General features: G+C 43.9%; 44 protein-coding genes (2 of these 44 cut by a window edge). 5 read left to right on the top strand and 39 right to left on the bottom strand.

Features of this window, described 5'->3' with window-relative positions:
* The 20 genes from IEW05_RS19225 to uvrB form a co-directional block, all read right to left on the bottom strand.
* A protein-coding gene (locus IEW05_RS19225) for an ABC transporter substrate-binding protein (RefSeq protein WP_188541453.1) crosses the window boundary here: on the bottom strand, positions 1-171 show its beginning. It extends 1287 nt beyond the left edge of the window; 171 of the gene's 1458 nt are visible here — the first part of the coding sequence; it begins with the start codon at positions 169-171; its stop codon lies off the left edge, out of view.
* A gap of 174 nt (positions 172-345) precedes the next feature.
* Positions 346-1779 (bottom strand): ABC transporter substrate-binding protein, encoded by a 1434-nt coding sequence (locus tag IEW05_RS19220; protein WP_188541452.1) that lies wholly within the window; start codon positions 1777-1779, stop codon positions 346-348.
* A 146-nt stretch (positions 1780-1925) separates the two neighbouring features.
* On the bottom strand, positions 1926-3947 hold the full coding sequence (gene ligA, locus IEW05_RS19215) for an NAD-dependent DNA ligase LigA (protein WP_188541451.1): 2022 nt from the start codon (positions 3945-3947) through the stop codon (positions 1926-1928).
* Positions 3948-4040: 93 nt separating this feature from the next.
* Positions 4041-6371, bottom strand: a complete 2331-nt coding sequence (gene pcrA, locus IEW05_RS19210) for a DNA helicase PcrA (RefSeq protein ID WP_188541450.1) — start codon at positions 6369-6371, stop codon at positions 4041-4043.
* A gap of 242 nt (positions 6372-6613) precedes the next feature.
* Positions 6614-7297: a heptaprenylglyceryl phosphate synthase gene (pcrB, locus tag IEW05_RS19205; protein WP_373285850.1), complete on the bottom strand. Its 684-nt coding sequence runs from the start codon at positions 7295-7297 to the stop codon at positions 6614-6616.
* A gap of 379 nt (positions 7298-7676) precedes the next feature.
* On the bottom strand, positions 7677-9074 hold the full coding sequence (locus IEW05_RS19200; RefSeq protein ID WP_188541448.1) for a helix-turn-helix domain-containing protein: 1398 nt from the start codon (positions 9072-9074) through the stop codon (positions 7677-7679).
* Between the two features lie 162 nt (positions 9075-9236).
* Positions 9237-10124, bottom strand: coding sequence for a phosphatidylinositol-specific phospholipase C/glycerophosphodiester phosphodiesterase family protein (locus IEW05_RS19195; RefSeq protein WP_188541447.1), 888 nt, complete (start codon positions 10122-10124; stop codon positions 9237-9239).
* A gap of 302 nt (positions 10125-10426) precedes the next feature.
* The gene (rfbD, locus tag IEW05_RS19190) at positions 10427-11302 is read right to left on the bottom strand and encodes a dTDP-4-dehydrorhamnose reductase (protein ID WP_188541446.1); all 876 of its coding nucleotides are present in this window, start codon (positions 11300-11302) and stop codon (positions 10427-10429) included.
* Positions 11299-12321: a dTDP-glucose 4,6-dehydratase gene (gene rfbB / locus IEW05_RS19185; RefSeq protein WP_188541445.1), complete on the bottom strand. Its 1023-nt coding sequence runs from the start codon at positions 12319-12321 to the stop codon at positions 11299-11301. The genes rfbD and rfbB overlap by 4 nt, the downstream gene beginning before the upstream one ends.
* 17 nt (positions 12322-12338) lie before the next feature.
* Positions 12339-12887: a dTDP-4-dehydrorhamnose 3,5-epimerase gene (rfbC, locus tag IEW05_RS19180; RefSeq protein WP_188541444.1), complete on the bottom strand. Its 549-nt coding sequence runs from the start codon at positions 12885-12887 to the stop codon at positions 12339-12341.
* Between the two features lie 220 nt (positions 12888-13107).
* A complete protein-coding gene (gene galU / locus IEW05_RS19175) occupies positions 13108-14010 on the bottom strand; it encodes a UTP--glucose-1-phosphate uridylyltransferase GalU (RefSeq protein ID WP_188541443.1) in 903 nt (300 codons plus the stop codon).
* A gap of 155 nt (positions 14011-14165) precedes the next feature.
* Positions 14166-14357: a hypothetical protein gene (locus IEW05_RS19170; RefSeq protein WP_188541442.1), complete on the bottom strand. Its 192-nt coding sequence runs from the start codon at positions 14355-14357 to the stop codon at positions 14166-14168.
* A 208-nt stretch (positions 14358-14565) separates the two neighbouring features.
* Positions 14566-17988, bottom strand: coding sequence for a DEAD/DEAH box helicase (locus IEW05_RS19165; protein WP_194434141.1), 3423 nt, complete (start codon positions 17986-17988; stop codon positions 14566-14568).
* A 382-nt stretch (positions 17989-18370) separates the two neighbouring features.
* Entirely contained in the window at positions 18371-20923 is a 2553-nt protein-coding gene (locus IEW05_RS19160; protein WP_188541440.1) for a U32 family peptidase, read from the bottom strand.
* Positions 20924-21282: 359 nt separating this feature from the next.
* Positions 21283-21495, bottom strand: coding sequence for a hypothetical protein (locus tag IEW05_RS19155; RefSeq protein WP_188541439.1), 213 nt, complete (start codon positions 21493-21495; stop codon positions 21283-21285).
* A 209-nt stretch (positions 21496-21704) separates the two neighbouring features.
* On the bottom strand, positions 21705-22805 hold the full coding sequence (locus IEW05_RS19150) for a GerAB/ArcD/ProY family transporter (RefSeq protein WP_188541438.1): 1101 nt from the start codon (positions 22803-22805) through the stop codon (positions 21705-21707).
* Positions 22806-23040: 235 nt separating this feature from the next.
* Positions 23041-24198, bottom strand: a complete 1158-nt coding sequence (locus IEW05_RS19145) for a Ger(x)C family spore germination protein (protein ID WP_188541437.1) — start codon at positions 24196-24198, stop codon at positions 23041-23043.
* On the bottom strand, positions 24198-25736 hold the full coding sequence (locus IEW05_RS19140) for a spore germination protein (RefSeq protein ID WP_229753529.1): 1539 nt from the start codon (positions 25734-25736) through the stop codon (positions 24198-24200). The genes IEW05_RS19145 and IEW05_RS19140 overlap by 1 nt, the downstream gene beginning before the upstream one ends.
* Positions 25737-25938: 202 nt before the next feature.
* Positions 25939-28797: an excinuclease ABC subunit UvrA gene (gene uvrA, locus IEW05_RS19135; RefSeq protein WP_188541436.1), complete on the bottom strand. Its 2859-nt coding sequence runs from the start codon at positions 28795-28797 to the stop codon at positions 25939-25941.
* A gap of 42 nt (positions 28798-28839) precedes the next feature.
* Entirely contained in the window at positions 28840-30834 is a 1995-nt protein-coding gene (gene uvrB, locus IEW05_RS19130; protein WP_188541435.1) for an excinuclease ABC subunit UvrB, read from the bottom strand.
* Between the two features lie 217 nt (positions 30835-31051).
* Between uvrB and IEW05_RS19125 the strand changes: the two genes are divergently transcribed.
* Both IEW05_RS19125 and IEW05_RS19120 read left to right on the top strand, forming a co-directional pair.
* Positions 31052-31837, top strand: a complete 786-nt coding sequence (locus tag IEW05_RS19125; protein ID WP_188541434.1) for a flagellar motor protein — start codon at positions 31052-31054, stop codon at positions 31835-31837.
* Positions 31834-32652: an OmpA/MotB family protein gene (locus tag IEW05_RS19120; protein WP_188541433.1), complete on the top strand. Its 819-nt coding sequence runs from the start codon at positions 31834-31836 to the stop codon at positions 32650-32652. The genes IEW05_RS19125 and IEW05_RS19120 overlap by 4 nt, the downstream gene beginning before the upstream one ends.
* Before the next feature lie 153 nt (positions 32653-32805).
* Here IEW05_RS19120 and IEW05_RS19115 read toward each other — a convergent pair whose 3' ends face one another.
* From IEW05_RS19115 to ftsE, 6 genes are all read right to left on the bottom strand, one after another.
* The gene (locus tag IEW05_RS19115; protein ID WP_188541432.1) at positions 32806-33261 is read right to left on the bottom strand and encodes a hypothetical protein; all 456 of its coding nucleotides are present in this window, start codon (positions 33259-33261) and stop codon (positions 32806-32808) included.
* A 37-nt stretch (positions 33262-33298) separates the two neighbouring features.
* Entirely contained in the window at positions 33299-34621 is a 1323-nt protein-coding gene (locus tag IEW05_RS19110) for a PDZ domain-containing protein (RefSeq protein ID WP_188541431.1), read from the bottom strand.
* Between the two features lie 88 nt (positions 34622-34709).
* Positions 34710-36161: a S41 family peptidase gene (locus IEW05_RS19105; RefSeq protein WP_188541430.1), complete on the bottom strand. Its 1452-nt coding sequence runs from the start codon at positions 36159-36161 to the stop codon at positions 34710-34712.
* Positions 36162-36347: 186 nt separating this feature from the next.
* Positions 36348-37586: a murein hydrolase activator EnvC family protein gene (locus tag IEW05_RS19100; protein WP_188541429.1), complete on the bottom strand. Its 1239-nt coding sequence runs from the start codon at positions 37584-37586 to the stop codon at positions 36348-36350.
* Between the two features lie 73 nt (positions 37587-37659).
* A complete protein-coding gene (gene ftsX, locus IEW05_RS19095; RefSeq protein ID WP_188541428.1) occupies positions 37660-38574 on the bottom strand; it encodes a permease-like cell division protein FtsX in 915 nt (304 codons plus the stop codon).
* A complete protein-coding gene (gene ftsE / locus IEW05_RS19090) occupies positions 38564-39250 on the bottom strand; it encodes a cell division ATP-binding protein FtsE (RefSeq protein WP_188541427.1) in 687 nt (228 codons plus the stop codon). Before ftsE ends, ftsX begins: the two co-directional genes overlap by 11 nt.
* Before the next feature lie 212 nt (positions 39251-39462).
* Here ftsE and IEW05_RS19085 point away from each other — a divergent pair, with 212 nt between their 5' ends.
* Both IEW05_RS19085 and IEW05_RS19080 read left to right on the top strand, forming a co-directional pair.
* On the top strand, positions 39463-40896 hold the full coding sequence (locus tag IEW05_RS19085) for a VanW family protein (protein WP_188541426.1): 1434 nt from the start codon (positions 39463-39465) through the stop codon (positions 40894-40896).
* 150 nt (positions 40897-41046) lie between these two features.
* Positions 41047-42258: a CynX/NimT family MFS transporter gene (locus tag IEW05_RS19080; protein WP_188541425.1), complete on the top strand. Its 1212-nt coding sequence runs from the start codon at positions 41047-41049 to the stop codon at positions 42256-42258.
* Between the two features lie 53 nt (positions 42259-42311).
* Here IEW05_RS19080 and IEW05_RS19075 read toward each other — a convergent pair whose 3' ends face one another.
* From IEW05_RS19075 to IEW05_RS19060, 4 genes are all read right to left on the bottom strand, one after another.
* Entirely contained in the window at positions 42312-43061 is a 750-nt protein-coding gene (locus IEW05_RS19075) for a hypothetical protein (protein ID WP_188541424.1), read from the bottom strand.
* Between the two features lie 17 nt (positions 43062-43078).
* The gene (locus IEW05_RS19070) at positions 43079-43801 is read right to left on the bottom strand and encodes a hypothetical protein (RefSeq protein WP_188541423.1); all 723 of its coding nucleotides are present in this window, start codon (positions 43799-43801) and stop codon (positions 43079-43081) included.
* Between the two features lie 3 nt (positions 43802-43804).
* Positions 43805-44440, bottom strand: coding sequence for a YhbD family protein (locus IEW05_RS19065; protein ID WP_188541422.1), 636 nt, complete (start codon positions 44438-44440; stop codon positions 43805-43807).
* A gap of 124 nt (positions 44441-44564) precedes the next feature.
* The gene (locus IEW05_RS19060) at positions 44565-47000 is read right to left on the bottom strand and encodes a YcdB/YcdC domain-containing protein (protein WP_188541421.1); all 2436 of its coding nucleotides are present in this window, start codon (positions 46998-47000) and stop codon (positions 44565-44567) included.
* A 218-nt stretch (positions 47001-47218) separates the two neighbouring features.
* Here IEW05_RS19060 and IEW05_RS19055 point away from each other — a divergent pair, with 218 nt between their 5' ends.
* Positions 47219-47671 carry a CBS domain-containing protein gene (locus IEW05_RS19055; protein WP_188541420.1) on the top strand — a complete coding sequence of 151 codons (453 nt, stop codon included), beginning with the start codon at positions 47219-47221 and terminating at the stop codon, positions 47669-47671.
* A 318-nt stretch (positions 47672-47989) separates the two neighbouring features.
* Here IEW05_RS19055 and argH read toward each other — a convergent pair whose 3' ends face one another.
* The 9 genes from argH to IEW05_RS19010 all read right to left on the bottom strand — a co-directional run.
* Positions 47990-49405, bottom strand: coding sequence for an argininosuccinate lyase (argH, locus tag IEW05_RS19050; RefSeq protein WP_188541419.1), 1416 nt, complete (start codon positions 49403-49405; stop codon positions 47990-47992).
* 153 nt (positions 49406-49558) lie between these two features.
* On the bottom strand, positions 49559-50794 hold the full coding sequence (locus IEW05_RS19045) for an argininosuccinate synthase (RefSeq protein ID WP_188541418.1): 1236 nt from the start codon (positions 50792-50794) through the stop codon (positions 49559-49561).
* 41 nt (positions 50795-50835) lie between these two features.
* On the bottom strand, positions 50836-51792 hold the full coding sequence (gene argF / locus IEW05_RS19040) for an ornithine carbamoyltransferase (RefSeq protein ID WP_188541417.1): 957 nt from the start codon (positions 51790-51792) through the stop codon (positions 50836-50838).
* On the bottom strand, positions 51789-53024 hold the full coding sequence (gene argD / locus IEW05_RS19035; protein ID WP_188541416.1) for an acetylornithine transaminase: 1236 nt from the start codon (positions 53022-53024) through the stop codon (positions 51789-51791). Before argD ends, argF begins: the two co-directional genes overlap by 4 nt.
* 72 nt (positions 53025-53096) lie before the next feature.
* Positions 53097-53933 carry an acetylglutamate kinase gene (gene argB, locus IEW05_RS19030; RefSeq protein ID WP_188541504.1) on the bottom strand — a complete coding sequence of 279 codons (837 nt, stop codon included), beginning with the start codon at positions 53931-53933 and terminating at the stop codon, positions 53097-53099.
* 277 nt (positions 53934-54210) lie between these two features.
* Positions 54211-55446, bottom strand: a complete 1236-nt coding sequence (argJ, locus tag IEW05_RS19025; protein WP_188541415.1) for a bifunctional glutamate N-acetyltransferase/amino-acid acetyltransferase ArgJ — start codon at positions 55444-55446, stop codon at positions 54211-54213.
* A gap of 17 nt (positions 55447-55463) precedes the next feature.
* Positions 55464-56540, bottom strand: a complete 1077-nt coding sequence (gene argC, locus IEW05_RS19020; protein WP_188541414.1) for an N-acetyl-gamma-glutamyl-phosphate reductase — start codon at positions 56538-56540, stop codon at positions 55464-55466.
* A 240-nt stretch (positions 56541-56780) separates the two neighbouring features.
* Complete coding sequence (locus IEW05_RS19015; RefSeq protein WP_188541413.1) at positions 56781-57350, bottom strand: hypothetical protein; 570 nt, start codon at positions 57348-57350, stop codon at positions 56781-56783.
* Positions 57351-57517: 167 nt separating this feature from the next.
* Positions 57518-57671: the 3' end of a YitT family protein gene (locus tag IEW05_RS19010; RefSeq protein WP_188541503.1), read on the bottom strand. 695 nt of this gene lie beyond the right edge of the window; the window shows 154 of its 849 coding nt (coding positions 696-849); the start codon falls outside the window, past its right edge; it ends in the stop codon at positions 57518-57520.

Genomic DNA, 57671 nt, shown 5'->3' with positions numbered 1-57671 from the left:
CATAGCGAATAAATCACCATACTGTTGATAGAACCAATCTTCACTATAGAACATAACTTTAAGGCTTGACTTCTCCTTCTCAGCTTCTTTCCCAGGGCCTGCACTACAACCCACAACCAACAGACAACTCATAGCAAAAAGAGCCGCCTTATGTACGAATTTAATCCTCATATTAACCTCCAAATGATTTTTAATATTCTATCTAATATAGTAACGTTCCTACAGGAAAAAAGTTACAGACATTTACAAATGGTCTACACTACTATTTAATTATCATAACGATAATTAAGAAGGTTAACCCTGCATATTAACAACCAAGGTTAACCTTCCATTCCTATAAAATCCTTATTCCACTACCGTTACCCCTGAACTTGGCTCTCCATTAGTTGTACTTTCTGGTGTTTTGCCCTTATTGGCCTCGGCATCCTTCACCGCTTTATCAAGAATAACTTGCCCTTCTTCCTGAATTGTTGCTAACGCGTCACTAAGTGCTTTCTTGTTATCTTGAACTAATGCCAACTCTCTATCGACAATCGGCTGGTACTGATTATAGAATTCATTTGGAATCTTTTCCATTCCTTTATAACTATTGTTTGGTTTAGGTTTCAGTTTATAGAACACATCCAGATTGTGGCCATTATACTCTTTAGTAAACCCCATACGTGACATCATTCCACTATTCATCGATCTTGACTTAATCTTGGCATATTCTTCGCCATTAATAAATTTCAAGAACTCCCAAGCGGCTTCTGAATTTGGCGAATTGGACTGGATTGCAAAAACTTCATTAAGATAAACATCTCTCGTTACGTCCGGCTCTGCTGGATCAATTGGGCCAGCAACCATACCTAGTTCAAATGGCTTGTAGTCTTTTATCCGATCACTGGCTTCTTTTAAATTTTGAAGCATACCCAGACCACCTGTAGTTAAAGCTATACGTCCCATAAGGAACAATTGGCTTTGATAATAATCTTCCATGGATCCCCCGCCAAATCCTCCGTCCTTAGGATTGTATACGGTATCCGATTTTACAGCATCTAAAGCAAGCTGATAAGCCCTTTTCCATGAATCTGTATTGATCGTAACTTTCATTGTGTCTGGATTTATTGCAGTTAGACCTTCAGTACTTGCAATGTAACTTGCGATAGTACCCAAATTTAAGGTTCCCTGTATACCGTAACCGTATATCCGAGTCTTCTCATCGCCATCTGTAGGGAAACGACGAGCCGTATCGATGATTTCCTGCCAAGTCATTCCATCATGTGGTAGCTCAACTCCATATTTATTAAACAAATCCGCATTGTAAAGGAGGACGCTTCCACTAAATGATGGAGACATTCCAAATAACTTGCCGTTCCCCTGTTCTTTTAACAAATCAATTAATCCGGGGTAGATGGTGTCCGTATTGTATTTATCACGTGCAATTAACGGATCCAGTTCCAACAGCTTCCCATCAGAAATGAAGGTTTCAAGCTTCGAGGTATCGAGCAGGACCACATCCGGTTGTTCTTTTTCAACGAAATCATTAAATGCTTTATCATAATCCGTCACTTCTTCGTTGTACATGGATTGCTGGTTAACTACTTCAATATCAATGTTTGGATATTTCATAGCGAATAAATCACCATATTGTTGGAAAAAGTAGTTTTCATCCCAGAACATAACTCTGAGACTTTGTCTCTCCTTAGTCGTTTCTTTCCCCGCTCCTGCGCTACACCCTACCACTAACAGGCAACTCATAGCAAAAAGAGCGACCTTATGTACGAATTTACTTCCCATTATTACCTCCAAATTAACTTTTTTAATTATTTCCCTACTATACTAACGTTACTTAATTAGAAAAGTTATCCCTTGGTATCGAAAAAAGGTCAATCCCCTCTTCAAAGAAAGGGAATTGACCTTCATCTAGTAAACTCAACTTGAACTTAATTTTGTTCTCCATCCAGCAATTTAATCCATTCTTCTTCATTTTCCATGACGGGTATTCCTAGTTCTCTTGCCTTCGCAAGCTTGCTGCCGGCTTTTTCTCCGGCAATGACAAGATCCGTCTTCTTGGATACACTTCCTGTCACCTTAGCACCTAACGCCTCCAAACGTTCAGTCGCTTCATCACGACTAAGCCGGTGCAAGGTACCGGTTAAGACAACCGTCTTCCCAGAAAAGAAAGAATCCGTTACAGGTGCTGAGGATTTCTCCGGTGCTTTGGCTTCTACACCTAGCGAAAGCATCTTCTGTATACTCGCTTGCATGAATGGATCAGCAAAGAAGGATACAATACTTTCAGCGACAATACCGCCGATATCAGGTAGCACGGTCAGTTCTTCTTCGGTCGCAGACATCACTGCAGTCAAATCACGGAAATGCTCAGCCAATACCTTGGTTGTCGATTTACCGGTATTTGGGATACCGAGGGCAAATAAGAAGGAAGCTAAGTCTCTTCCTTTACTCTGTTCGATGGCATCTAGCAGGTTGTTTGCCTTCTTCTCACCGAATCGCTCCAGCTTGATCAAATCCTCATACGTCAACGTATACAGATCTGAAGGTTCATGGACATTCACTTCATCGTATAACTGCTCGGCTGTTTTTTCGCTGAACGTCTCGATATCCATTGCATCACGAGAAGCAAAATGGGTAATCCGAGCCACAATCTGCGGCTTACACTCCAAACGGTTATTACAGAACAGATGCGCACCACGCTGCTCCAACGGGAATCCGCAAGCTGGACAATGTTCAGGTACAATAATCTCCTCGCCGTCCTGTTCGTCTGTCACTTTTCCCAGTATTTCTGGAATGACATCATTGGAGCGCCGAATGAACACTCGTGAACCGAGTGCGAATTTTAAATTTTTTCGTTCAATATCTCCAGCATTGTTCAATGTGCAGTTCTGAACCGTCACCCCTGCGAGCTCAACTGCTTCTACCTTGGCGAGAGGGGTTATTTTCCCAGTACGACCGACATTCCAGGAGACGGATTCCAGCACAGTTGTCGTCTCTTCCGCTTCAAATTTAAAAGCCACGGCCCAACGGGGGAATTTATCCGTATATCCAAGCACTTCACGCGTACGCATGTCTGTAATTTTGATAACAGCCCCGTCGATCAGATAATCGAGGGATGACCGGTTGTCCGAAATAGAATGCAGTTCCTGCATTACTCCGTCAAAGCTATCAAAATAGGTTACATAAGGATTTACTTTAAAGCGATTATCTTTGAGAAACTCCATCATTTCACGGTGGTCAGCAAAAGAAATGCCGTCAGAATAACCCACGTTATAGAAAAAAGCGCTCAGCTTTCGTTCTGCTGTTGTTCGTGGATTCAAGTTACGTAGAGCTCCTGCTGCCGCATTGCGGGCATTTTTAAGTGGTTCAACAGCTGTCTCATTGTATTTGGCCAGTACGGACAAATTCATGATACCCTCACCTTGCACTTCAATCGTTCCATCGCGATATGGAATACTGAGGGGAACAGATTTGATCGTCTTCACTTGCGCAAGGATCCCCTCACCAACTGTACCATTACCTCGCGTCGCCGCTTGCACCAGCTGTCCATCACTATAGGTCAAATTCAAAGTTAGTCCATCAAATTTCAGTTCAACGACATAGGTAGGAGCGGGCAATGGAGAGTCTGGATTCTTGCTATTGTAGTCCGCAATCAGCTTTAGAGCTCGATTATTCCAGTTCAAGAGGTGCTCCTCATTCTGTGCTTTGTCGAGACTCCACAATGAAGATAGATGACGATGTGGTTTGAAGCCTTTGAGTAGCTCTCCACCAACTCTGTTCGTAGGCGAATCCGGGAGTGCCATCCCCGCCTCTGTCTCAAGCGCGGTCAACTGATCGTATAGCGCATCATATTCCTTATCACTGATCAGTGGTTGATCCAACGTATAGTAATGATAGTTGTATTGATTTAATTGCTCGACGAGCCGTTCCATTCTCTGCATGACATCCATCTAGGGACAACCCTCCTTATATGTATCCGGAAGGGACTTCCACTACTGTGGGAGTCTCTTCCGTTCATTCTTTTGTTATTCTATGACGGGTAATTAATTTTCTACCTTGGTAATCGGTGCAAACCCAGCTAACAAACGTTTAACGCCAACGGGTGCCGGAAATGCAATTTGAAGCTCCATGTCGTTACCCGAACCCTTGATTGCAACGATTGTACCAATACCCCATTTACCATGAGATACTTTGTCACCTGCATTATATTCGCTGGCAGATCCCGATGGTTTTGGAGAGGAAGCCCCTGGCATACCCGTAGTCATGGTAACTCGCCCAGCGGATGGTGCTGCAGATCGTGTAGCCGCCGGACTTGGACTATCGCTTGAGCGGTTACCAAAGTTTCCACCCCCACTATTTCCAAAGCCACGTCCACTATACGCTCCACCGATACCGGCCCCGCGCCCGTAACGATCGCGAGCCATTTCTGTATCTTCCTTCAATTCATCAGGGATCTCCTCAAGAAAACGCGAAGGTGCGTTAGCTGTTGTACGACCATACAATGTACGCATTTGCGCACAGGAGAGGAATAACTTCTCCTCTGCACGCGTGATTCCCACATAAGCTAGACGGCGTTCTTCTTCAAGCTCCTCATTATCGAGAAACGCACGACTGTGCGGAAAGACGCCCTCTTCCATCCCGACGATGAAGACCACGGGGAATTCCAAGCCCTTGGCACTATGCATCGTCATGAGCACAACAGCATCTCCCGGCTTGTCGTCTTCGGTATCGTTCATACTATCGATGTCAGCAATCAGAGCTAGGTCAGTCAAGAAAGAGACTAACGTCTTGTCTTCACTATTCTTCTCAAATTCCATCGTTACAGACAAGAACTCATCGATATTTTCTAATCGTGAACGAGACTCAAGCGTATTTTCATTTTGCAGCTCAAGCCGGTAATGGCTCATTTCTAATATTTTCTCCGTAAGCTCGGTTACGGTCAGGTATTCCACCATTCGATGCAATGCCACAATCATATCGTAGAAATCCACGAGAGCATTACGAGTTTTCCCTGCAAATCCAAGGTCATCGACCGTATGCAGCACACGATAAATCGATGTTCCCCGCTCAGCTGCTGCGGCTGCTAGTTTGGCAACCGTTGTATCACCTATACCACGTTTCGGTACGTTAATAATCCGGGTCAAGCTAATATCATCGTCCGGGTTGGACAGAAGGCGTAAATACGCTAGCAGATCCTTGATCTCTTTACGATCATAGAACTTAATGCCGCCTACAATTTGATAAGGAATGTCAGATTTAATGAGTATTTCCTCTATAACCCGTGACTGGGCGTTCGTTCGATACAGAATAGCATGCTCGCTGTATAACCTACCATCCTTGATGTCTTTTTGAATTTCTGAAGTAACAAAATATCCTTCCGCATGCTCCGAATCGGCACGATAGACTTTGATCTTGTCGCCATCCGCTTTGTCCGTCCACAATTTCTTTGGCTTGCGTCCTGTATTTCGGCCAATCACTTCGTTAGCCGCATTCAGGATGGTCGAAGTAGAACGATAATTCTGCTCCAGAAGAATCGTCGTAGCCTCAGGATAATCCCCTTCAAAATTAAGGATGTTCGTAATATCGGCTCCACGCCAGCGATAGATCGACTGATCACTATCCCCTACCACACAAATGCGGTGGTGTTTATCTGCTAGCATCCGGCAGAGCATATATTGCGCACGGTTGGTATCCTGATACTCATCTACATGGATATATTGAAATTTCTTCTGATAGAATTCAAGCACTTCTGGTACGTTTTTGAATAATTCAATTGTCTTCATGATCAAATCATCAAAGTCGAGCGAATTGTTGTTGCGCAGCCGCTTTTGATACATCGTATACACTTTGGCTGCGATACCCTCAAAGTAATCGCCAACTTTTTGTTCATACTGCTGCGGTGTTATTAGCTCATTCTTTGCTGTGCTAATGACGGATTGAACCGCTTTGGGTTCGAATTTCTTGGTATCGATGTTGAGATCCTTCATGCAGCCACGAATGACTGAGAGCTGATCCGTAGAATCGAGAATAGAGAAATTCGAGGTAAAACCAATTCGCTCAATATCCTTCCGCAAAATACGTACACACATCGAGTGAAACGTGGATACCCAAATATCTCTTCCTTCAGAACCAACGAGACGGGATACGCGATCTTGCATTTCACGTGCTGCTTTGTTGGTAAAAGTAATGGCCAAAATAGCCCAAGGTGGTGCCTTACGCGTGCTGATCAAGTAAGCAATACGGTGCGTGAGCACACGTGTCTTACCACTACCCGCGCCAGCCATGATGAGCAATGGCCCTTCGGTTGTAATGACAGCTTCACGCTGCTGTGGATTAAGGCTATTAATTGACTCTTGTATGTTAAAAGGTTGCATGGATGGGTATGGCTCCTTTCAAAAATATATTCAATCCCCCTATATCCCCCTTGCGAAGGGGAACCCCAAGGGCTGGGATTATGCTTCCGGAGTAGTTTTCCTTTGGAAAACTATTACCTCTGGATACCCGCTTTGGTAACGTTAGAGAAACAGAGGCGCTCCTGCTCGCTGTCCCCTGCGGGGATGCGCTAAGTGTGGTACGAGGTAGGAATCGCTGTTTGGGGCTAGCTTCGGTGCAGTAATTAATTTCTTCTCTTTACTGCTGATACGGTAGTAAGGGCTTGTTCGAGGTTATTATATATTGCATTACCTACGACGATGGTATCACACACGGCGGCGGCAAGACGAGCTGTATTGGCGTCGATGATTCCACCGCCGTAAAAGAGACGGGAATCATCTAGTTTGCGACGTACATCGGATACGAGTTCCATATCGCCGAATGTACCGCTATATTCAAGATAAACGATGGGTAATTGTAGCATTTTGTCAGCAACTTGCGCGTAAGCAGCAGCTTCGGAGGCAGTAGTTGAAGCTAAGGCTTTTGACACTTTTGCAGCAGTACAATCCGGGTTTAGAATAATGTACCCTTCAGGGATTAGCCTGTCCCACGGGATGAGATAGCCATACTGCTCGACAGCCCGAACGTGGTGACCGATAATCCAATCGGTTTGTTCTGTATTAAGTACCATCGGAATCATATAGGCATCAAATCCAGGTACAATAGCTTCCAAATCGGAAACTTCCAAAACACACGGCACTTCGTACTGACGTAATCGGGACAAGAGCTCAGAAGTATTCTCGTAGGTAACCCCACTGGAGCCCCCCACCATCACGGCATCTGTATGGGACATACAAATTGCTTCTAATGCTTCATCGCAAAGTGGACGGTCTGGATCCAATTTAAATACATGCCGCCAAGATTGCATTATTTGCTTCAATCATTATTCCCCCAACAGGTCTATTTCCAAGGTTGTTCATTAATATTATTTTATAGAAAAAAGCTCAGTTAATGATCAACAAAGTATAATCTATGTTACCACAGTTCCACTGTCAACGTTCCGTTTAAACACTCAAGGAATTCATCATTACAATAGGCAAATTTCCGTCCCTTAATTATAGCACATACGTTCTGTTCCGGCTTGATATAGCACAAAAAAAGAACGCTCTCTATTACTCGGAGAACGTTCTACTATTTAAACCTAAATTAATTAATAACCTCCCGCGCCGTGTTCAAGAAGTTTGATTGTTTTGTTATTAGGGACAATTTCGGAAGTTCCTGCTGAAAGAGTGATAACAAACATTACACTAAACGCTGTCAATAACAAAGCCATTTTTTTCATCATTTCGTCTTTGCACCTCGCTAATCAAATTTTGGTATCTCTGTATAGCTTCGAAGGACGATTTACTTCTGTATTGCTCAAACAAACCAACACATCTGATAAGACATGCTTCATTATTTATTATAGAGGATATTTCCAAAATATACAGTAAATAATCTATACCAATATCATATTCTTTTTTTGATAAATAATAGTAAGATAATTCAATAATAAAACGGGCATAACGATCATCTGTAACTTGTGGATTATATGTACTAGTTCCTCCATGCTGCCTTTTAAACAACTCGATATTACTCTCAAAACGCAGGATTATGTCGTCTACATTCCAGCAATAGCGATTAGCGGCTTGAAATATCTTATATAACGCTGGAAGCACCTCTTCATCTTGTTGTTCAATATGGGCTATGTACTCCTGCAGTACATCGAAATTTCCTTTCATGAGCAAGTAAAGATATCTATTTGCTGTAGACCATCCTTCAAATTGACTTATTATCTGCTTCGCTTCGTCAGTATTCTCCTGCACCCAACTCATATCGGCGTAAAGGGAAGCGTAATATAAGGCCTGATCATATTCCCCCCGTGTACCATAAGCAACTGTACATAACACGTTAGAGTACGATATATATAAAAATAAAGGCCTAGTAGGTTCCTTAAAAAATTCCTTTTTTCTATCCTTTTCACATCTATATTTATAAAGAATGGTTGCTTTATGCCCCATTTCTTTCGCTAATTCTTCCACTTTATCCATTCGACGTAAGGAGGTATACGTATTTGCCAAATCCTTCAAAGCATCCAGCTGATCCACTTCATCAAGCCGATTCACAAAACTCTCAAATTGGACCGCGGCCTTTAAGTTTATCTCCTGATCTTCACATAGGGCAATTTTAAACAAACGGTATTGGCAAAGGGCCAATCGTTCAGAATGTTGGTACTTTTCGCTCTCAGCAACACTTTCATAGAGAATCGCCGCAGCGGTATATTTTTCTTGCTTAAATAACGCTTCAGCTGTTTCGAATAATGCAGGAGCATAAGAGAGATTATCCATCAACACCCCTACTACCTGCTTGATACTATCCAACTTGTCCAGTTCCGCACAACGAAATATTAGCGGACCCAAGCGTCGCCAATTCAGAGCAGATTGATAGAAACACTCCTCCACATATAATTCATAGAAACTACCTTCAGCAAGGCCCATCCCTTCTGTAATGCGATCAAGCTGTTGCATTGCGACAGGTCGGTTTCCATTAATAATGTTACTAATCGTCCCTGAATTTACTCCAGAGACTTCTGAAAACTGGTTTATGGTTATACCGTTCTTCTTAAGATAGTTCTCGAGCTCAGCACGAATGGTCATCTGCATCATAGCCAAACCCACCTTCCACCATACTATCCAAATTTAGTAATTTGATATAATTATAATATAGGTTATTTCCCCATCGGTCAATAACATCGATCGTCTCCCTATCTTTTGAACTCAGCATAAAAAGAACCTACCATCGGTAGGTTCTCGGTTCTTTATACATCGTTACAAGCCCAAGAAATCAAGCCATCCTGAGTGTTTCGCATCATCCTCGGTTAGAAAATCGGTGTAGAAACCATAGGCCCCCATCCTTTGAAATTTTTTCATGATCTTAGTATCGTTAATGGTATGAACATAGGAAGGGACGCCAATTTTATTCAGTGAAGCGATCAGTCCTTTATTGGCTCGTGTTTCTGACATGGTAACTGCCGTAATGCCCTTATCCTCTACAAACTGCAGTACTTCTTTGTCCGTATCATGGACCGTATAAAGCGTAAAAATAATAGATTCAAAAGGATGTATACCTTGAAGTTGTTCCCACATTGACTGATTGTAGATTTGCGGTACAATACGCTCAAGCAGCACAGGGTCCTTAGCCTTGGCACTCTCCACTATAGCTCCAAAAATCTGATCAATCTCTTCAGTCTTAATTTGTTTCGTATCGGTAACAATATACACATCAGGATAAAACTCCATCAGATCTAGAATTTCGCCCCAGTTAAGCGGTTCGTATTGACCCATGATTTTAGCCGCCTTGAACTCAGCCGAGGTAAGAATCGTGCCCTGTCGATCTGGCTCCAGTTCATCTTGTTGCCCGAGTAGCTTCGTCATATTCTCCGACCACTCATGGCGAGCAATGAGATCATTATCCGTACTCAGAAGCAGGTCTACTTCGAAAATGCGAAGCCCTTTTTCATAATTAGCAATAAAAGCTTCATAGGTATTAGAATAGGCTATTCCATTAATCCCACCCATGGCATGGGCTACCATTCGATGTGCCTTGAAACCCTCGGCTTCAACATTACTCTTTGGTCTCATTATGGCGGCAACCCCAACTACCAATATTATAATTAGAGCAATAACTATGGAGATGTATAAAGTTCTCTTTTTCATGAAGGTTGTACATTCCTTTGTGTATTAATATATTTAATGACGAAGAAGAATATAGAGAAACTACTTCAGTTATGTAGTAGATTCACTTGGAAGAATCTTAATCTATGACATTATAGCATAAGACCAAAAGCTAATGTTCAGCTGACCCCTCCCCATACACATCGAATGGACGTTATCTCAACCAACTTGTCCACATGAGGGAAATACAAGTAATAAGATGCAAATATTCTCCGGCAGGAGCAATAATTTAATCTACCTGCCGAAGTGTTATATTCCATTTGATAAGCCACAACAATCCAGCTTCATAGCTGCTGACTTGCTGCCAACTCCTGTAGGAAACCCCTTAACCCATCTCTCCACGGACGTAGATCACGAAGACCATTGGTACGAATCCCCATATGATCCATAACCGAATTGCGAGGTCGCGGAGCTATACGGGGAAAATCCTCTGTAGTACACGGTTCTATACATACAGAATAATCTATATTTAGAATACCTCTTGCTTCGCTAAAAATGGCTTGAGCAAATTCATACCATGTACATTCTCCTATATTAGAGGCATGATAAATGCCGTAATTCGTAGTTTGTATCAATTCGAGAAGGAATTCAGCAAGATCGATCGTATAGGTCGGTGAACCTTTTTGATCATTCACAACCTTAATTACCGGTTTTTTTAATCCTAAATCCAACATAGTTTGAACAAAGTTATGTCCATGTAGTCCATATACCCACGATGTTCGTACAATGAAATAGGAAGAAGACAAACTCTGAACCAGAATTTCTCCGGCCCGCTTAGACTTACCGTATACACTTTGTGGATTCGTATTATCATATTCCTGATAGGCTTTAGTCGACATACCATCAAACACATAATCAGTGCTAATGTAACAAAACTTGGCCCCTACCTCTTCTGAAGCGAGTACCATATTTCTCGTGCCACCTGTATTCACTGTATATGCTATATCGGGTTCATTCTCCGCATTGTCCACAGCCGTGTACGCAGCGCAATGAATAACGACATCTGGTTGAAATTCACCTAGGAATTTCATACATGCTTCGATCTCTGTAATATCAAGCGAGCCTCTATCACTGGCCATTACCTCATGGTTGGCATCATTCAATATCTTTACCATATCTTGACCAAGTTGTCCCGTAGCTCCAGTTACAAGAACTCTCATGAGTGATCCCCTGGGCACCCGCTATATTGCTTCGAATTGTACTCCTTATATTCTCCTGTTTGGATTCGCATCCACCAATCTTGATGTTCCAAAAACCAAGAAATCGTCTCCTTAATTCCTATCTCAAAAGAATACTTCGGTTTCCACCCAAGTTCGTCCATTACCTTAGAAGGATCAATACCATACCGTCGGTCATGACCTAGACGATCAGGGACGTAGGTAATGAGAGATTGCGGTTTCCCCAGCTCCTCTAAAATTGCCTGCACAATGTGGATGTTAGTCCGTTCATTGTTTCCGCCAATGTTATACACCTCGCCATTTCTGCCTTGATGAATAACGAGATCAATTGCATGGCAATGGTCTTCTACATATAACCAATCACGAATATTTAAACCATCACCATACACTGGTAGAGGTTCATCACCCAAAGCCTTAGAAATCATCAGAGGAATAAGCTTCTCTGGAAATTGATACGGGCCATAGTTATTTGAGCAACGTGTAATATTCACCGGAAGACCAAACGTCTCGTGGTAAGCACGGACCATTAAATCCCCCCCGGCTTTGCTGGCTGAATAAGGGCTATTAGGTGCAAGCGGAGTTTGCTCTGAAAATAATCCTGTCTGCCCCAATGTCCCATATACCTCATCCGTTGATACCTGTAGAAATTTACCCACTTTATGTCTCCGCGAAGCATCTAATAGCACCTGTGTTCCAAGCACATTCGTCTTCACGAACACTTCCGGATCCAGAATGCTTCGATCGACATGCGACTCAGCTGCAAAGTTAACGACAACATCAACACCTTGGATAAACAACTCTTCTATTGCATTCGCGTCTGTAATATCTGCTTTGACAAAGGTATAATTCGATTCATGCTTAATCGATTTTAAATTTTCTAGATTACCTGCATAGGTAAGAGCATCCACGTTAACAATTTGATAATCTGGATGTTGCTTCAACATATATAGCACGAAATTGCTACCGATAAATCCGGCACCACCCGTAACAAGCAGTTTCATAGTATTAGAAGCACCTCCTAGTCAAAATTCAATTCTGCTTGCTCAAGTGTCGGATAACATTTATCTTTATCTGACAGTACAGGATCACTAACTGGCCAATCAATTTTTAAGGATGGATCACTCCATAATATACCTCGGTCATGCTCAGGAGAATAGTATTCGTCAACTTTGTAAAAAACCTGTGTATTGGGCACGAGGGTGCAAAATCCGTGGGCAAAACCTTGTGGCACTAATAATTGACGTTTGTTATGTTCGCTGAGAATGACCCCAACCCAATGACCAAAGGTTCGTGAACTATGGCGAATATCCAAAATTACATCATAAATAGAACCTGAAAGTACCCTAATTAACTTTGTTTGGGCTTTGGGATTCAATTGATAATGTAAGCCACGTAATATACCAGCTTCGGCGGACAGAGATTGATTATCCTGAATAAAATTGTAGTGAATTCCGAGTTGTTTCAGAACTTCTTCATTATAACTCTCCATAAAATAGCCCCGGTGATCACCATGAGTTATTGGCTCCAATAAACTAGCGCCCTCTAACTTTAAAGGAGTTAACTTCACTTCAAATCCTCCCCATTTTATCTGGAGCCAACTGAACTATTCATCGATCAACATGAAATCAAGTAAGCTCTCCTCATTCAATATATGCATTCTTCAACCTCAGTGATTTACACTTCGCCCCGACAAAGAAGAATACGATATGAAGATATAAGTTATTTAATATTGATAGGAGGGTCAAAAAGAACTGAATTACAATAACCACACACAAAAAAACGACCTCTCACCGAGAGGTCGTTTTTTTGTGCTCCTTATGTTGTTCACTCTCAACAATCCGTGTCATGTATTCTAGCAACTGATCCCTTAGCTCACTATTCTGCAGCGCATAATGAATGCTTGTTTCTATGAATCCGAGCTTTTCCCCAACATCATGTCGGAGTCCTGAGAAGTTATAGGCAATAATCCGCTGCGTCTCTCTCAGACGGGAGATCGCATCCGTTAGTTGGATCTCACCATGCACACCTGCACGCTGTTCCTCAAGTATACCGAATATAGCCGGAGTTAAAATATATCTACCCATGATAGCAAGATTTGAAGGCGATTTGTCTACTGCTGGCTTCTCAACTAATTGATTGGCCAAATAAACTCGGTCCCTAATCTCCATCCCATCCACAATACCGTAACGAGATACTTCGTTCCAAGGTACAGGTTGAACACCTACAACCGACGCTTGCTGTTCGTCATACACATCGATCATTTGCTTCAGACAAGGCTCTTCGGATTCTACGATATCATCGCCTAGTAACACAGCAAATGGTTCATCACCAATGAATTTCCGAGCACACCAGATGGCATGTCCAAGGCCTTTCGGTTCCTTCTGCCGGATGTAATGGATATCCGCCATTTCCGATGATTTACGAACCTCTTCAAGCAGCTTCCACTTGCCCTTCTCATTGAGATTGTATTCCAACTCAAAGGAGTTATCAAAGTGATCCTCGATGGCGCGCTTACCCTTACCTGTAACAATTATAATGTCTTCAATACCGGATGCTACCGCTTCTTCCACGATGTATTGTATGGTTGGCTTGTCCACAATCGGTAACATTTCCTTCGGCATTGCTTTGGTCGCGGGTAGGAAACGCGTACCCAACCCTGCGGCCGGAATAATGGCTTTACGAATCTTCATGCGCGCATCTCCCTTATCCATATAATCCAGATATAACCATTATATCATAATTCCTTAGAAGATTAGTAAACAATAAAAAAGGCTCCCCTCTCCGAAATTTACTTTCGGAAAAGAAGCCATAGATATACTACGTTATTGTACCATTAGTCCAAAATCTAGTTCCAAAATCTACGAAACGGGAATAGATGAGAAGGCTCTTCTTTGCAAATACGCAGATCTAGTTCTGGTGTATGCAGCATGCGTTCTGTGCCGTATTCGAGCTTGCGATACTCCTCATCGCCTCTGATCTCCAGCTGACCTTGAACCCGTGAAACTAGCGTTTGCATTTCGAGAAAACCATCAATCATCTTATTCACCCTCCTAATAATATGCCTGCATCAACTGATATTGGCTACTAATGATTACGCTTTCATTTTACCATATAACTGATTTCTTTATTACTGATAAATATAAATTATCATCTATAAATTGCATCTCTTCACAGAAAGTTAATAAACAGATTAGCAGATTACAGCGTTGCATCACACCATCAGAAAAGCAAAAAATGCGGACTACTCAAATCATGAGTAATCCGCGAATTTCTTCTTCTGTCAAGGAAGTTGCCGCTCCCCTTGCATGCTCCGGTTCTGACGATATAACTTCTTGGATCAAATCTCGCTTACGTTCCTGAAGCTCCAAAATTTTCTCTTCAATGGTGCCTTTGGATACCAACCGAATGACTTGGACAACTTGCTTTTGTCCCAGTCTATGAGCTCTGCCAGTTGCCTGTTCCTCTACCGCTGGGTTCCACCATAGATCATACAAAATAACCGTGTCTGCTCCTGTCAAATTCAATCCGGTTCCTCCAGCTTTGAGCGAAATCAAGAACACCTGATTCTCCCCCTGATTGAACCGGGAACACAACTCTATACGTTCTCTAGAAGGAGTGGCTCCATCGAGATAAAATAATTCTACCTTGCGCTGAGCAAGCTCCTCACGGATCAGCTTTAACATACCTGTAAACTGCGAGAATATTAGCATCCGCTTACCACTTTCCAGCGCTTCATCTACCACATCTAGCAACTGCTCCAGTTTACCAGAGGAACCTGAGAAAGGATCTATAAACAAAGCAGGATGACAGCATAACTGCCGCAGCCTGGTAATGCCCGCTAATATTTTGATCCGACTTTTCTGAAAGCTACCCTCTTCCAGCTCTTTCGCTGTTTCCTCCTGCAGCTTGGTCAAATAAGCACTGTAGAGTTGCTTTTGTTCCAAGTGTAACTCAGATTGCAGCACCGTCTCGATTTTGTCGGGGAGTTCCCTGAGCACATCCTTCTTCAATCTTCTTAGAATGAAGGGACGAGCCTTCTGCGCAACCTTATCCCGCGGCAAATCCATAAACGCCTTCCGACCTCCGAACAAGTCAGGAAATACCGCATCAAAGATCGACCACAATTCCTCTAACGAGTTCTCAATTGGCGTACCCGTAAGTGCAAACCGGTGGGCTGCCGAAATCTGCTTCACAACCTGCGCTGTCTGCGAAGCATGATTCTTGATATATTGCGCCTCATCCAAAATCAGCGAATTAAATGTGATCTCCTGATACGATTCAATATCACGACGCAGTGATGGATAAGTCGTTACAATGACATCCACCTGGTCTACTTCATTCAGAATGTCGCTGCGTTCCTGTTTATCCCCTGCAGCCACCTTCACCCGCAGCTGTGGAGCGAACCTATGAAACTCACTTTCCCAGTTATAGACCAGTGATGCCGGTGCGACAATAAGTACAGGATGTCGCTCGCCAGCGATGATTCCATCCCTTTCGTGTTCAGAGACGATGTAGGCGATACTCTGCAATGTTTTACCAAGGCCCATATCATCAGCAAGAATACCTCCAAACCCATAATGAGCAAGCATCTTCATCCATCTAAATCCGCTCACCTGATACTCCCGCAGTACAGATGAAAGTGTTGTCGGCACTTCAAAGTCCATTGCGCTCGGGTCCTTAAGATGGTCCAACAGGCGACGTAGGGATCTGCCCCACTGAATCCCCTTTAAACTTTCTTCATTCCTGTCTTGCAACTGTGGTCCCCGGGACAGCGGGAGTGAAATCATCCCCCCCTTGATGTCGCTTTTTTTCATTCCTAGATCACGATATAATCGTTCGAACACCTGAAATTCTGCATCCTCCAACGATAGAAATGCACCTTCGGGTAATCGATAATATTTCTTTTTTTCAATAACGCTACGTAATATCTCCTGTAGTTCTTCCTCACTCATCGCATCCATTTCGAAAGAAACCTCTAACCAATTCATAGAGTTGTCCGTATCTACTTTTATTTTAGGTGGGTGATTTCCACTATGGACCATTCGTTTAATAGCTGGCGTGACATACACTTCGGCAATATGCTCCAGTTTCGGAAGTAGATTGAATAGTACTTCGTACAGCTCATCTTCATCCTCAGCTATCAATTCATCTTCACTTATTCGAAAGGCCGAGTGTTCAATCATCTCTAAAATCATTGATTCACGTTGTCTATCCCGAATCACGATGATATCCCCGGGGGATGAGGAAGGGGATTCCATAATAAAGTCTTGATTCACATTCCGAGATGATAGTGGCTGAATTTTAATCTCATCATAATGAAATTCCAATGTACCACGCAGTACACCCCCATCTTGATCCAAGAACAATTTTGCACGAAGTCCTGCTTCAACGATCCGGCCAGCGATTTGTTGGTCTAAATTTACTTTTCCCAGACGACGTAGACCAGGTACGACATGCTCTATAAAAGAGTCCATTTGGAGGCTAGAGATATGCAGCGGCTTATCTCCCTTGTTGTGTAGCAACTTCCATAGCTCTCCTACAGTTCGCACCTCGGATTCACCTAGCATAATGACTCTGCTATCCACCACCACACATCCGTAGTAGGGCATTATTATACAATCGTGCAATCCCTCAACATCCATCCGGTAGATCTCCGTTTCTTCCTCTTTGCTAATAGCAAAAGTAACCGGAAGCGCCGCCCCGTCCTCTACTACAAATGAATGAGTAGCACCATTATCCTGCTCAATAAGTACATTTCGGTCGGGCTGAATGAGAAGTGGAATGATCTCCCTCCATACAAGTGGAGGTAGGGTTAATTGGCGCTTGTTTCCTTTTGAACGGGACTCATGATGACCTAAGCCTGAGGTAACAAGACCCGTTTCTCGATAAGCAAATTCACTATTATGGATATCGATCAGCTTCTTGATCAGTTCGTGATCTCCTGGACTGAATGCATGTAAACTAGGATCATATGTGAATAGCTTGGTAAAAGAATGCGGTTCACCCGCATCAATGCGACTTAAAAACTCACCGATGTCATTTACGACATATAGTCGTTTTCCTCCTACTTTCATTTCCAAGACAAACTTTGATTCACGCATTTGCCTATAGTTATTGACGCATTTGATCGTGAATTCAACTTGGAGTAGTTCCTTTTGGGGCTTAAAAGAACCTATTAGAGCTTCATTAACTGGATCATTGGTTACACCTGATTGGCGTTGAAGCTGAAATAGTGAAATCAGACTGCTAGATACTAGGTCATCTCCTCTGTATGAGGTGAAACTCCGTCCTTGTCCTTGTGCTGGGGAATTTATCTTTTCATCGGTCAGAGACGTTTGAATAGGAACATCTCCCCACAGGGGAGACAATGGGATAACAATTCCCTTTCGGGCTCCCTGCCCCCCATGAACCTGATGGATTGCGATCAGTACCGCCGCTATATGCTTACAATATCCATAATAAGATGCGTTTGCTGGACAATCACATTTCGCTTTGAGCGTGCCCGATCTATTCACATCAACCTTTACATGATAATGCTGTTCCTCACGGACTTTGGCTTCAAAATGTCCTACCCCATCACTGTTTAGCTCAGCCACACGCCCCTCTTTAACGTACTGCTCTCCTCGCTTAAAAGAGATTCTTCCGCATAATGACCTGACTTCGCTCAATGTAAAAGGAACCATGTTTCTACCCATTCCCCTCGGTTGTATCATTCTATATGTTCAATAGCTGGCTCACACCAACATTAGTACTTGAATATCATTCGAAGTCCTTCGAATGTAAACTCGAAATCAAATTGACTTCGAAATGGCTGTAACGAATCCATGAAACGTTATTTCATCATAATTCATACGTTTGAGAAGCATTTGGGAGGAATAAGCTCTCTCGGCTTCGCAAGAAATTTTTCTAACCCTCAAAACTAAAAATAGAGACGACTGCATTGCTTATATTGATACCTAAATAAAATTATATCAAAAAAAGGACTGCTTCCCGCATACTATGCGCAAAAGCAGTCCTTTAAGTTAACAGTAGCTGATCAATTCACTATCATTACTTCACTAATTGCCCCCGCGTAACACCAAGTTGGTTGGTCGCCTTTAGTGACTTCCATACCTGTGTTCCACTAATCTCGCCACGTAGCGCGCGGCTGTATAGATCGATGACTTCGTGAACTTGCTCAGGTGTCTCTTCCAAAAACTCCACTCGATAATTTGGTACACCAAGCTCAAGGAAGTGATTCAAATACTCCGCTCCTGACTGCTCAATTGCGTTATACACGGTATTGCGGCAACCTTCATCCACCCGAACTGGATGAGACATTCCAATACGGTCTTGGAGTGACACACTGTGATCTTCACACGGACGTCCACAGTTCGTAAAGTCTGTTCCTTCGCTAAGGAAGGTACAGTACACGCAATGCTCTGTATGGAACATCGGTAAATGCTGATGAATAACAATTTCCATCGACGATGTCTGACTTTGTCCTAGTAGATCGACCATTTGCTGAATATTGAGATCATAAGAAGGTGTTACAATATCACACCCTGCTTCTAGGAACAATTCCGCCGCTTTATGATTGGCAATGTTGAGTGAGAAATCACCAATCAGTTGCGGATGCTTAGCGTCTGGATTCTCTTGACGGTGGCGCAGATAGAAATATAGCGCCCCTGTGTTGCGCACTAGCACTGCATCAGGTTCAAGACGCAGGATGTTGTTATGGTAGCCGTTCTCACCAGGCATGTGAATGCGCGGTGTCGCCAGCGCAATGGACTTGCCTGCTGCCCGAACGGCTTCCACTGCTGCCGGGAACTGCTTGATGAATTCGAAGTCGGCGTAGATCATTTCAACGCCGGCTTCGAGTGCAGCCTGTACCTGTGGCAGGCTGCGGCACAGCGCGGTGAGCTTCGCTTCACCGCGAGCCACGGGCACGCGGCGCGGCGATGAATCCGCGCCGTCGCCCGCAGGCGCCCCGCTATGCGCGAGGGCGCCGTCAAGACCTCCCGCCCGTTTCACGTAAACGGGCGGTTTAGGCCGCTCGCCCGCAAGCAGTTCCACTGCGCGGCGGCGGATGCTGTTCAGCTCTCGCATCGGTAGGATCACGTCACCATGCAGCTCCGCATCCAGCTTCTCGAGCTGGAACACCGTACCGCCGAGACGGCCGAACTGCTCTTCTAGCAAAGCGGCGTCCATCGGCCGCTTCTGCGCGATCTCGAGCTCAAGCTCTGAGTCGACGCGCACCATTGTTCCTTTCTGGACGTCGGTCCAGTAAGTTGTAAGCAACCCGCCTGCATGTCCGACAGCCCGAACATGTACGGGGAACACCCGATACGGCTTGTCGATTTCATACGTTTGACGCAGTCGTTTATCCAGAGCAGGGTCACTCGTCTTCCAGATGCGATCGCCCACATGTACACGGCGCAAGTCTACATCATTACGTCCTGGTACAATATCCACGATCCAGCTCTCTGCCGCTTCTCCTTCCAACTTCACACCCTTGCGACGCAAATCATACACACGGCCGCCTTCTTCTTTCTTCGTCGGGTCCCCCGCGTCGAAGACGATCCCGTCGCCACGTTTCAATGGCGCCTCAATTTTACATACAACTCCATCACGAAGTACCTGCTCTACCACACCTAGATACACACCACGGCTTTTAGGAAAAGTTCCCTCCACCAGTTTCTTATTATTTGTTCCTTCAAGGAAGCCGTGTGTAAAACCACGCGAAAAGCTCTGTTGTAGTTCACGAACTTCTTCCTTAGAAGGACGCGAAACATCTCCATCAAAATAGCGATCAATCGCTTTTCTGTACTTACTCACCACATTGGCAACATATTCAGGACTCTTCATCCGACCTTCAATCTTGAAAGATGTTACACCTGCTTCGATCAGCTCAGGCATAATATCAACGGCTGCCAGATCCTTAGGCGACAACAGATAAGCCACATCGCCCATCGGTTTCTGTTCACCGTCAACCATTAGATCGTAGGGAAGACGGCAGGCTTGCGCACATTCTCCACGGTTAGCTGAACGCCCTCCCCACATTTCCGAGGTCAAACATTGACCGGAGTATGACACACACAGCGCGCCATGCACGAACACTTCCATTGGTAGCTTCGCCTGCGCTCCAATCTTTTCGATTTGCTTCAGGTTATTTTCACGACCAAGTACCACTCGTTCCATTCCCCATGGCTTGGTAAACTCAACCGCTTCAGGTGAAGTGATCGTCATTTGTGTTGAACCGTGAATCGGAAAATCCGGTGACAGCTCTCTGATCAGCTTGACCAGCCCTAAATCCTGTACGATCACCGCATCTACACCCGCAACAATACAAACCTCAATCAATTCCCCTGCATCTCTTAGTTCATTCTCGAATACGAGAATATTAAAGGTCAAGAAACCTTTAACACCATAACTATGCAAAAAGGCCATAATCTCAGGCAACTCATCCATACGGAAATTGTTCGCACGCGCACGTGCATTAAACTTTTCCACTCCAAAAAATACCGCGTCTGCCCCATTAGCTACCGCTGCCCGCATACAATCCCAATCGCCAGCTGGTGCCAACAATTCTACATCTTGTCTTGTTAGTGCCGTATTACTCATTTATATCCTCCCAGACAAATCCTATTTAGATTTATCATTAATTATATTAAATAAAAAATTCCTTCAAACTGATATCGTCTAAAATTTGAGATTCCTACAACTTATCTATTTTATCAGACATTACCTTCATACTCTACTTTTATTCCTACATATGCAACGGAAAATATACGTAATCATGGAATGTCCAACATTTCTCTAAAGTATATGGATTACTGTTTATCTAAAAAAATGCATTCAAAAATACAAAATGGCAGCCGAAGAATAATCTCCTGGCTGCCACCCCCTACAACGATGCTTATGTATTCTTGCTTCTGGTTGTTAAGTAAAAGTTAAACATGGGTTCAGGCCACCCTGTTGACTTAGCTGAACCAAGCCTTGATCATAATGACATCCGAGACCAAAAAGATGACCAAACAAAGAGTACCAAATCCAATTGCAAATAGATTTTTCTTTGGACGCTCCATCAGTAGACGAACCACGCCAATAAAAATAATCAGCGTAAACAACAGCATAAAAATATCAAAACCGTTATAGGTCGTCGTAGTTTCTCCAACTCCTGCGAGTAACCACATATCGAAACCCCCTCTTCAATCAGCGGATTTACATATCTTCTTCCATGTTATCTTCCTTCTTCCTCGGATGCAATAGATGATACGAAAAAATTCATCATATTGTTGAAAAAATTAACTTTTAGCACTTGAAAAAGTAATTTTTGTGCTTGACCAAGTTCACTTTCTTAATTCTCTATTTTCTTATATCACTATTTTAATATACGAATTTATCACACTGGCGCTACCTTACTCTTATTTCTTCTAGCTATGATCTCTCCCCCAATCCATAACATCAGCGGGATAAGCAGCTGAAAAGGGACAGCATAAGCCTTATAAATGTTATAGGCGAAGTACTCCATTTCCATAATATCCTTGTAAATAAAAACCGACAAATAGACCATAACTAGGCCCATCTGTAGAACTACGGAGCGGTACGTCTTCAGGTTAAACAACTTGGAAATTCCTTGACTGATCACATATAAACACAGACTTACCTTGATAAAAATAGCTGTTACAAACAGAATCGCCGCGGAGCCCTCCATTCTCGTCAGAAAATCCCCTATAGTGATCCGGCTGATCGCCACATAAGAAGGGAAGTACAGGCCGGATAAGATATTAGGACTTAGCATCAACAGATTACGCAGATAGACTAACAAAATAACTCCCCCGGAAATCAGCATCCCACGTAACAGAACCCGATAGGCTGAGCTTTGATTCGACATAGAATGAAAGGCGCCCAGCAACAATACAATCTCGGCAAATGGAAAAGTGAATTCACTCAGGGTATCGTTCAAAACATCGTTCCAGTCAATATCCAGCAACGGCAACAGATGATGGAATTCGAACTTGGAAATTGACAAAATTTGTAGGATGAAGATCGCAAATAACGTAAGCAGAACCAAGAACTTCGCTGTTCTTCCGATTACTTCAATCCCTGCTTTTACCGCCCAAACACTGAGTAGCCCGATACATAACATAGGCACAATCATCGGCGTTTCGTTTAATGGAACCGTTTTGCTGAACTCACCAAAATTTCGCAACACTAGAGACCCTAAATGCAGAGCATACCATATATATAAACAAGTAATCATTTTTCCTACTACCCTACCGAAGACAGCAATCAACATATCAAAAATATTCTTATCAGGAAACAGGACATGCAATCTGGCATACAAACACATAAGTGGAACTGAAATTGCGATCGCCAGTAGTAAAGCGATCCAAATGCTGTTGCCGGACTGCTGGGAACCTCCCATGAACAATGAACTGCCGATCATAAACATAATTGTTATGCTAGTCGTCTGACTACCCGGAATCGTTTCTTTGTTCACACAAGTCCACTACCTTTCAAATATTTTTTCTAGTAAAGCTGCTTGACCCAGTTTTCAATCCATGGGGATGGACTGGGAATATTCCACTTCATCGCTAGTGAAAAGGCAATCACAAACGAAAGTAGACATAGAGCAGAGCATACATAAAAGTCACGTTTCATCCCTTGTTTTAACAGTCCATAGGGGTCAAGCAAAGCTATGAAGGCATAAAGAATCACAACAAGCACAGCCAAATTTAATCACCTACTCTAATTGATCTTTGCGTTTTGCCGCTGCTATCAATTAATACCTTTGACTTAACCGTAACCACTAATTTACTGAATTCATTTTCCCATTGTTTTTCCATAGTTCTCCACGCCTTTGGCATACGCTCATAAACAACCTCTCCAAACCCAAAAACATCACTATGATACTTCCGCTGCACGTTTTGAATTACCGCCAAAATATTTTTCTCAAGTTCCTCCGCAGCACGTTGTTCAATTGTTTTTAGGCTCTGGAAATTAGTGAAGCCTGTCGAAGACATAACCTCGTCCAGGCCCGTATGAGTCACCGTGTTAATCTGAATTTGGACTCCCTCTTTAGTCAATACAGGCTTTATTTTCGTTTCGTTTGATATAATTTCCAATGAGAAGATTGGTTTACCCGCCTCATCTTTCACGGGCAGTACTCCTCCTTTTATATCATTTTTGGCAAACAGCATATATTTACTTTCTTCATCGCTGAGAGTGCCAACCATTCGATCTTTAATAAAAACTGCTGTTCCGCCGACTCGCTCATTATTATCCTTATCATTATGATGAATATACACTAGCGGTGCTATTGCACTCTTCCCATGAGTTCCTAGTTTATTTATAAAATCCCAAATCTCAACAACTGGAGCGGAACTAGCATACTTCTCATCTCTCATCATTTGCGCTAATTCGAAGGAAGTGATCGAATCCAATGTGCTCTTAAGATTAAGAATTTCTCGGGCTGTTTTCTCCTTGGATACAAATATAAAAACATCCGCTCTCGTTTCCGTGTCTCTTGTGACCCAATCAATAAATCTAACTACACCTTCCTGCCGGGCAACCTCCTCGCTGATTATAATCACTTTGGCATGACTCCAAAATAGCTTTTTACCTGTCATTGAGATCATTTTTCTGACAATGTCAAACATTGTATCTCCAGCAAGACTAATCGTCTTGTAGCCTGCCTGCATCTGCTTTGGCCCGCTCTTTGTATCGACCAATTCCACTGTTAATAGCAGCTTTCCATCTGCTGGGTTCTTGTCAATCGCTACACCTGCGACAATGGACAGATCATCTACTTCAGCGTAATTCCAGCAACCCGAAATCGTAACTAGTGATAATAGAACAATCAGTTTCAGCAATACCCGTTTCACCTGTAACATCACTGTCGTCCCTTGTTTCTAGATGATTTTCTCTTCATATTTCTGACCCCTATGACCGCCGGGCGTAAGTACATATCCCACCACGGTACTCGAACCAAAGTATCCTTTATATCCTGCGGCCGGATTGAACCTACTCCAATCATATAAGAAACCCCAAATGAACGAAGACTCATCAAATGAACTACCAGACCAAGCATGCCTATGAAATACCCGTATATCCCCATAAAAGAGGCCATACATAGCAACAGAAACCTGATTATGATTAAAGGGCCCGTAATCTTTGGATTAAGTAGTGTTGTTATTCCCGTAAGACCAACTACAATAACCATTGGAGCGCTGACAATCCTAGCATCTACAGCCGCCTGTCCCAGAACCAAAGCTCCCACAATACTGACAGCTTGGCCAACGTTAGTTGGTATTCTGGAACCCGCCTCCCGCAGGATCTCGAATACGGTCAACATCAGTAGCGCTTCTACAATTGTTGGAAAAGGTACATCCATCCTTGCCTTCGCAATGCTGAGCAGAAGCTGTGTCGGTACCATCTCCTGACTATAGGTAACTAACGCAACATATCCAGCCGGGATGCTAAAGGACAGAAATGCTCCAAAAATCCTTAATATCCGATTAAAAGAGGCAAAATAAAAGTTCATGTAATAGTCTTCGCTGGTTTGAAAATTTTCTACAAACACATAAGGGAGCGTTAGAGCAAAGGGACTGCCCTCGATAAGTAGAGCAATTCTGCCCTCCATGAGCTTACCAACCACTGTATCAGGGCGCTCTGTGCTTCCAATCGTTTCGAAAGGAGAATAAGGTTCATCCCGAATTAATTCCGCAATATATCCCGTATCCAGAATATGATCAATTTCTACCTTCTTCAGTCGTTCTTGAAGTTCCTTAAGAATATCTGGTGACGCCAGGCTTTCAAGATAACAGAGGCAGGTTTGTGTGTTACTGCGTGTTCCTACCTGGAGAAATATAAACTTCAAATCGGAATCCTGTATTCTCCTCCTTATAAGCGTCAGATTTACTTGCATTGACTCAGTAAACCCTTCACGCGATCCTCTGGTAACTGTTTCCGTTATCGGATCGGATATGGCCCTTATCTCCCAACCTTGTGCACTAATACTAAGTGCGCCGGAATAACCATCCAGTAGGAATACGGTTTTCCCCGATATAATTGCAGCGATTATTTCATCCAGATCCGTAAAGTCCGTTACATCACTAACATTAAAAACTTGTTTTCTGATTTTATCCATCAGCTCTGCTGTACCACTTCGTTCCGATTCGTCAAACTGATAGCTCGTTATAGGTCTGATAACATCCTCATTAATCTGGTTCCTATCAATCATTCCGTCAATAAAAATCAGACCGCAGCGAATGCTGCTACACTTTGCATTCTCAATTACTCTTATTCTAAGTGTGCCATCATTACTGAATATCTGCCGAAACATGGCTAAAGTATCATCTAGTGACGTACTAAGGGAATATGAAGATGTCTTGTTAGCTATGCTAGTTCCGCCACTTTCCAGGTTCTTCACTATAGTCACTCCCTTACCTAATTCCTATTGCCTCGTATTATCCCCGCCCTTCATTTTCCTATTCGCCAAAATTATTCCTGTACAAAAAAAGCCTGATGCTGCGAATAAACAGCATCAAGCTTTCGTATCTTAAACTAAACCTGCTATTAAGTTCTACGTCTTATAACCTTCGTTCAATCCTACGTTCTTCCTTACGTTTCTCTTACCCTCGTACCTTCAGTTCTTCTGTACGTTTCGTATCCCGTTCCAGAACTGGTGCTAAGTATTGTCCTGTGTATGACTCAGCTACCTTCACGATTTCTTCTGGTGTTCCCGTTGCGAGAATTGTTCCACCGCCACTTCCACCTTCTGGACCTAGATCAATAAGATAGTCTGCGGTCTTGATTACATCCAAATTATGCTCGATAACCAGTACCGTTTCACCGGAATCTACAAGACGATGCAACACTTTGAGCAGACGATCGATATCATCGACATGTAGTCCCGTTGTGGGCTCGTCCAAAATGTAAATGGTCTTACCCGTGCTACGGCGATACAACTCAGAGGCCAGCTTCACACGTTGAGCTTCCCCACCAGACAATGTCGTAGCAGGCTGTCCAAGATTAATATATCCGAGCCCGACATCCAGCAACGTTTCAAGCTTACGATGGATCTTCGGTATGTTCTGGAAGAAATCTGTTGCATCTTCAACGGTCATCTCCAGCACATCGGCAATACTCTTATTCTTGTATTTCACCTCTAACGTTTCTCGGTTATACCGTTTACCTTTACAGATCTCGCAGGGTACATAAACGTCCGGCAAGAAGTGCATCTCGATTTTGAGAATTCCATCACCGCGGCAAGCCTCACAGCGGCCACCTTTGATATTAAAGCTGAAACGTCCCTTCTTGTATCCACGTACCTTCGCCTCATTGGTATTAGAGAACAGATCTCTAATATCATCGAATACCCCGGTATAAGTTGCTGGGTTAGAACGTGGTGTACGACCAATTGGTGATTGGTCAATATCTACAACCTTATCAACATGCTCAAGACCCTTGAGTTCACGATATTGTCCTGGTCGAACTTTAGCTCTGTTGAGATCACGAGCCAGTGTTTTATATAAGATTTCGTTCACCAATGTCGATTTACCTGATCCCGACACGCCTGTTACAGCCGTAAAAACACCGATTGGGAACTTCACATTAATATTCTTAAGGTTGTTCTCCTTGGCTCCCTTAACTTCCAACCATCGACCGTCAGGCTTACGTCTTTCACCGCTAACCTCGATGAATCTCTTCCCACTCAAATACTGCCCGGTCAACGAGTTAGGATCATTCATGACCTCCTGAGGTGTGCCTTGTGAAACTACGTGTCCACCATGTATACCTGCCCCAGGGCCAATATCGATAATATAATCAGCAGCTAACATCGTATCCTCATCATGCTCAACGACAATCAATGTATTACCGATATCGCGCATATGTGCCAATGTCTCAATTAATCGATCGTTATCCCGCTGATGAAGGCCAATACTTGGCTCATCCAGGATATATAAGACACCCATTAGACTGGAGCCAATCTGCGTTGCTAGGCGAATACGTTGAGCCTCGCCACCAGATAACGAACCTGCAGTCCGACTCATCGTTAGATAATCAAGCCCTACATTGACGAGAAAGCCCAATCTACTATTGATTTCCTTAAGAATCATATGAGCGATTGTCATTTCTTTGTCGCTCAATTGCAGACCATCAAAGAACTCCCTAGCCTCTCCAATAGATAGGGAAGTCACATACGCTATATTCTGATCATTAATCGTCACCGCAAGTACTTCTGGCTTCAAACGATGGCCTTTACAACTACCACACGGTTTGGAGCCCATAAATCCCTCTATAAACTCCCGTATTCCATCCGAGCTTGTCTCACGATAACGGCGTTCAAGATTTGGAATAATGCCTTCAAAGGTAACGTAAGCATCTTTACTCATTCCAAAATCGTTCTGATAACGGAAGCGAACCTTCGTGTTACCTGTTCCATAGAGCAGCTTATCCATCTGATCTTTGCTCAATTCCGATACAGGTACATCCTGAGGAATGTCGAAGTGTTCACAAACCGACCTTAGAAATTGCGGATAATAATTGGACGTGCTACCTGCCCATGCCTCAAATGCCCCCTGCTCAATACTCTTCTCTGGGTTTGGAATGAGCAAGTCAGGATCAATCACCATCTTCGCACCTAATCCATCACATTCCTGACAAGCACCAAATGGACTATTAAAGGAGAACATCCGTGGGGATAGTTCATCTATACTGAAACCACAAATTGGACACGCAAAATTAGAACTAAAACGCAATTCTTCTTGTCCAATGATGTCGACAAGTAATTGTCCCCCCGACATCTTAAGTGCCGTTTCGATAGAATCAGCAAGGCGGCTACGAACGTCCTCTTTCACTACAATCCGGTCAACAATGACCTCGATGGAATGCTTCTTGTTCTTCTCAAGTTCAATATTCTCCGAGAGATCACGTTGTTCCCCATTTACACGCACACGAACAAAACCTTGTTTGGAAATCTCAGTGAAGAGGCTCTTGTGTTCACCTTTCTTCCCGGATATAACAGGAGACAAAATTTGCAGTCTCGTCTTCTCAGGATACTGCATAATACGGTCTACCATCTGTTCAACTGTTTGAGAGGAAATTTCTACTCCATGCTCAGGGCAGTGAGGATGTCCAACCCGTGCGAACAACAACCGTAAATAATCGTAAATTTCCGTAACGGTTCCGACAGTTGAACGTGGGTTACGGCTAGTGGTCTTCTGATCAATCGATATAGCCGGTGAGAGTCCCTCTATAGAATCGACATCTGGCTTCTCCATTTGTCCCAAGAACTGGCGGGCATATGCGGAAAGCGATTCTACATATCGGCGTTGTCCTTCAGCATAAATCGTGTCAAAAGCAAGCGATGATTTGCCTGAACCACTTAGTCCCGTCAGCACAACAAACCGATCACGCGGAATGGTGATATTGATATTTTTCAAATTGTGCGCTCTAGCGCCTTTTATGACGATATTCTCACTGGCCACTATCGTTTCATCTCCTTGAAACTATATCTCTCGTATATAGTATTATTCAGCCTTAAGTTCCATAATCGCATCACGTAGCTCTGCTGCGCGTTCAAACTGCAGGTTCTTGGCAGCTTCTTTCATCTCGACTTCGAGGCGTCCAATCATAGCCTCGCGGTCCCGCTTCGACATCTTGCCCTTTGCAGCGCCAGATAAATAGTCGCTCTTACTCTCAGCAACTTTAGTTGCCTCGATAACATCACGCACCTTCTTACGGATCGTCTGCGGTGTGATGCCATGCTTCTCATTATACGCAATTTGAGTATCACGACGTCGTTGAGTTTCTCTAATCGCTTTCTCCATCGAATCCGTAATTTTGTCACCATACATAAGGACGCGCCCTTCTGAATTTCGCGCCGCCCGTCCGATCGTTTGGATCAGAGAACGCTCCGAACGTAGGAAACCTTCCTTATCCGCATCCAAAATGGCCACTAGTGACACCTCAGGTAGATCAAGACCCTCACGGAGTAGGTTGATTCCAATAAGAACATGGAATACGCCTAGACGTAAATCGCGCAAAATGCTCATCCGTTCCAACGTCTTAATATCCGAGTGAAGATAGCGCACCTTGATGCCGATCTCTTTCAAATAATCCGTTAGATCCTCGGACATTTTCTTCGTCAACGTCGTAACCAAGACGCGTTCATCTTTATTAATCCTATCTTGGATTTCTATAATCAAATCATCAATCTGTCCCTTGGTCGGCCGAACCTCGATAATCGGATCAAGCAGCCCTGTAGGACGAATGATCTGCTCTACCATTGTATCGCAATGCTCGATTTCATAAGGACCCGGTGTCGCTGATACGTAGATTAGCTGATCAGCCTTCTCTTCAAATTCTTCGAATCTTAGTGGACGGTTATCTAATGCAGATGGTAGTCGAAATCCATGCTCTACCAGTACATTCTTACGTGCTTGGTCACCATTATACATCGCCCGGATCTGCGGCAGCGTTACATGCGACTCGTCAATAACGATTAACATATCATCAGGGAAGTAATCCATCAACGTATACGGAGTTGCTCCCCGTTCACGAAATGTCAGCGGTCCGGAATAGTTCTCGATTCCCGAGCAAAATCCGACCTCTTTCATCATTTCAATATCGTACCTGGTGCGCTGTTCCAATCGTTGAGCTTCTAGCAGCTTACCTTGTGAACGAAACTTCTCCAGTTGTTCTTCCAGTTCCCGCTCGATATTGACCAATGCAACTCGCATGGTCTCTTCTTGCGTCACGAAGTGAGATGCCGGAAAAATCGCTACATGATCACGTTCTCCAACTAATTCTCCGGTCAAAACATCAATCTCAGTAATCTTCTCAATCTCATCACCAAAAAACTCCACCCTGATCGCTTGCTCTCCCTTTGATGCAGGGAAGATTTCCAACACATCACCACGAACTCGGAACGTTCCTCGCACAAAATTGAGATCATTCCGTTGATATTGAATATCGACAAGTCTGGCCAAAATCTGATTCCGCGGTTTCTCCATACCAACTCTTAAAGAAAGCACCAAGTTCCCATATTCAACAGGAGAACCTAGACCATAAATACACGATACGCTCGCAACAATGATGACGTCCCGCCGCTCAAACAAGGAGCTTGTCGCAGAGTGTCTTAATTTATCAATCTCTTCATTTATACTGGAATCTTTCTCGATATAAGTATCAGAGGAAGGAATATAGGCTTCCGGTTGATAGTAGTCGTAGTAACTAACAAAGTAATCAACAGAATTAGAAGGGAAAAATTCTTTGAACTCGCTCGCAAGCTGTGCGGCTAATGTCTTATTATGAGCTATGACGAGGGTAGGTCTGCCAAGTCTGGCAATGGTGTGAGCAATCGTGAACGTCTTACCTGTGCCTGTGGCACCTAGCAACGTTTGATGTTTCTTCCCCACCTTCACGCCTGCCACCAATTGTTCTACCGCACCCGGTTGATCACCTTGAGGAGTGAAGTCGGAGACTAGTTCAAATTTATTATCGCTATAGATAATTTCGCTCATTGTCCAACATCATCCTTATCGTCTAAAATGAAATACTAGAGAGTTATTTACTATACTTTCTCACATCTATATTAACCTTAATTAAGCTAGTTTAATTAATTAACGGAGACTTTCATTCCGTAAAATGTAAAACGAGAATAAGTGTTCCCATTAATTATACCAATTTCATCTTATAGATGCAATCGGTAAGTCTAAAGATAGGAGTTGTACATAACGAATGGACATAACAACAATACTTGGCTTAATTATCGGATTAATTGCACTCATTGGTGGATTTCTGTGGGAGGGTGGACAAGTTGCGGGACTCATGCAGCTAACAGCTGCATTAATCGTGTTTGGTGGAACATTAGCTGCTGTCATGATCAGCTTTCCACTGGCCAGACTGAAGCAAGTACCCAAGGCCGTAGCCTTGGCTTTTACAACTTCGAACAACAAGGTTGGTGAATTGATTGAGGACATTATATACATGTCCTTTACAGCAAGGCGCGAAGGAGTACTATCCCTTGAGAGAAAATCCGCTGATCACCCTGATGTTTTTCTTCGCGAAGGTATTCAGCTCGTCGTGGATGGGACCGATCAGAACACGGTGAAGCAAATCATGGAGTACGAAATCGAAGCTGTAGAGAATAAGTATGACAATTACTCCAAAATATTTGAATCAGCTGGTGGATATGCCCCAACCATGGGGATTATCGGTACAGTTATGGGTCTCATTCACGTTTTGGGTAGCCTGACTGAGCCAACTTCACTTGGCCCATCCATTGCCTTGGCCTTTACAGCTACGTTGTATGGGGTTGCTAGTGCCAATCTGATCTTTTTACCTATCGCCTCAAAAATAAAAGCGCGTTGCGAAGATGAAGTCAATCGAATGGAAATGATGCTTGAAGGTATCTTATCGATCCAAAATGGTGATCATCCACTTCTCATTCGCCGTAAATTGGAATCCTTTATCATAGAAACTCGCCGCACTCTGCCAGCTACGGAGGAGGAGAGCCAAATATGAGATCGCGGAGCCGGCAACGGAGACAGAATAAGACTGATACTAAGGACCGCTGGATGATCACTTATGCCGATCTAATTACACTGTTGCTTATTTTTTTCGTTATTATGTTTGCTATGAGTCGACTAGATATCGAGAAATATGAGACAATCACAGAATCACTCCAACTCACTTTCAAAAGCGGAGATTCCTTATTGGAGAAAGGGCACGGCATTCTTGGCAGTGGAGATCCTTATTCACAAGTCAGTCCACCAGCTACTTCAGGACAAGATGATCAAGGTAACAAGAGTAGTGATGTTAACGCAGCGACTCCAGCTCCAATGACAGAGCGTGAACTAGCCTTTCGCAAACAAGAGGAAGAGCTTCTTAGTCTGATGAATATGATCCAGCAATATATTAAGGACAATAAGCTGGAAGATCAAATTCACGTATCCGATCTCCCCAAAGGTATCTCGATCACATTGAGTGATCGTTTTCTATTTGATGTCGGTAGAGCGGATTTGAAAAAAGACTCTGCCAAAACCTTATCTAAGCTAGCTAGTTTGTTCGGTTCGCTTAATACCATTGTTAGTATTGAAGGACATACCGATAGCGTGCCTGTCGGTGAAGCTTCCAAATTCAAAGACAATTGGGAACTATCCGGGGCGAGAGCACTGTCCGTTCTCCGTTATTTCATTGACCAAGCGAAGCTAAGTCCAGATGGATTCCAATACGCCGGATACGCTGACACACGGCCAGTTGGCGACAATAATACCACCGAAGGTAGAACGAAGAACCGGCGTGTTGAGATCACCGTGCTAAGACAACTTCAGCAATAGAGCTTCGGGCCCTAATCAAATAGTTGTGCTTTGTGCAACTATCTTCAAATCCCACATAGTTATCGGTGATAGAATACTCATACAAAAGGCTGCTCCCTTAAGATTTACTTCAGGGAAGCAGCCTTTTCAATTCTAATCGCAGGTGAACTCCAACTAAATCGAAATTTCCGGAGCACGTAGCTTCAAGGTAAGTTCTTTACCTCCCTGAACTTCTTTAGCGTTCGCCACGACCCAGTTTGCAGCCAGTCGCTGACCAATCATCTGGGCATTCTCCTCAGTCACACATAACCCTTCCACTATACCTTCCCCTACTTTAAAATCGACGTCGTTCTGAAGCCCCAGCGCTTGTTCTAACCAATTTTTAAGTCCGTTATTGGTATTAAAATTGATCCGGTATCCTTCGCATATAGCCTGAGCTAATTTCTCACCATGCTCATCCGAATATATGAATAGGTTGTTATACTTAAAATTTCCGTCTTCCACTTGATTAAAAGCAGAAACATCTTTTAAATTAACTGCATTAAGAAGACTTTCTTCGGACATTCCTGCCCGCTTGGCATGCTCTAATAAAATTGCAGTATACTGCGATATTCTGACTTCAGTACCCACGGTTCCCACTCCTTAGTGTGTATGCTCAACCATCTCTCTATAGATGTGCTTCCTGCTCGTCCAGTTTCGTGTTAACTTGACGCTGACCTGTAACACTACCACTGTCACTGACACCACGTTTTGGACGCAACAGCTGTAGTAACGATAGCGGCTGCAATCGCATTGCGGCCGGCGCCTTCTCATCCGGTGCCAGAATAGCGCCGAGCTGATGATGCTCACCCGCATAGATAGCACGTTGGAGATATTTACTCTCGCCAGCAAGGTTCAGTACCTCCAGCTTACAAAAAGCTGGATTGATCCGCAGCGCAGCATGTAAATCTTCCTTCGTCGGAACCTTAACCCCATTAACCTTGGCGATCGTCTCACCGGCCACGATCCCGAGTTCTTCTGCCGGGCTTCCTGGTAGAACAGCCAACACCTTCAGTCCACCCTTTGGATTCACAAACAGCGGGCTATGCTGTTGTTCCTCTATACGGCTAAACAGCACTAATCCCTCATGTAATATAATAGCGGCTAACGCAGCCACGATCACCAGAGGACTCCACCAAGCAGATAACATCGCTAATACGAGTATAATGACGCCATAACCAAGTATACGCCCGGAAGTCACCCTAGCTTTGGCCTGTGGCAACAGACCGATCGTCATTTCCGAGAAGCCGATAACAATCGGCAACGCCATCATTCCAAATCCACCTTGCCAAGACTCACCGCCAAAGAACGGTGTCCAGGGTAGCACTCCCCCTGTAGTTTGCGCAGGAATAAGCAAGAATAAGGGAATTGGCCAGAGATTCTGCATTTGATATCCCCCTACTAACCTCCCCCGCTTCCCTTCAAAAAAGAGCGGACCAGCAAAGTTTGCCCCTTGCCATCTGACGAGTAATCCCTCAGCTACATGAAGCAGTGCAACTAAACACAATAAAGCTGGAATATTCAATTCCCGTACAATCCTAACGATGTCACCCATCCACTCCCTACCCTCAAACGCAGGGAATAAATTCAGAATAAACTGGGTCACTCCAAGCAAACCAACGGAATAAGCCATACATAAATAACGAATGCGGAACAGAAGTAGCACTAAAGTTACAACCCAGATACATACTATCCCTTCCACGCTTAACGTCATACCCAAAAATGCAGAAGCAGACGATACCCCAATCCCTGCAAGCAACCCACCAAGTACCGTTCGCCAAGTCTGACTTACCCAACTATGTAGTCTTACATGGAATAGTTTGCGTTCCAAGAGCACCTGCCGACGATAAATAAGCATAATCAATATAATTGAAATATAATAAAAAGGCTGTAGGAACAGCTGCGCCCCTGCCTCTGCCAAATTCCACAATCCTTCAAGAAGAATACTCAAAAGAACCCCAACCCCTTATTTTGAAATTCTCACGACTGAACTCAGAAAAAAAGAAGGCTAGAATCAGCCTCCTTAATTCATTCGACACCTATGGAGTAATTTCCTTCCGAATCTCTTCAATTGCCGTATTCATTTGCTTATCGTTCTTCACATCACGTATATGTTCAATCAACTTGCTCTCTAGAGCTTTCACCGTTTCGGCTTCAAGAATGCCATCCGCCTTCAACTTCACACTAGTTTGGAATTGCTTAAGCGCAGTTTCCGTCCCTTTATCAAAATATCCATCCATTCGGCCAGGCTTGAAGCCAAGCGCATTCAACATCACTTGTGCACTTTTAATGTCATCACCGAGCATATCATATTTAAAGGTGGTCTCCTTATTAATGGGTGCCACTGAAAAATAATCAGGTTGAGATACCTCAATATCAGGTTTGATCCCCTTTTTATGAATCCACTCGCCATTTGGTGTCAACCATTTAGCTATGGTAACTTTGAGCAGACTACCATCACCCATTTCCTTAGTGAAGCTAGTTTGCACGGTTCCCTTACCATAAGTCGCTTCGCCAATTAGCTTGGCACCCGCTGACTCCTGCAACGCACCTGCGAGAATCTCGGATGCACTTGCACTTCCCTTGTTAGTCACAACAGCGATCGGATAATGCTTGCCTGAGCCGTTCGATACCGTCTTGCTCCGCTGTTTGCTCTTATCCTCAACCTGAACGATAACCTTATCCTTCGGTACAAACTGCTTCGCCATATCGATAACAACCGAGAGCACGCCGCCTGGATTATTGCGAACGTCAATGACAAGCCCTTTCATCCCTTGACCTTCAAGGGAGGCCAGTTCTTCTTTGAACCGTTCCGCCGTATTCATCGAGAATTCGGTAATTTCGATAACACCAATTCCACCAGCTTCCATCCGTGAATAGATCGTTTCGAGTGTGATATCATCACGCACAATGGTGTACTCTATCTCTGCAGAAGTATCCGCCCGTTTTACTTTTACCTTGGCCTCTGTTCCTTTTGGACCACGGATTTTCGTTACCGCTTCGTTAAGTTTCAACCCTTCAAAGGATACCCCATTCACTGATAACAGGATATCTTTGGGCTTAATACCCGCCTTCTCCGCCGGAGAGCCTTTAATCGGAGCTACCACAACTACGCTGCCATTCTCCATCGATACCTCAGCACCGATGCCCGTAAATGAACCTTCAATTTCTTCCGAGAACTGCTTCGCCGTATCCGGTCCCATGTAAGAAGAGAAAGGATCTCCAAGCGCATTCATAATGCCATCAATCGCACCATCTACCAACTTACTCTGATCAACATCTTCAACATAATTATTTTTAACTAATTGAAGCGCCTTTTCGATTTTTTGCATATCGCTCTTAGAACTTCCGCTGAGATTATCAGCAAAAATACCACTGCGAATCGAGCCTGAGCTCGCAAAGCTCCACTGTCCTGTTAAAGTCAAGGTGAGCAAACTACTGATCAGCATGGCCACCAGAACGAGCAAAGTTACAGTACGTCTTTTAAACATGGATAAATTCACCGCCTCTGATTGTTCGGCTGACTTGAAAGCCTACCTTGATAACTATTATAGTATGTGTTTAGCCTGTACGGAATATTACCTATCTCACCTTCAACTCCATTAAATAGAAGGAAAAACGGATAATTCGTCCCTATAGAGGACGATATCCGTTTCTTTGGACTTGCAGCTATTTTATTACAAATAAGGCATCGGGTCTACTGGTTTTCCATCAATCCGTACTTCAAAGTGACAATGTGGCCCTGTCGAGTTGCCCGTACTTCCAACCTCGGCGATCTTCTGGCCTTTTTTCACTTGTTGACCTTTCTCCACCACAATCCCATTATTCCGAATATGACCATATAAGGTCCATACATTATCACCGTGATCAATAATTACTGTATTCCCATAACCGCTCCACCATTCTGCAACGATAACCACACCGCCAGCGGCTGCATGAATATCTGTTCCTTGTGGTGCTGCCATATCTATACCCGTATGTGTCTTCACCTTACCTGTAATCGGATGCACCCGTGTGCCATAACCAGATGACAAACGTGCTCCCGTAACCGCAAGCCCCATTGAACCACCATTACCTTTAAATGTACCAGAGCTTGAGACACTGGAACTTCCTGAGCCCGTTTTCTTCTTATACGTGTATACCTGAGCAGCTTTGAGCTTATTCTTCTCTTTCTCCAAGGATGCTCGTTTGGTAGCAAGCTCTACAAGTAAAGCTTCCTGCTCTTCACTAATTTCATCCGATTCATCCATTTCCGTGCTATATTTAGCAATCAGTTGTTGCTTCTCATTTTCTTTCTCTTCCAATGTACTCTTACGTGATTCCGCTTCGGCATACAGGTTCTTCACCTTAGCATAATCCTGTTCCAATTCAACCTTTTGCTGCTCAAATAACTCTTTATCACGTTTATGTTCATCCAGAAGTAATTGATCCTGATGAGCTATAGCCTGTAAAGAATCCGCACGTTCAAGGAAATCTGTAAAACTTGTTGAGGATAAGAGAACATCCAAATAGGAAACTGTACCATCTGTATACATAAGCCGCACTCGTGAATCTAGCCATTCCGAACGTTCCGCAATTCGGGCTTCTGTCTCTTCGAGCTTCGTGCCTGTATTCCGCAGATTTTCTTCCGTTTTATCAATGTCCATTGAAATTTTAGTAAGTTGATTACTTACAGTTTCAATTTCCCCCATAAGCTGGTTCAAATAATTTGTATTCTTATTGACATAATGTTGAGCTGTTTGCTTCTTATCAGCGGCTTTCTCCTGCTGCTCTTTGGCCTTCTTGGCCTGCTCTTGCAGTTGCTTCAATTCTTTGTCGATCTGACTGATCGTTTTGCTCTTAGCATAACCTTCGATAGGTTGGAAGATCATAACGGCTAAAGTGACAACGGCAATGATAGAAATCCATTTTTTCAACTTTGTTTCCCCGTCCTTCTTTATCAATCTATCTTTCTTTTCTACTAATGTGTGTTCAAAGAGTCAGACTCTACTAGACCTTCAAAAATTTACGTATCGACATCGTACTGCCCCATATTCCTATCAGGAGGCCAAGTCCAACGATCAAACCACCTAGCTCTAGAGAAACATCGTTAAGTGGCACTAGACGAAATCCCATCGTAATATCTCCTTGGATAGCCCCCACAACTTGGTTGTAACCCAAGAATAGAATACCTACGGTGATGCCAGAACCAATAAGTCCAATTAATGCGCCTTCCACGAAGAACGGCCACCTGATAAATCGGTTTGTCGCTCCAACCAACTTCATAATACCTATTTCACGGCGGCGAGCCAGAATGGTCACCCGAATCGTATTGGAAATCAGGAACATAGCCATAACTCCCAGCCCTGCAACGAATGCAAAACCGATGTTTCTTACTGCTCGCGTAATTTTGAACAGTTTCTCTACGGTCCCTTGTCCATATCTGACTTTATAGATCGGATTATCAGGATACTTCTTATTCAAATCCTCAATTTTGCTTGCTAGATAAGGGGCTGTAGTCGGTTCAATAACCTCTACTTTGAGTGTATCTGGAATCGGATTCGTCTCTTCCGTATAACCTTCCAGCAAGTCTTTGCCCTCTTCACCTAGCTTCTCCTTGAAATCTTTAAGTCCTTCAGACTTACCGATCAGGGTAACGCGACTGACCTCTTCCATTAATCCGATTTCGCTCTGTATCTTAGCTAATAATGCTTCGTCTACTTTAGCTCCCATATATACATTGATCTGAACCTGGTTATCTGCGTCATCTGCAAAAGAGTTCACGTTCAAGACCAATAATGCAAACACGCCCAAAATAAATAAAGAAACAATAATAGATGTAATCGAGGCTACAGACATCCATCCGTTACGTAATAAACTCTTTGTTCCTTCGCGAATATGCCGCAAGGGGGTGTTAAAATTCATACCCATATTCCCCTCTCAGCTGGTCTCGAACAATGTTGCCATGCTCGATAGCGATAACACGTTTACGCATTTTGTTAACGATATCTTTGTTGTGCGTTGCCATCACAATCGTGGTACCGCGGAAATTAATCTCATCCAGTAGCTGCATGATCTCCCATGAGGTCTCGGGATCAAGATTACCCGTAGGCTCGTCCGCAATAATGACAGAAGGATTATTGACAATGGCTCTGGCAATCGCAACCCGCTGCTGTTCTCCCCCCGACAATTGCGAAGGATCACGCCCTGCTTTGTTCTTAAGTCCAACTAGATCAAGCACCTCAAGTACACGCTTTTTGATTACCTTCTTGGGTGCTTCAATTACCTCTAAGGCAAATGCTACATTCTCATAAGCCGTCAACTTGGGAAGTAGTCTGAAATCTTGAAAAATAACGCCGATATTGCGGCGAACATAAGGGATTTTACGAGGCTTGAGTTTACCAATGTTAAATCCGTTGACCGAAATTTGTCCTTTTGTGGGTACTTCCTCACGATATATAAGCTTCATAAAAGTCGATTTCCCTGCTCCAGAGGGGCCGACTAGATATACGAATTCATTACGATCGATTTTAACTGAGATGCCTTTCAGTGCATGGGCTCCGTTTGGATAGGTCTTCCAAACATCCTGCATTTCTATCAAAATTATCACATCCTAATTCTTGATTCCTAAGGTTAATCCATGAGGATTAATTTCGACACATTATCATGAATTCCTTTAAAAGTTGAGTAAATATTCATAAGTCCGATCTTTATTGTAACAAAAATGTTACCTTCTGAGTACCTGAAAGTTTTCCGAACTTCAACATATACATGGTTGTACGAGGGCTTTTCCCTAATGGAAAGGAGTATATCATGCGTAAAATCCATATCATACTCATTACGATTACTTCGGCTATATTGCTGTGTTTCGTTATACTCATTGCGCTTCAGCAATACGCAGGACAAGATACCGTTCCTAAAGGAACTACGGTTGCTGGTATGAACGTTGGTGGAATAAAAAAAGAAGATGCACTCCAAATATTGGCGGACCAATTTGCTGAGATGGAGTCGAGTACAGTTGTGTTTGAAGCCCCGAATCTTCAGGTCAACCTCACTTGGAGAGAAATCGGCGTTAATTATGATGCAGGAAAATTCCGAGCTGCGCTATCTACACTTTCAGAGGGAAACCTGTGGAATCGCATTTCAGCTCGAAAGAACTTTCCTGAAGTATGGAAGATGAACACTTCATATGATCCCAAGCCTCTACTAGCGGTATTTAGTCCCGATTGGGAAAAATCCCGATTCGGTGAACTTGTTAATGCTGTCCGAACTATAGCTAATGATGATAGCATTCACTATTTACCGGGGCAGCCAGCTCAGCGCATTCATTGGGAGTTATTCTCCTCTGCCATTAAGTCAGCTAGCCCTACCTCTTTATCAGAAGGAAATAACAAGTCAATGGAAGCTACTGTGATCAAAATTCCACTACAACTTGTACAGCCCCCTGTAACGATCGATACCTTGAAACAGGAGGGAATTAAACGCAAAATAGCCCAGTTCTCAACTGGACTACAAAATAGCGGTACAGGACGCGTATATAATGTTGAGGCGGCAGCACAAACGATAGATGGGATGACGTTACCACCGGGTGGTATTTTTGACTACGCCTCCGTTATTGAGTCCGCTGAAGAAGTGTACGGCTTCCGAGAGGCACCCGTCATCTTTGGTGGAAAGCTTGTACCGGGTGTCGGTGGTGGAATCTGCCAGGTCTCGAGCACCCTATATAATGCCGCAATCCGCGCAGGGCTTACCATTGTAGAGCGCCGCAATCACTCACTACCTGTCAGTTATGTACCTAAAGGTCAGGACGCTACCTTTGCGAAAGGATATATTAATTTTCGTTTTAAAAATACATCAGGACAACACTTACTCATCAGAGCCCAAGTTGAGAACGGTGTGTTGACGGTCAAACTATTCGGGGATATGCCGCAGAATGTAACTTATGAGATTCAATCCCGTACTTCAAAGGTTCTTCCATCAACAAACAAATATGTTGTGAATAAAACACTACCTGCTGGAGCCTGGGAGATCATCATCCAAGGTAAAGAAGGTTATATTGTTGAAACATACCAGATTAAGAAAATCGACGGTAAAGTCGTTGAGACTCGAAAACTCTCAAAAGATACCTATCCGTCTCAACCTACAGTCATTGCGATGCATGATGAAGGGTCTGATAAAGGGATCATTTCTCCAGATACGAATCCAAAACGTATTGTGGAAGATGGGGTAGAGGGGCCTACTTTTTGATGGAACATGAATTTATTTATAAACTGTTGCTTGTAAAAGTTTTCATATGATACAGTTAGCTTTCACTCCTGACATTAAAATAGGAGGCTTATCAACCACACCAAAGTTTACTTGAAGCGGTTGAAGATCATAGGAGGATTTCAAACATCCATGAATAAAGATATGACTAACTCACTTAGCTCTCCACGTAGCACCTCCATCACGCTACTGGTCCTCGCTATTCTTCTGACGTCTGCTACACTGCGAGCCCCTATTACGGGTGTCGGATCTCTTATAAGTGAAATTCAAGCTGACTACGGGCTGTCTCACACGATTTCCGGGATGCTGACGACTTTACCATTGATCGCATTTTCGGTATTTGCCTTGGTTGCGCCTAAGCTATCACGTAAATTCGGTATGGAATGGACGTTAATCTATTGCATGATTGCTTTAACAACTGGAATTGTCATTCGTTATCTTCCTAATGTTACGGCTTTATTCATAGGTACGGCATTAATAGGTAGCGCAATTGCTGTATGTAATGTGCTCGTTCCTGGATTGATCAAACGGGACTTCCCCCTTAGAATTGGGCTGATGACAAGCTTATACACTTCTTCCATGAACATGTGGGCGGCCATTTCTTCAGGAATCAGCATTCCGCTCTCGAACACTGCGATTGGGTGGCGAGGATCTCTGAGTTGCTGGGTAATTCTTACCGTTATAACCACCTTGGTATGGCTACCACAGCTTCGCCGCAAGCCTGCAAAGATAAGCTCCAATGGTGCAGCGCAGAAGCGTAAATCAGGATCCGTATGGCGTTCTTCTGTTGCATGGCAAATTACGATATTCATGGGGCTCCAATCGATCATGTTCTATGTCGGGATCACTTGGTTGCCAGAAATTCTTCATGAAAAGGGTATGAGTCCCGAAAAGGCCGGCTGGATGTTATCCCTCATGCAGATTATGAGCATGATTGGATCTTTCATTATGCCGCTAATCGCCACGCGGACCCAAAGTCAGAAAATATTAGCCGCATCATCATCTGCGTTATTTTTAATTGGATTTAGCGGAATTTGGTTAGGTCTTCCGTCGCTTGCACCACTGTTCATTATGTCGATCGGGCTTGGCTGTGGTACAACCTTTAGCCTTGTCATTCTATTCTTTGCACTCCGTTCACGATCTGCAGAGCAAGCCGCTGAAATGTCGGGTATGGCTCAGTCTATCGGATATTTGCTGGCCTCAGTTGGCCCGACCATGTTCGGCTTCCTTCACGACAAAAGTGGGAACTGGAACACCCCGCTTGCCACGATGGTCTGCCTAACCCTTTTCACCATTGCTTTCGGGTATGCAGCTGGACGGAAAGGTTATATCCACCCCGAGTGATGCTGTTCCGAAAAAGTCAAAGCCCCCTTATTCAAGCGATAAGGGGGCTTTCATTAATTTCTATTTTCACCAATGTGCTGACTCTCTGCAATTTCAGATTGCTTATCATAACGAAAATGGTCACGGTACTCTACCCGTCGGATTCTGCAGCCCGGGCCAATCGTGACATTTCCACCGCGGACAACATCCGCTACCGTATGCTCCAAGTATACCGTGTCGCCTTCGATTAGCTCTGCCTTTAAATCTGGCGTCCCCCAAGGCTTCAACATCGAGATCCATTTCCATGCAGGAAGTGGCTCAACCCGTATATCTCCCCCAACGATCTCCATGGCGTGGCTTGAACCGACCAATCTCATTTCTACTCGCTCCGCATTTATCATACCTTCGGTTTGCAAAGCACCCTTTAGTCGAAAATATTCAACCTGACATCCGTTTTTGACGGTACAACTTCCGAAAATACCGATCTCATCCCCAGAAATCCCTTCTCCAATATGGACATCTCCATTTAACCGGGTCTTCGTGGCCGTTAAACTTCCGCTTATGTTCAGATTACCCGTTAGGTTCATTTCTCCACCTTGTAGCGAACCAGAAGTTGTTACATCACCTGTAGCTTTTAATTGATCACTCTTGAGACTACCGTCAATCTTCACCGTTCCCGTACATTTAAAAGTTCGACAATCAACATCGCCATTAATTTCGGCATCGCCAACAATACTCACCTTATCAAAGAATCCACCGTTAGAACCGCTATCGCCGACAATTTTTAAATTGGAACGGTTCATCTCTTGATTATGGTCATCCATTCTTGTCACCCTCTTATTTAGACTTGTTCTGCTTGGCCTACTGAGGCTTGTGGATCCGCTTCATAATGGTGTTTATATTCAACACGTCCGATCTCGCAGCCAGGGCCAATCCGTACCGAGTTGCCACGAACGATTCTCGCCGTTGTTTCCTCTAGCACTATATCATCACCTTCAATAACTTCCGTTGTCAGACGGGCTGCTAAGGATGAGGATAGCATGGCTAAAATAAATCTTGAGCCCATTTTTTTACGAACATGAATGCGTTCTCCACCGATTTCTTTGGCACGACAAGGTCCTGCCATTAAGATCTCTAGTTCACCTGCATTTAACATCGCTCCAACCTGAATCTGGCCATGCACCTTCAAGTAATCGTACTCCGCACTACCTCCTAGCTTCAATCCTCCATCTATATCTGCACGTTCACCAGCAGCATTTCCATCGGCTTTTAACATCCCATTAATATCTATATTTTCGAACTGTACATCACCATCAACGCTCAGCATCCCATCTATACGAATCTTGCCTCCACCGATCTTGGCTGCCGCTGAACCGGTACCATTGATACGAAATTCCCCCGCTTGCAGGGAATCCTTTAGCTTTATTGTTCCATTAGCTGTAAATGAGGTGCAAGAGACCTGCCCGTTCACAGTCGCAATACCGTCCGTATTGATTTTCCCGTATGAACCTCCTGATACCGTACCAATCCCGTTAATTTTCAAGTTTTTAAATTCTTGTTCCATCTCTTACGCCTCACTTCCACCAATTTTCAACTTAAGCTCTTCCGTACATTGCGCCATAAACAATGATGTTACTACTTTAACTCCCTGGTCAAAACAAATGGTACTGCCCGAGGATAGCAGGATAAACGCAGCAACCCCCATCTTCCGTATGAGTATGAGCTCACAATCTTTTCCTGAAAAAATCGACAAGTGTTCTTCTAATGTGCCTAATAGCAACTTGCCTTCGTCCAAGGAAATGTCTCCACTTTGCAGTAGTTTATCTAGTACATATATCATCAGCATTTTATCGAATGCAAAATGGTCTTGGTGTCCTGTCACTTGTATATACAAATTCAAAGCGCTGGAGGTAACAATGTTACGATCAAGTATTTCTCCTGCACTCAGATGCACTTCACCTAAACTAGGAGAAAAGACATCCGCAAGCTCATCAAGCGATAAGTCTTCCTTCATGTTTAGTATTTTATCAATGCGCGGGATAATCTTAAGCCTTGGAAAAAAGGTCTCCTGCCCCGTATACGAAGACTTACGGATAAACCAATCCTCTGGAATCAAGTTTTTCCGCTTCCAGCGGTATAACTGACCATATGATATTCCTGTCAAATCCAATAGCTCTTTCTTGGATATTAGATCGTCATTCATGTTCATACCCCTTTCAGAAAACAGTGTAACATAACATTGTTACGCAGTAAATACTGAGTCTAGAATTACATAATAAAAAAAGGAGAACCCCTGGGGCTCTCCTTCCTAAGCATTGTGATACCGTTTATTGCTGTCCGATGACTTGATCCGTCTTTCCCTGTAATTTAACAAGTCTCATGATGACAGAGGCGACTTCCGCCTTCGTAACCGTCTGCTCCGGATTGAATTTACCATTCTTTCCTTGTAGTAGACCTAGTTTGACAGCCAGTGCTACGGCACCTGGATTGCCAATCTTTGCGAAGTCACTGTATTGTCTAACAACGGAGTCCTGGCCCATGAATGCAGATAGTTTATTGTATTTCACTATAGCTGTCAGCATAACCGCTAACTGTTCTCGGGTCAGCTTCTGATCCATCTGCAGTTTATCATCACGGCTAATCCATTGACGTTCTGCGGCATAACTTACAACGTTATAATATGGACTATCCGGTGCAACCCCGGCAATGGACTTAGGCTCACTCATTCCATAATAGCTACTATAACTTGCATAGTAAGGAGATGACGCCTTAACCATCATCGTAAGCCAATCACCTACACTAACAACTTCATTTGGCTTCACGTTCCCCTGTTCATCGGGAGTAATAATATAGTACTCCACCAATGTTGAGAGATCTTGTTCAGCCCAATGTCCCTTCAGGTCAATAGGCTTGATAACGGCCTCGGGTAGGGTGCCACCTTCATATACCGTTATCCATTTACCCGAAGTTGCGTCCAGCATCTCATAAGGTCTTGTAGGATCAGCTGGTTCTGGACTGTACACCAGATACATTGCTGGATCAATATAAGAATTATCCACGTAATATCCCCCGATACGGGAATACTGCAGCTTCAACTTATATTGATTCTGGTAAGCCGTCAAGGCTTCCTCTTTCGTTACTGTAGCAACTGAAGTTCCTGTGATTTTCTCCAAATTTTGCACCCGATCTGCACTGTAATACTGCAATCTTCCATAAATATCAAAAGTAACTGATACTGAACCACTACCTATAGGAACTCCGTTAATATGACGGATAAACCTAAAGTTGTACTGAGTTCCTTCTTTATTTAAATTGGAGTCATCCCCACGCTCAGTAAGTTTAAGATTCTGACTAGCACTAGGATATAGCCGGTTTACGAACTCGATCGCCTTTTGCTTGGCTGTCTCTTTCGTCAACTTTATTGCCCCGCTGGGAGTAGGCAACAATGCTTGCAGGTCCTGACTGCCGTATTCAGCAAGACGGAAGCTCACAATTTCACCAGTTATGGCATCGATCTCTGCTGAGGATTGCGATGGAAATCCACTAGCATACGCCGCATCCTTTTTCCCCCACGTTAATCTCCATATTTTCCGATTCGGGTCCATATAATCCTTATCCAACATTTTAGAGATTAGTGTACGTCCTTCTGGTATGACAGCTACTTGCTCAACGAGCTTGGCAGCTTCTTCTGCGGTTAGCTCTGAACTTTGGCTTCTAGCTTGGAAAATAATATCCTTCGTTACCGGTACATCAGTATAAATCACAGGAGAAGACGACACCTCCTCTCCCTGAAAATCGATTTTGTTACCTGTTGTCGCATCAAATGAATTCACAGCATTATCTGTTGGACGCCAGCCAAGTATCCAATTGCTGGTTACGCCATTTTTATATATTGGAATATAGCTTAATTCGACATCAAATTGGTCAACAAACTTTTTCTCCACCGCTTCTTGAGAAATAGAAGCTACAGAAGAGGGGTATTCTACCCCGTCTGACGGCTTCGAAAATTGAGTAACACTACCATTTGCATCTATTGAGATATAAATATAATCAGATGAAGAAGGAATGCCATTTCTCAGTATCTTGAAACTAAACCCATATTGAACAGGTCCAAATAAAGAAATATTGCCCCCATTCCAATTGTTCTCTTCCAACTGTAAATCTTTAAGCGAAAGGGACGGGGCAGCTTTGGCGACAAAGGACTTAGCTTGTTCTAAAGCCTGTTCTTTTGATAGTTTCGGAGGATAATAGGACTGATTCCCTTCAATAGGCATACTAATATACGCATTAATCAAATCCCCGGTAACCGCATCTACTTGGGAGTTAAAACCATAGCCTGAATTCCCCACTTGATAATTCCAATAGATGTTCCAGATCATTTGATTTTTAGACGCAGGATACTCGTTGTTGTTTCCCAATTCAACACTTTGGACACTTGCTTCCTTTAGAATAGGAAATAGTTCTGTCAACTTAGTGATCGCTTGCTCCTTGGTGAATTTCACCTTTGAGAGATCCGCCACCACGGGCTCGGGCATAGGTATTTCACCTGCTGCAATTTTTATCTTCATCTCATTGGATAAGGATTCATACACAGTGTCCGAAGTACTGACCGTTACATTTTGCGTTACCGTATTTGATCCACTTGACGTGCCATCAGAATTCGCCAAAGCCAAACCTTGAGGAAATAATAATGAAAGCGCAGCCACACTTAAACACGCAACTTTCGTTGTATGCTGAAACTTCCAAGCCTTATTTTTGCTCAATCTTTTCCATCCCTTCTCACTTAACGTATTTCTCTTTATTGTATAGATGTTTACATGATTTTTCCATAACTGGTTCATTTCAGTTCCATATTACGTACCTGATCCAACAGAGTTTAACATTCCCTTTATAAATCTATGGTTCAAAGCTAATTATCCTGTTTAATAATAAAGATGTACCCATTTATCGGGTAACAAAATTTTAAGGAGGTAAAACCCATATGGTGACTACTTTACTCGCTGAATTACCAGCAAGATCCAAACCATTTTATTGTCATTCTAATGACTCCAAGTCTCTTATTGGCGAAGGAATACAATCCGCACCAAGCATCAGTTTATCCCTAACTTGTAGAGAAACCATTCGCGTGATGTTTAGCTATCCGGAATCCCCTTGCATTGTTGTATGTGATAAGAAGAACCATCCCGTAGGTTTGATCATGTGCGAACGATTCTATTTGAGAATTTGCAGTCGTGCTGGAATGGATTCATTTTATAATGACCCGATTTCCAAACTGATGACCCATAACTTCCTAAGTGCAGATATTAACGACTCATTAACACAGATCAAAGCCGCAGCTTATAACCGTCCTCCAGGTATGCGAAACGATTGTATCGTTGTAACAGACAACGGCAAGTTCGTAGGTATCGTCCAAACCTCTGATTTAAATCACTAGTCCCATATCTCCCTCAGGCTTACTAACCCTTACTTTCCTCAAATCCCTCAATTTCACAGCAAAAGAAAAACCCCAGCTGAGGCTGGGGTTTTTGCATGTTTGATAGAATCATCTTGTCCACGCATCCTAGTTCAAACTTAGCTCAAATTCATACATCCCTGCGAGTAAGCTCCGTTTACGGTCTTTGAAATCTAATTGCATATCTATTCTCTCGCAGTGCCATTCACGAAGAGACATGGGGACAGGAACCTTGTTTCACTTTAACTGTTATGTAAAAGACCCCTATCGATAAGATAGAGGCCGTGATCGTTAAACTTATTATTTACTTTTCTCTAAGTATTCTGCAACCCATACTCCCGAAGCCTGAAGCTTCTCTTCTGCTCGAGTAATTGCAGCAGCCACTTGTTCGGTCGCTGTGCCACCATATACGTTACGCGCGTTAACCACCGTTTCAGGTTGCAGCACCTGGTAGATACTCTCATCAAACAGAGATGAGAAGGTCTTAAATTCCTCTAATGTGAGATCAAGCAAATATTTATTATTTTGGATGCAATACAGCACGGTCTTACCAATAACCTCATGGGCCTGACGGAAAGGCATTCCTTTGTTAGCAAGGAAATCAGCAATATCTGTAGCGTTGGAGAAATCCTTGTTCACCGCTTCACGCATCCGATCTCCATTCACCGTCATTGTCGCGATCATTGGAGCAAACAGTTGCAAAGCACCTTGCAGCGTAGCTACGGTATCGAACATGCCTTCCTTATCTTCCTGCATGTCTTTGTTATAAGCCAGTGGCAGTGATTTTAGCACTGTCAGAAGACCCATCAGGTTACCGTACACACGCCCTGTTTTACCACGAACCAGTTCCGGTACATCAGGATTTTTCTTCTGTGGCATAATGCTGCTACCTGTACAGAATGCATCGTCCAGTTCAATAAAGCGGAATTCTGTACTACTCCAGAGTACCAGCTCTTCGCTGAGACGGGACAGATGCATCATAATGATGGAAGCATCCGCTAGAAACTCAATAATGAAATCGCGATCGCTAACCGCATCCAGACTGTTCTCGTAGACACTGTCAAAGTTCAATTGCTGCGCTACAAAATGACGGTCTATCGGGAATGTTGTGCCCGCAAGCGCCCCAGCTCCAAGAGGTAATACATTGATGCGTTTGTAGCTGTCTTGCAGACGCTCAATATCCCGCTGGAACATCGAGACATACGCCATCAAGTGATGTGCGAATAGAATAGGCTGTGCCCGTTGAAGATGAGTATACCCTGGTAAGATGGTATTCAAGTTAGCCTTAGCTTGTCCAATCAATGCCTCCTGCAAATCATGCAACAAACCAGCGAACTCAACGACACGCTTACGCAAATACAAATGCATATCTGTTGCTACCTGATCGTTACGACTGCGGCCAGTATGCAGTTTACCGCCCACAGGACCCACTTCATCAATCAACTGTTTCTCGATGTTCATATGGATGTCTTCGTCCGATACGGAATATTCCAATTCTCCGCGAGAAATCTTGTGCAGAATAGTATGAAGCCCTTCCTTAATCTTATCTACATCCTCTTCAGGAAGTATCCCGCATTTACCGAGCATGGATACATGCGCCAGACTTCCTTGTACATCTTCTGCTGCTAATGCTTTATCAAACCCAATGGATGCGGTATATTCTTCAACTAATCGGTTCGTCTGTTTGGTGAAACGTCCTCCCCACAGCTTACTCACTTAACCCACTCCTTGTCTCATTCAAACTGCAGACCGCCCCCTTTATGAGAAGCTGTTCAAAAGTCATCTAGTGATTCCGAAGTCACCTATTCGGGGCTCAGCTCATTAGCCTTTTTTGAACTCGCAATGAAAGGGAAGCGGTCGTTAATCTTTTTATTTGTTGTTTTGCTCTACACCAGAGCTTACTTTCAGACGTAGCGCATTTAGACGGATAAATCCAGTAGCATCCCCTTGGTCATAAGATTGCGTTGGATCTGCCTCCATCGTCGCAATATCTGGATTGTACAGACTGACAGGACTCTTTACGCCGGCAGCAATGATATTGCCTTTGTATAGTTTAACACGTACGGTCCCTGTAACGTTCTTCTGGCTCTCACTAACCAACGCTTGCATTGCCAGTCGTTCTGGTGCAAACCAGAATCCGTTGTACACCAGCGTGCTGTAACGAGTAATCAGACTGTCGCGTAGACTCATCACTTCGCGATCCATTGTCAAAGACTCCATTTTACGGTGAGCCGTAAATAGAATTGTGCCCCCCGGTGTCTCATATACACCACGGCTTTTCATACCAACGAAGCGGTTCTCCACCATATCCACACGGCCAATTCCGTGTTTACCGCCGAGCTCATTGAGCTTCTCCATTACGCCCAGCGGACTTAACGCCTCGCCGTTAAGCGCTACGCAATTACCCTTTTCAAATTCCAATTCCAAATATTCTGCCTCATTCGGTGCATCTTCAGGTGACACACTGAGCAAATACATATCTTTGCTCTCAGGAGCAGAAGCATCGAACCAAGGATCTTCCAGTACGCCGCTCTCATAACTGATATGGAGTAGATTACGGTCCATTGAATACGATTTAGCTGCTGATGCCGTAACCGGGATCCCGTTCTCCTCTGCATAGGCAATCATCTCAGCACGTCCTGGGAAACGATCGCGGAATTCGCTTAAACGCCAAGGAGCGATAACAGAAATTTCTGGTGCAAGCGCTGCCGCATTGAGTTCAAAGCGAACCTGATCGTTTCCTTTTCCCGTTGCGCCGTGAGCAATTGCTGTTGCGCCTTCTGCACGAGCGATTTCGACCATACGTTTAGCAATCAAAGGACGAGCAATACTTGTTCCAAGCAAATACTGTCCTTCGTATAGTGCTCCCGACTGGAACATCGGATAAATGAAATCTGACGCAAACTCATCACGGAGATCGTCAATGTATACTTTGGATGCGCCAGTAGCAAGTGCTTTCGCTTCTAAGCCATCCAATTCTTCCTTCTGCCCGATATCCGCCGTGAATGCGATAATCTCAGCGTCGTATGTTTCTTTAAGCCATTTAAGAATAACGGAAGTATCTAGTCCTCCGGAATACGCTAGCACGATTTTTTCTTTTGCCATGATTAGAGATCCTCCTACAGGTTTTGTTTGAACGTATACAATTATCCTAAGAGTGCTGCCATTAGCGCTTTTTGCGCATGTAGACGGTTCTCTGCTTGATCAAAAATAATAGAATGTCCGCCGTCAATAACACCCTCGCTAACTTCCTCACCGCGGTGAGCCGGTAGACAATGCATAAATAAATAATCCGGTTTAGCGTGACTAGCAAGCTCTTCATTTACTTGGTAGTTACAGAATGCTAGCTCACGCGCCTTTTGCTCTTCCTCAAAGCCCATGCTCGCCCATACATCCGTATAAATAACATCGGCATCCTGTACCGCTGCCTTCGGATCACGAACCACTTCAATCTTCGCACCAGTTGCTTTCGCCATTTCCTTAGAATCAGCTACAATTTGCGCGTCAGGCTCATAACCCTCAGGACATGCGATCGATACATGAACACCTAGCTTAGCTCCACCAATCATTAAGGAATGTGCCATATTATTACCATCGCCGATGTAAGCGAGTTTTAAGCCTTTTAAGGTACCCTTATGCTCATAAATCGTTTGGTAGTCTGCTAGTACTTGGCAAGGGTGTGCCAAATCACTGAGTCCATTAATGACAGGGACCGTAGAATAACGAGCCAAATCTACCACCTTGTCATGGCCGAATGTACGAATCATAATTCCGTCTAAATAACGTGACATGACGCCTGCTGTATCGGAAATCGTTTCGCCACGACCAAGTTGGATATCGTTTTTGCTAAGGAAAAGCGCATGCCCACCCAATTGATAGGTTCCCACTTCAAAAGATACCCGCGTACGCGTGGACGATTTCTCGAAAATAAGTCCCACCGTCTTACCTTTAAGGGGCTGATATTCTTCTCCGGTCTTCTGTTTATGCTTAATCTCAATCGCGAGATCAATCAAATACTCAATCTCCTCGGTTGTATAATCGCTCATTTCAATAAAGTCACGGCCACTAAGATTAAAGCTCTTCTTCACTTCAGATAGACTCATAGTTCATTTTCCTCCTTGGCCGTATATTCGGCAATCAAAGCTACTAATGTATCTACGGCTTGATCAATTTCATCGCGATTCACTTTGAGATTGGGTAACAACCGAATCACGTTTGGCCCAGCAGTAACGAAGAGGAGTTTCTTCTTCTGTCCTTGAAGTACAAGTTCTGCTACCGACTCAATGCAATCAATTCCGATTAGAAGTCCTAAGCCACGAATTTCTTTCACAAAAGGCTCATCTTTAAACGCCTCTTGAAGTTTTTCAATCAAATAATGGCCCATTTTCTCGGCGCGCTGCGGAATCTGTTCCTCGATCATCGTTTCCAATGTTGCTATAATCGACGCTGTAACCACTGGATTCCCGCCAAAAGTAGAAGCATGACTCCCCGGCGTGAACGCTTCACGTAGGTACTCCTTCGCTAACATCGCTCCTGCAGGCAAACCACTGGCTAACCCTTTAGCCGATGTAAAAATATCCGGTTCGATTCCATAATGCTGATGTGCGAACCATTTGCCTGTACGGCCCATTCCGGTTTGTACTTCATCCACGATCAACAGCAATTCCTGCTCCTTACAGAGCGCCGCAAGCTCTTGAACGAAGCTCTTCTCTACAGGATACACGCCACCTTCAGCCTGAACCATCTCCAGCATAATCGCTGCAGTGTCCGGTCCAATTGCCGCCTTCAGTGCATCCATGTCATACAATGGAACCGTTGTAAAACCAGCAGGCAGTGGAAGGAAGCCATCTTTAACCTTTTGTTGTCCCGTCGCAGTCAAAGTAGCTAATGTCCGTCCATGGAACGATTGCTCGAACGTAATGACCTCAAAGCGACCCGTACCTTTTACCTTCTGATGATAACGGCGTGCCAGCTTAATCGCAGCTTCGTTCGCTTCAGCTCCACTATTACAGAAGAAAACGACATCCGCGCAGCTGATCTCAGTCAGTAATTGTGCTGCCTTTTCCTGTTGCGGGATATGAAATAGATTCGATACATGCCAGAGTTCATCAAGTTGAGCTTTGACTTTCTCTCTCACCTTTTCTGGTGCATGCCCCAGATTCGTCACGGCGAGGCCGCTCATAAAGTCAAGGTAACGGTTCCCTTGATCGTCCCAAAGCCAACTACCATGCCCTTTCACCAGGCTAAGAGGATAACGTGAGTAACTAGGAAACAGGGCGCTCCCCTTTTCTTCAACGGGGATCTCCTTCACATTTGTGAGATCACTTTGTGCCATCGCTGTTCAACTCCTATCGATTTGTAAACAACTCTCTCTATTAACTATATCGCTTTGCTAAGGTAGAGGCTACTACATCCGCATGATTTTGGTACCGATTATCTCACCAGCGAGCACTTTTCCGAGTACCCCAGGCTGACTACCATCTACGATGACAACTTCCCTTACTTTACCATTAATACAAGCAATAGCGGCCCGGACCTTCGGGATCATACCACCGTAGATCTCTCCACTTAGAATCATATCTTCAATTTGTTGCACGGTAACCACAGGAAGTACCCGTTTTTCACCGTTTACACTTTTTAGAATACCTGGCACATCGGTCACCACGATCATACGCTGTACCCCAAGCTCTGAAGCAACTGCCCCAGCCGCAGTATCCGCATTGATGTTATAACGCTGGCCATTTGCACCTACACCAACAGGCGCGATGACCGGCATGTAGCCGAGCTTCAGTACCCCTTCAATTAAGGAGGCATTTACTCCTACCACATCACCAACTAAACCAACTTCAGCACTAGCTGAAACGGGCCGGGCTACGATCAAATCGCCATCCACGCCGGACAGACCCAGGGCCTTACCACTCGATTGCCCAATACGGCGCACAATTTTTTTGTTAATACTGCCTGCAAGTACCATTTCTACTACGTCAAGAACTTCTTCAGACGTGTACCGGAGGCCATTCACAAATTTAGTCTCAATCCCGAGCTTGCTCAGATTCTCCGATATTGCCGGACCCCCACCATGAACAATTACGGGCTGGATCCCACTTCCTTGTAGCTTAACGAGATCCTCATAAAAGGAATCAGGCAATTCTTCCAGCGTGCTTCCGCCACATTTCATCACAAATGTTCGGCTAATCGCAGCCATTTCTGTATGAATTCCGTTCCCATCCAATGCCGCTTTCATCACCTGTAAAAACTCCTTTCAAGTAAATTGGAAAGTAATAGGCTACGATAGCGAAATGTTCTTACGATCGCTGTTGTTCCCGAATTTCTTCATTGAATTATTTTATATAGTTGAAATTCGGGAACAAAGGCGAACGTAGCCTAGGCTTCCGATGCAGCTTTCCGTAGGAAAGCTTATAGCTTCTTCAGAATCATTTCGCTCTCTCCGCTATATCAGTTTTCATATATGAAATTTATAGTACGTGATCAAAAGATGACTTTTTGAACTACATCTTCTATTAAGTGCGGTATGCCGCGTTGATTCGTACATAATCATAAGTAAGATCACAGCCCCAAGCCGTTGCGACACCTGGGCCATTGTGCAAATCAACCTTGATTGTAACGGTGTCCCCTTGTAAATAAGTTAGAGCTTCATCCTCATCAAATGGAATTGGCCGAGAAGCGGTCAATACAACGATATCTCCCAGCTTGATGTCCACTGTCTCCGGATTGACAGGCTCACCCGCGCGACCCACGGCAGCAATGATACGTCCCCAGTTGGCATCAGCACCAAATATAGCTGTCTTAACCAGACTGGAACCTACGATGGTCTTAGCAATAGCACGAGCTGACTGATCCGAAACGGCACCCTCAACCGTTACTTCTACGAGGCGTGTCGCGCCTTCACCATCTCTAGCGATCGCTTGAGCAAGTGTCTGGCATACATGTCGGAAGGCAGCGGCGAAGGCATCCCAGTCTGGGTGACTTGGAGACAGTTCGGCGTTACCTGCAAGCCCACTCGCCATCGTCAGTAACATATCGTTTGTACTTGTATCTCCATCTACCGTTATCATGTTAAATGTTAAATCAGTCGTCGCTCCAAGCAGACCTTGGAGTGCGTTAGGTGCAATTGCTGCGTCTGTTGTAACGAACGCTAGCATCGTTGCCATATTAGGATGGATCATGCCAGAACCTTTAGCGGCACCAGCAATCTTTACTTCATGTCCATCAACGTCAAGTGATACGACGACTTCTTTCTTCACGAGATCCGTCGTCAAAATCGCTTGGCAGAATTGCTCTGCTCCTTCATTGTCTCCTGACAGGGAACTTGGAAGATTAACAATCCCACTGTTCACACGATCCATCGGCAGCAATTCTCCGATAACACCAGTGGAGGCGACGGCAACTTCCGTCTCTGCCAAGCCGAGAGCATCCGCGGTGGATGCGCGCATCTCGTAGGCATCAGCTTCACCCTGTTGCCCAGTGCAAGCATTGGCATTGCCACTGTTCACGACGATGGCTCGCAGCTTCTGTCCTCCTGCTGCGATACTCTCCCGCGTCACCTTTAGTGGCGCCGCTTGGAATACACTCGTCGTGTATACAGCCGCTGCTACCGCGGGTACCTCACATACAATCGCACCCAGATCATTGCGCGATGTCTTTTTCAAACCACAATGTAGTCCTCCTGCCCGGAACCCCTTAGGGGATGTAACGCCTCCATCTGGAATAACTCTATATAGACTTAGCACGCCCATGTCGTTCTCCTCTCACTCTATGGATAGACGGGACTAAGCTTCAAACCTGTTGTTTCATCCCAACCCATCATGATATTCAAATTTTGAATTGCTTGGCCTGCGGCCCCTTTGACGACGTTATCGATTACGGATACGATGGTAACCCTCTTCGTACGAGGATCTACTGCAAAACCAATATCGCAATAGTTGGAGCCGAACACTTCCTTGGTAGCTGGCCATTTCCCTGCTTCCCGGATCCGTACAAACGATCTTCCTTCATAATACTGGCGATATAACTCTACTAGATCAGTTTCTGTATAATCACCTTTTAAACCAGCATACATCGTACTCATAATCCCACGTGTCATCGGAACTAAATGAGTAGTGAATGTTACGGTCACGGGCTCCCCAGCAATTTGCGATAAGCTCTGCTCGACTTCAGGAATGTGCTGATGCTTGTTGATTTTATAAACCTTCAAGTTTTCATTAATTTCACCATAATGGCTCGTGAGACTGAGTCCTCTGCCTGCACCAGATACTCCCGATTTTGCATCAATAATGATGCTGTGGGGATCAATCCAACCTGCGCTAAGTGCGGGGATCAGTCCCAGCAACGTTGCCGTTGGATAGCAACCTGGATTAGAGATCAAACCGGTGGACCTCGCTACTTCATCACCATTAATCTCGCATAAACCATATACTGCTTGCTCAAGCAATTGATCTTCAGGCGCTTCATGTTTATACCATTCTTCATATGTAGCGCCATCTTTAATGCGAAAATCACCCGACAGGTCGATGACCTTCAAGCCGACTTGCAGAAGTTCAGGCACCAATTTGCCACTAACCCCAGAGGGGGTAGCCGTAAATACAACATCAGCCTTTGCTGCAATTTCTTGTGCATCTACACCATCTAGTGGCTGCACTACAATATCCGTTAAGTGTGGAAATCCTTCACTAATCAGTGACCCCGCACTCGAAGCCGAAATAACTGAGACAATCTCTACTTCTGGATGCCCGAGCAAAAATCGAATGAGCTCCACACCCCCATACCCTGTGGAGCCAACAATAGCAACCTTAACTTTCTCCCCGCTCACTAGCCTTACCTCGCTTTCCATTCTCGTCTTTATCTATACTTATTGATTATGCATTCCCGTTAATAATTATGTATTATTATACGATCATACTAATAAAAATACAACAACGAATAGAGATATCTATTCAGTAATCTACCATATTTTTCATATACCTTCTCGTGGCAAAAGAACTATGACTCAATAAAATAAGGAGCCATCCCTTCGTATTTTTTATTATACGTCCGGGATAGCTCCTTATTATCATTATGAATTAAACCGTTGTTAACTGATCTTCGTTTGCAGCAATTCTATCAATTGTTCTCCTGGATTCATATCACCTCCGCGTTCTCCGTTTGGACCTCCCACACCTTGAGGAGGTTGTCCCTCGTTATCAGTTGCCCGTTTAATATCGCTACCTTGTGGTATTTCACCATCTTCAGGTTTGCCTGGCATGTTAGATTCCATGTTGCTTAGGTATGTCTGCTGATCATTGCTTAATTTTTCTACAATGTTAGTTTTAATCTCGTCGGTCATTTGTTGACTCGTCATCATTTCCTGAACGATTGGAAGTAGTGAATTCGCCTGCTCCTTCGTAATTTCAAGCCCTTCCTGCCCATCCATCATCACTAATGAACGCAATACATTCGTCATTTGCATTTGGCTTTCGTCCAGTTTCCCTTCTGAATTGCCTGGCTTACTATCATTCTCTGTGGTACTGTTGTCCACTTCAGAATTTTGGCCATTGGTATTCACACTATTACGGGCCGCCTCATTTGCCTGATTTGCTGCACATCCACTCAATAGAAGCAATGTCAGTAAACTAGCACTCATTACGATTTGCATGTTCTTCATCTTATCTTGCTCCTTTACCCAGATTAGGAATACTTACATCACTTCATGTTCCTTATTCTAATCTAGCTAACTGAAGCCCATCTGAAGATCACCTTAAGATATACTAAAATACCCCTCAATCTATCGCAGCATGGTCGCGATTTCTCGAAGGGTAAATTTATTTATTATTACTCTTGCCGCTTGAATCCCTCACCAAGAACCTCATGAGCATTCGTAATAATGACAAATGCCGTTGGCTCTAGCTGTTGTACAAGTGTCTTGAGGCGAGTTACTTCACTCTGTCCTACAACGACCATGAGCACCGTCCGGTTATCACCTGTA

This window comes from Paenibacillus segetis (assembly GCF_014639155.1).
GTDB classification, from domain to species: domain Bacteria; phylum Bacillota; class Bacilli; order Paenibacillales; family Paenibacillaceae; genus Fontibacillus; species Fontibacillus segetis.
Note: the sequence above shows the minus strand (reverse complement) of the source record. Positions and strands in the feature narration are given on the sequence as shown.

Bases quoted from the DNA above. Each gene is read 5' to 3' on its own strand.
- ftsX (WP_188541428.1), bottom strand. From the start codon at position 38,574: ATGAATTTTAACACCCCCTTGCGGCATATTCGCGAAGGAACAAAGAGT.
- argF (WP_188541417.1), bottom strand. From the start codon at position 51,792: ATGAGTCTATCTGAAGTGAAGAAGAGCTTTAATCTTAGTGGCCGTGAC.
- rfbB (WP_188541445.1), bottom strand. From the start codon at position 12,321: ATGAAACTGCTTGTTACGGGTGGTGCCGGATTTATCGGTAGCAATTTC.
- pcrA (WP_188541450.1), bottom strand. From the start codon at position 6,371: ATGCAACCTTTTAACATACAAGAGTCAATTAATAGCCTTAATCCACAG.
- IEW05_RS19045 (WP_188541418.1), bottom strand. From the start codon at position 50,794: ATGGCAAAAGAAAAAATCGTGCTAGCGTATTCCGGAGGACTAGATACT.
- argD (WP_188541416.1), bottom strand. From the start codon at position 53,024: ATGGCACAAAGTGATCTCACAAATGTGAAGGAGATCCCCGTTGAAGAA.
- argB (WP_188541504.1), bottom strand. From the start codon at position 53,933: ATGAAAGCGGCATTGGATGGGAACGGAATTCATACAGAAATGGCTGCG.
- IEW05_RS19075 (WP_188541424.1), bottom strand. From the start codon at position 43,061: ATGGATGACCATAATCAAGAGATGAACCGTTCCAATTTAAAAATTGTC.
- IEW05_RS19015 (WP_188541413.1), bottom strand. From the start codon at position 57,350: ATGAAGAACATGCAAATCGTAATGAGTGCTAGTTTACTGACATTGCTT.
- IEW05_RS19085 (WP_188541426.1), top strand. From the start codon at position 39,463: ATGCGTAAAATCCATATCATACTCATTACGATTACTTCGGCTATATTG.
- galU (WP_188541443.1), bottom strand. From the start codon at position 14,010: ATGAAGATTCGTAAAGCCATTATTCCGGCCGCAGGGTTGGGTACGCGT.
- IEW05_RS19145 (WP_188541437.1), bottom strand. From the start codon at position 24,198: ATGTTACAGGTGAAACGGGTATTGCTGAAACTGATTGTTCTATTATCA.
- IEW05_RS19195 (WP_188541447.1), bottom strand. From the start codon at position 10,124: ATGAAAAAGAGAACTTTATACATCTCCATAGTTATTGCTCTAATTATA.
- IEW05_RS19055 (WP_188541420.1), top strand. From the start codon at position 47,219: ATGGTGACTACTTTACTCGCTGAATTACCAGCAAGATCCAAACCATTT.
- IEW05_RS19065 (WP_188541422.1), bottom strand. From the start codon at position 44,440: ATGAATGACGATCTAATATCCAAGAAAGAGCTATTGGATTTGACAGGA.
- IEW05_RS19170 (WP_188541442.1), bottom strand. From the start codon at position 14,357: ATGATTGATGGTTTTCTCGAAATGCAAACGCTAGTTTCACGGGTTCAA.
- IEW05_RS19200 (WP_188541448.1), bottom strand. From the start codon at position 9,074: ATGATGCAGATGACCATTCGTGCTGAGCTCGAGAACTATCTTAAGAAG.
- uvrB (WP_188541435.1), bottom strand. From the start codon at position 30,834: ATGAGCGAAATTATCTATAGCGATAATAAATTTGAACTAGTCTCCGAC.
- argC (WP_188541414.1), bottom strand. From the start codon at position 56,540: ATGGAAAGCGAGGTAAGGCTAGTGAGCGGGGAGAAAGTTAAGGTTGCT.
- argJ (WP_188541415.1), bottom strand. From the start codon at position 55,446: ATGGGCGTGCTAAGTCTATATAGAGTTATTCCAGATGGAGGCGTTACA.
- ligA (WP_188541451.1), bottom strand. From the start codon at position 3,947: ATGGATGTCATGCAGAGAATGGAACGGCTCGTCGAGCAATTAAATCAA.
- IEW05_RS19220 (WP_188541452.1), bottom strand. From the start codon at position 1,779: ATGGGAAGTAAATTCGTACATAAGGTCGCTCTTTTTGCTATGAGTTGC.
- IEW05_RS19160 (WP_188541440.1), bottom strand. From the start codon at position 20,923: ATGAGTAATACGGCACTAACAAGACAAGATGTAGAATTGTTGGCACCA.
- IEW05_RS19120 (WP_188541433.1), top strand. From the start codon at position 31,834: ATGAGATCGCGGAGCCGGCAACGGAGACAGAATAAGACTGATACTAAG.
- pcrB (WP_373285850.1), bottom strand. From the start codon at position 7,297: ATGCAATCTTGGCGGCATGTATTTAAATTGGATCCAGACCGTCCACTT.
- IEW05_RS19105 (WP_188541430.1), bottom strand. From the start codon at position 36,161: ATGTTTAAAAGACGTACTGTAACTTTGCTCGTTCTGGTGGCCATGCTG.
- IEW05_RS19070 (WP_188541423.1), bottom strand. From the start codon at position 43,801: ATGGAACAAGAATTTAAAAACTTGAAAATTAACGGGATTGGTACGGTA.
- rfbD (WP_188541446.1), bottom strand. From the start codon at position 11,302: ATGAGAGTTCTTGTAACTGGAGCTACGGGACAACTTGGTCAAGATATG.
- IEW05_RS19080 (WP_188541425.1), top strand. From the start codon at position 41,047: ATGAATAAAGATATGACTAACTCACTTAGCTCTCCACGTAGCACCTCC.
- IEW05_RS19155 (WP_188541439.1), bottom strand. From the start codon at position 21,495: ATGTGGTTACTCGCAGGAGTTGGAGAAACTACGACGACCTATAACGGT.
- IEW05_RS19125 (WP_188541434.1), top strand. From the start codon at position 31,052: ATGGACATAACAACAATACTTGGCTTAATTATCGGATTAATTGCACTC.